47 protein-coding genes and 3 tRNA genes (1 of these 50 only partly in view) are annotated in these 56,586 nt (G+C 66.3%); 23 read left to right on the top strand and 27 right to left on the bottom strand.

Translation table 11 applies throughout. The annotated features are described in order from the left end of the window. Positions 1–1,398, top strand: partial view of a transketolase gene (gene tkt, locus PVZ77_RS12530; protein ID WP_273806817.1) — the 3' portion only. It extends 600 nt beyond the left edge of the window; the window shows 1,398 of its 1,998 coding nt (coding positions 601–1,998); its start codon lies off the left edge, out of view; the stop codon is at positions 1,396–1,398. A gap of 69 nt (positions 1,399–1,467) precedes the next feature. Here the strand turns inward: tkt and PVZ77_RS12525 are convergent, their stop codons facing one another. The 7 genes from PVZ77_RS12525 to nrdH all read right to left on the bottom strand — a co-directional run bounded on the left by PVZ77_RS12525 (position 1,468) and on the right by nrdH (position 9,407). Beyond that, entirely contained in the window at positions 1,468–3,333 is a 1,866-nt protein-coding gene (locus PVZ77_RS12525) for a type VI secretion system Vgr family protein (protein ID WP_273806816.1), read from the bottom strand. An 87-nt stretch (positions 3,334–3,420) separates the two neighbouring features. Further along, a complete protein-coding gene (locus PVZ77_RS12520; protein ID WP_273806815.1) occupies positions 3,421–3,957 on the bottom strand; it encodes a methylated-DNA--[protein]-cysteine S-methyltransferase in 537 nt (178 codons plus the stop codon). After that, positions 3,954–5,492 (bottom strand): DNA-3-methyladenine glycosylase 2, encoded by a 1,539-nt coding sequence (locus PVZ77_RS12515; protein WP_273806814.1) that lies wholly within the window; start codon positions 5,490–5,492, stop codon positions 3,954–3,956. Before PVZ77_RS12515 ends, PVZ77_RS12520 begins: the two co-directional genes overlap by 4 nt. A gap of 161 nt (positions 5,493–5,653) precedes the next feature. Next, positions 5,654–6,634 (bottom strand): class 1b ribonucleoside-diphosphate reductase subunit beta, encoded by a 981-nt coding sequence (gene nrdF / locus PVZ77_RS12510; RefSeq protein WP_273806813.1) that lies wholly within the window; start codon positions 6,632–6,634, stop codon positions 5,654–5,656. 10 nt (positions 6,635–6,644) lie between these two features. After that, positions 6,645–8,786, bottom strand: a complete 2,142-nt coding sequence (gene nrdE / locus PVZ77_RS12505; RefSeq protein WP_273806812.1) for a class 1b ribonucleoside-diphosphate reductase subunit alpha — start codon at positions 8,784–8,786, stop codon at positions 6,645–6,647. Continuing rightward, positions 8,768–9,172, bottom strand: coding sequence for a class Ib ribonucleoside-diphosphate reductase assembly flavoprotein NrdI (gene nrdI, locus PVZ77_RS12500; RefSeq protein WP_027598230.1), 405 nt, complete (start codon positions 9,170–9,172; stop codon positions 8,768–8,770). Before nrdI ends, nrdE begins: the two co-directional genes overlap by 19 nt. Before the next feature lie 10 nt (positions 9,173–9,182). Then, positions 9,183–9,407 carry a glutaredoxin-like protein NrdH gene (gene nrdH, locus PVZ77_RS12495; RefSeq protein ID WP_059230613.1) on the bottom strand — a complete coding sequence of 75 codons (225 nt, stop codon included), beginning with the start codon at positions 9,405–9,407 and terminating at the stop codon, positions 9,183–9,185. Between the two features lie 463 nt (positions 9,408–9,870). On the opposite strand from nrdH, the gene epd reads away from it, so the two are divergent. The 5 genes from epd (at position 9,871) to fba (ending at position 13,811) form a co-directional block, all read left to right on the top strand. Then, positions 9,871–10,914, top strand: coding sequence for an erythrose-4-phosphate dehydrogenase (epd, locus tag PVZ77_RS12490; protein WP_273806811.1), 1,044 nt, complete (start codon positions 9,871–9,873; stop codon positions 10,912–10,914). Between the two features lie 27 nt (positions 10,915–10,941). After that, a complete protein-coding gene (locus tag PVZ77_RS12485; RefSeq protein WP_273806810.1) occupies positions 10,942–12,105 on the top strand; it encodes a phosphoglycerate kinase in 1,164 nt (387 codons plus the stop codon). A gap of 5 nt (positions 12,106–12,110) precedes the next feature. Continuing rightward, positions 12,111–12,302: a hypothetical protein gene (locus PVZ77_RS12480; RefSeq protein ID WP_158890124.1), complete on the top strand. Its 192-nt coding sequence runs from the start codon at positions 12,111–12,113 to the stop codon at positions 12,300–12,302. Continuing rightward, on the top strand, positions 12,299–12,628 hold the full coding sequence (locus PVZ77_RS12475; RefSeq protein WP_273806809.1) for an MliC family protein: 330 nt from the start codon (positions 12,299–12,301) through the stop codon (positions 12,626–12,628). The genes PVZ77_RS12480 and PVZ77_RS12475 overlap by 4 nt, the downstream gene beginning before the upstream one ends. A 118-nt stretch (positions 12,629–12,746) precedes the next feature. After that, complete coding sequence (fba, locus tag PVZ77_RS12470) at positions 12,747–13,811, top strand: class II fructose-bisphosphate aldolase (protein WP_059316498.1); 1,065 nt, start codon at positions 12,747–12,749, stop codon at positions 13,809–13,811. A gap of 83 nt (positions 13,812–13,894) precedes the next feature. Here fba and PVZ77_RS12465 read toward each other — a convergent pair whose 3' ends face one another. Continuing rightward, the gene (locus PVZ77_RS12465) at positions 13,895–14,848 is read right to left on the bottom strand and encodes a nucleoside hydrolase (protein ID WP_273806808.1); all 954 of its coding nucleotides are present in this window, start codon (positions 14,846–14,848) and stop codon (positions 13,895–13,897) included. Between the two features lie 56 nt (positions 14,849–14,904). After that, positions 14,905–15,159 (bottom strand): YebG family protein, encoded by a 255-nt coding sequence (locus PVZ77_RS12460; RefSeq protein ID WP_007161283.1) that lies wholly within the window; start codon positions 15,157–15,159, stop codon positions 14,905–14,907. A gap of 316 nt (positions 15,160–15,475) precedes the next feature. Here PVZ77_RS12460 and PVZ77_RS12455 point away from each other — a divergent pair, with 316 nt between their 5' ends. Both PVZ77_RS12455 and PVZ77_RS12450 read left to right on the top strand, forming a co-directional pair. Continuing rightward, positions 15,476–16,969, top strand: a complete 1,494-nt coding sequence (locus tag PVZ77_RS12455) for a lipid II flippase MurJ (RefSeq protein WP_273806807.1) — start codon at positions 15,476–15,478, stop codon at positions 16,967–16,969. A 287-nt stretch (positions 16,970–17,256) separates the two neighbouring features. Continuing rightward, positions 17,257–18,471 (top strand): NAD(P)-dependent oxidoreductase, encoded by a 1,215-nt coding sequence (locus PVZ77_RS12450; RefSeq protein ID WP_273806952.1) that lies wholly within the window; start codon positions 17,257–17,259, stop codon positions 18,469–18,471. 43 nt (positions 18,472–18,514) lie between these two features. Here PVZ77_RS12450 and PVZ77_RS12445 read toward each other — a convergent pair whose 3' ends face one another. Next, complete coding sequence (locus tag PVZ77_RS12445) at positions 18,515–19,207, bottom strand: HAD-IA family hydrolase (RefSeq protein WP_273806806.1); 693 nt, start codon at positions 19,205–19,207, stop codon at positions 18,515–18,517. 410 nt (positions 19,208–19,617) lie between these two features. Between PVZ77_RS12445 and PVZ77_RS12440 the strand changes: the two genes are divergently transcribed. Next, positions 19,618–19,827: a cold-shock protein gene (locus tag PVZ77_RS12440; RefSeq protein ID WP_133860530.1), complete on the top strand. Its 210-nt coding sequence runs from the start codon at positions 19,618–19,620 to the stop codon at positions 19,825–19,827. A gap of 87 nt (positions 19,828–19,914) precedes the next feature. Here PVZ77_RS12440 and mdtD read toward each other — a convergent pair whose 3' ends face one another. Further along, entirely contained in the window at positions 19,915–21,348 is a 1,434-nt protein-coding gene (gene mdtD, locus PVZ77_RS12435; protein WP_273806804.1) for a multidrug transporter subunit MdtD, read from the bottom strand. Between the two features lie 71 nt (positions 21,349–21,419). Continuing rightward, positions 21,420–22,307 carry an acyltransferase gene (locus PVZ77_RS12430; RefSeq protein WP_273806803.1) on the bottom strand — a complete coding sequence of 296 codons (888 nt, stop codon included), beginning with the start codon at positions 22,305–22,307 and terminating at the stop codon, positions 21,420–21,422. A gap of 105 nt (positions 22,308–22,412) precedes the next feature. On the opposite strand from PVZ77_RS12430, the gene PVZ77_RS12425 reads away from it, so the two are divergent. Then, positions 22,413–23,669 carry an HD-GYP domain-containing protein gene (locus tag PVZ77_RS12425; RefSeq protein WP_273806802.1) on the top strand — a complete coding sequence of 419 codons (1,257 nt, stop codon included), beginning with the start codon at positions 22,413–22,415 and terminating at the stop codon, positions 23,667–23,669. Positions 23,670–23,676: 7 nt separating this feature from the next. On the opposite strand, the gene PVZ77_RS12420 is transcribed toward PVZ77_RS12425, so the two are convergent. The 4 genes from PVZ77_RS12420 to PVZ77_RS12405 all read right to left on the bottom strand — a co-directional run bounded on the left by PVZ77_RS12420 (position 23,677) and on the right by PVZ77_RS12405 (position 27,861). Then, positions 23,677–24,291: a glutathione S-transferase family protein gene (locus PVZ77_RS12420; protein ID WP_273806801.1), complete on the bottom strand. Its 615-nt coding sequence runs from the start codon at positions 24,289–24,291 to the stop codon at positions 23,677–23,679. A 108-nt stretch (positions 24,292–24,399) separates the two neighbouring features. Then, positions 24,400–25,776, bottom strand: coding sequence for a sensor histidine kinase (locus tag PVZ77_RS12415; RefSeq protein WP_273806800.1), 1,377 nt, complete (start codon positions 25,774–25,776; stop codon positions 24,400–24,402). Next, the gene (locus PVZ77_RS12410; protein ID WP_133860536.1) at positions 25,773–26,447 is read right to left on the bottom strand and encodes a response regulator; all 675 of its coding nucleotides are present in this window, start codon (positions 26,445–26,447) and stop codon (positions 25,773–25,775) included. The genes PVZ77_RS12415 and PVZ77_RS12410 overlap by 4 nt, the downstream gene beginning before the upstream one ends. Before the next feature lie 124 nt (positions 26,448–26,571). Next, positions 26,572–27,861 carry a PQQ-dependent sugar dehydrogenase gene (locus tag PVZ77_RS12405; protein WP_273806951.1) on the bottom strand — a complete coding sequence of 430 codons (1,290 nt, stop codon included), beginning with the start codon at positions 27,859–27,861 and terminating at the stop codon, positions 26,572–26,574. Between the two features lie 485 nt (positions 27,862–28,346). Between PVZ77_RS12405 and PVZ77_RS12400 the strand changes: the two genes are divergently transcribed. Continuing rightward, the gene (locus tag PVZ77_RS12400; protein ID WP_273806799.1) at positions 28,347–29,390 is read left to right on the top strand and encodes a glycoside hydrolase family 5 protein; all 1,044 of its coding nucleotides are present in this window, start codon (positions 28,347–28,349) and stop codon (positions 29,388–29,390) included. 77 nt (positions 29,391–29,467) lie between these two features. Next, positions 29,468–29,851, top strand: coding sequence for a glycine cleavage system protein GcvH (gene gcvH, locus PVZ77_RS12395; protein ID WP_158895189.1), 384 nt, complete (start codon positions 29,468–29,470; stop codon positions 29,849–29,851). An 81-nt stretch (positions 29,852–29,932) separates the two neighbouring features. Here gcvH and PVZ77_RS12390 read toward each other — a convergent pair whose 3' ends face one another. The 4 genes from PVZ77_RS12390 to PVZ77_RS12375 all read right to left on the bottom strand — a co-directional run bounded on the left by PVZ77_RS12390 (position 29,933) and on the right by PVZ77_RS12375 (position 38,026). Further along, the gene (locus tag PVZ77_RS12390) at positions 29,933–30,247 is read right to left on the bottom strand and encodes a DUF2388 domain-containing protein (protein ID WP_183631615.1); all 315 of its coding nucleotides are present in this window, start codon (positions 30,245–30,247) and stop codon (positions 29,933–29,935) included. A gap of 73 nt (positions 30,248–30,320) precedes the next feature. Continuing rightward, a complete protein-coding gene (locus PVZ77_RS12385) occupies positions 30,321–34,667 on the bottom strand; it encodes a PAS domain S-box protein (protein ID WP_273806798.1) in 4,347 nt (1,448 codons plus the stop codon). Between the two features lie 39 nt (positions 34,668–34,706). Next, the gene (locus tag PVZ77_RS12380) at positions 34,707–36,488 is read right to left on the bottom strand and encodes a GspE/PulE family protein (RefSeq protein WP_158895185.1); all 1,782 of its coding nucleotides are present in this window, start codon (positions 36,486–36,488) and stop codon (positions 34,707–34,709) included. 188 nt (positions 36,489–36,676) lie between these two features. Continuing rightward, positions 36,677–38,026: a CYTH domain-containing protein gene (locus tag PVZ77_RS12375; RefSeq protein ID WP_273806797.1), complete on the bottom strand. Its 1,350-nt coding sequence runs from the start codon at positions 38,024–38,026 to the stop codon at positions 36,677–36,679. A gap of 171 nt (positions 38,027–38,197) precedes the next feature. Between PVZ77_RS12375 and argE the strand changes: the two genes are divergently transcribed. Beyond that, entirely contained in the window at positions 38,198–39,358 is a 1,161-nt protein-coding gene (argE, locus tag PVZ77_RS12370) for an acetylornithine deacetylase (protein ID WP_273806796.1), read from the top strand. Positions 39,359–39,521: 163 nt separating this feature from the next. Next, positions 39,522–40,820, top strand: coding sequence for an amino-acid N-acetyltransferase (argA, locus tag PVZ77_RS12365; RefSeq protein ID WP_133860543.1), 1,299 nt, complete (start codon positions 39,522–39,524; stop codon positions 40,818–40,820). 797 nt (positions 40,821–41,617) lie between these two features. Here the strand turns inward: argA and gshA are convergent. From gshA to PVZ77_RS12350, 3 genes are all read right to left on the bottom strand, one after another. Further along, on the bottom strand, positions 41,618–43,195 hold the full coding sequence (gshA, locus tag PVZ77_RS12360) for a glutamate--cysteine ligase (protein WP_273806795.1): 1,578 nt from the start codon (positions 43,193–43,195) through the stop codon (positions 41,618–41,620). Between the two features lie 210 nt (positions 43,196–43,405). Then, the gene (locus PVZ77_RS12355; protein WP_273806794.1) at positions 43,406–43,789 is read right to left on the bottom strand and encodes a PaaI family thioesterase; all 384 of its coding nucleotides are present in this window, start codon (positions 43,787–43,789) and stop codon (positions 43,406–43,408) included. Between the two features lie 2 nt (positions 43,790–43,791). Continuing rightward, positions 43,792–46,110 (bottom strand): Tex family protein, encoded by a 2,319-nt coding sequence (locus PVZ77_RS12350; RefSeq protein WP_273806793.1) that lies wholly within the window; start codon positions 46,108–46,110, stop codon positions 43,792–43,794. 175 nt (positions 46,111–46,285) lie between these two features. On the opposite strand from PVZ77_RS12350, the gene ompR reads away from it, so the two are divergent. Next, on the top strand, positions 46,286–47,020 hold the full coding sequence (gene ompR, locus PVZ77_RS12345; RefSeq protein ID WP_027598251.1) for an osmolarity response regulator transcription factor OmpR: 735 nt from the start codon (positions 46,286–46,288) through the stop codon (positions 47,018–47,020). A gap of 40 nt (positions 47,021–47,060) precedes the next feature. Here the strand turns inward: ompR and PVZ77_RS12340 are convergent, their stop codons facing one another. Further along, entirely contained in the window at positions 47,061–47,933 is an 873-nt protein-coding gene (locus tag PVZ77_RS12340; protein ID WP_158895309.1) for an undecaprenyl-diphosphate phosphatase, read from the bottom strand. A 137-nt stretch (positions 47,934–48,070) separates the two neighbouring features. Here PVZ77_RS12340 and PVZ77_RS12335 point away from each other — a divergent pair, with 137 nt between their 5' ends. Next, positions 48,071–49,390, top strand: a complete 1,320-nt coding sequence (locus tag PVZ77_RS12335; RefSeq protein WP_273806791.1) for an ATP-binding protein — start codon at positions 48,071–48,073, stop codon at positions 49,388–49,390. A gap of 90 nt (positions 49,391–49,480) precedes the next feature. On the opposite strand, the gene rimK is transcribed toward PVZ77_RS12335, so the two are convergent. Genes rimK through rimA form a run of 3 tightly spaced genes read right to left on the bottom strand, consistent with a single transcriptional unit; the run spans position 49,481 to position 51,651 of the window. Next, positions 49,481–50,386 carry a 30S ribosomal protein S6--L-glutamate ligase gene (rimK, locus tag PVZ77_RS12330; protein WP_027598254.1) on the bottom strand — a complete coding sequence of 302 codons (906 nt, stop codon included), beginning with the start codon at positions 50,384–50,386 and terminating at the stop codon, positions 49,481–49,483. Beyond that, a complete protein-coding gene (gene rimB, locus PVZ77_RS12325) occupies positions 50,383–50,859 on the bottom strand; it encodes a retropepsin-like aspartic endopeptidase RimB (RefSeq protein WP_145151788.1) in 477 nt (158 codons plus the stop codon). The genes rimK and rimB overlap by 4 nt, the downstream gene beginning before the upstream one ends. 15 nt (positions 50,860–50,874) lie before the next feature. Next, positions 50,875–51,651 (bottom strand): S6 modification regulatory phosphodiesterase RimA, encoded by a 777-nt coding sequence (gene rimA / locus PVZ77_RS12320; RefSeq protein ID WP_273806790.1) that lies wholly within the window; start codon positions 51,649–51,651, stop codon positions 50,875–50,877. 88 nt (positions 51,652–51,739) lie between these two features. Between rimA and PVZ77_RS12315 the strand changes: the two genes are divergently transcribed. The 7 genes from PVZ77_RS12315 to tuf all read left to right on the top strand — a co-directional run bounded on the left by PVZ77_RS12315 (position 51,740) and on the right by tuf (position 56,575). Next, entirely contained in the window at positions 51,740–52,153 is a 414-nt protein-coding gene (locus PVZ77_RS12315) for an RNA-binding S4 domain-containing protein (protein ID WP_273806789.1), read from the top strand. A 107-nt stretch (positions 52,154–52,260) separates the two neighbouring features. Further along, positions 52,261–53,154 (top strand): Hsp33 family molecular chaperone HslO, encoded by an 894-nt coding sequence (gene hslO / locus PVZ77_RS12310; protein WP_273806788.1) that lies wholly within the window; start codon positions 52,261–52,263, stop codon positions 53,152–53,154. A gap of 104 nt (positions 53,155–53,258) precedes the next feature. Then, the gene (locus PVZ77_RS12305; RefSeq protein WP_273806787.1) at positions 53,259–54,800 is read left to right on the top strand and encodes a phosphoenolpyruvate carboxykinase; all 1,542 of its coding nucleotides are present in this window, start codon (positions 53,259–53,261) and stop codon (positions 54,798–54,800) included. 219 nt (positions 54,801–55,019) lie between these two features. After that, a tRNA-Tyr gene (locus tag PVZ77_RS12300) sits at positions 55,020–55,104 on the top strand. Between the two features lie 23 nt (positions 55,105–55,127). Further along, positions 55,128–55,201, top strand: a tRNA-Gly gene (locus PVZ77_RS12295). A gap of 20 nt (positions 55,202–55,221) precedes the next feature. Next, positions 55,222–55,297, top strand: a tRNA-Thr gene (locus PVZ77_RS12290). An 84-nt stretch (positions 55,298–55,381) separates the two neighbouring features. Beyond that, positions 55,382–56,575 carry an elongation factor Tu gene (gene tuf, locus PVZ77_RS12285; RefSeq protein WP_133860552.1) on the top strand — a complete coding sequence of 398 codons (1,194 nt, stop codon included), beginning with the start codon at positions 55,382–55,384 and terminating at the stop codon, positions 56,573–56,575. The last annotated feature ends 11 nt before the right edge of the window (positions 56,576–56,586 follow it).

Here is a 56,586-nt window from a genome sequence, read left to right as displayed (position 1 = left end):
ACCCCCAAGCGCTTCGAGAGCTACGGCTGGCAGGTGATCCGCAACGTCGACGGCCATGACGCCGACGAGATCCAGACCGCCCTGGATACCGCGCGCAAGAGCGACAGGCCCACCCTGATCTGCTGCAAGACCGTGATCGGCTACGGCGCGCCGCACAAGCAGGGCAAGGAGGAGTGCCACGGCGCGCCCCTGGGCAACGACGAGATCCAGGCCGCGCGCGACCTGCTCGGCTGGGCCCATGCGCCCTTCGAGATTCCCGCCGACATTTATGCCGAGTGGAGCGCCCGGGAGCGCGGCGCCGCCGCCGAGGCCGAGTGGAACGAGCGTTTCGCCGCCTACGCCCAGGCCCATCCGCAGCTCGCCGCCGAGTTCAAGCGCCGGATGGCCGGTGACCTGCCCACCGATTTCGCCGAACGCGCCGCCGCCTTCATCCAGGACGTCGCCAGCAAGGGCGAGACCATCGCCAGCCGCAAGGCCAGCCAGAACGCCCTGCAGTTCTTCGGTCCGCTGCTGCCCGAGCTGCTTGGCGGTTCCGCCGACCTGGCCGGCTCCAACCTGACCCTGTGGAAGGGCGCCAAGGGCGTCACCGCCGAAGACGCCAGCGGCAACTATGTTCACTACGGCGTACGTGAATTCGGCATGAGCGCCATCATGAACGGCGTCGCCCTGCACGGCGGCCTGGTGCCCTACGGCGCGACCTTCCTGATGTTCATGGAATACGCCCGCAACGCGGTGCGCATGTCGGCGTTGATGAAGCAGCGGGTGCTCTATGTCTTCACCCACGACTCCATCGGTCTCGGCGAGGACGGCCCCACCCACCAGCCGGTGGAGCAACTGGCTTCGCTGCGCTACACCCCCAACCTGGACACCTGGCGTCCGGCCGACGCGGTGGAATCCGCCATCGCCTGGACCTCGGCCCTAGAGCGTCGCGACGGTCCCAGCGCGCTGATCTTCTCCCGCCAGAACCTGGCCCACAGCGTGCGTGACGCAGCCACCCTGGGCAACGCCGCGCGTGGGGGCTACGTGCTCAAGGACTGCAACGGCGAACCCGAGCTGATCCTCATCGCCACCGGTTCCGAAGTGGGCCTGGCGGTGCAGGCCTACGAGCGTCTGACCGCCGAAGGGCGCCAGGTGCGCGTGGTCTCCATGCCCAGCACCAGCGTCTTCGACCGCCAGAGCCCCGAGTATCGCCAGCAGGTCCTGCCGGTGGAAGTCGGCGCGCGCATCGCCATCGAGGCCGGCATCGCCGACTTCTGGTACAAGTACGTCGGTCTCGACGGTCGCATCATCGGCATGCACACCTACGGCGAATCCGCCCCGGCGGCTGCGCTGTTCGAGCACTTCGGCTTCACCCTGGACAATGTCCTGGCGGTGGCCGGCGAGTTGCTGGAAGACTGAGTCCTGCTGCGGTAATCCGAAAAGCCACGCCTGGGCGTGGCTTTTTTGTGCGCGGGATTCGGCACGCGCTCAGGGATTCACCCGGATGCTCGGTCCCGCCAGGATGACCCCGGCGGCATCCAGCTGCACAAAGCTGCCGCCGGTCCTGAGGGTGAGGCGGGCGCCGGCTTCCAGGACGATCTTCTGGCCACTGTGCAGCCGGATCTCGCTACCGGCCTCGACCAGCAGGCTGCCGTCCAGCCGCAGATGCTGACTCGCGCCGATGTCCAGGTGATCGTCGGCGCGCACCTCGGTGCGGCGTTCGCCCTGGGTGATGCGGTGTTCCTCGGCGTGGAAGGTGCTGTAGCTGTTGCCCCGGATGCGCTGATGGCGCTCGTGGCCGATCTCGCTGCGATGGTCGTGGCCGATACGTTCGTCCCAGTCGCGCTGGGCATGGACGTGGATTTCCTCCTGCCCCTGGCGATCCTCGCTGCGAATTTCGTTGTAGCCGTGGCCCCCGGGGCTGCTCAGCGTCTTGAAGGTGCTGCGGGTCTTGTCCCTGGGCAGTTCCAGTGGCGGCCGCTGCTCGGCGTGGTACAGGCAGCCGATCACCAGCGGCTGATCGGGATCGCCTTCGAGAAAGCCGACCAGTACCTCCATGCCGATCCGCGGCAGGCTCAGGGCGCCGTGGCCGTTACCGGCCCAGCCGCTGGCGACCCGCAGCCAGCAACTGCTGCGCTCATCCGCCTGGCCTTCGCGATCCCAGTGGAATTGCACCTTGATCCGGCCCAGGGCATCGCAATGGATGTCCTCGCCGGCCGGTCCGGTGACCACGGCGCTCTGGGCGCCCAATAGTCGGGGTTTGGGATGGCGCAGGGGCAGGCGGAAGGGCAGCGCCCACGGCCGCGCGACAAAGCTGTTGCGATAGCCCTGGGCGAAGCCGTCGGCCGGGATGCGGTCGGCAACGTCTTCCTCCAGGACCTGCGGCTGGCGGCCCTGGTGCTGGATCTCGGTCAACAGCCAGAGCTGATTCCAGTCGGCACGCGGATGCTGTTCCAGGGGCAGGAAGTGCCCGCTCACCAGGCTGGGCTGGTCGCTCGTGCCCTGGGCCTGGAGGGCGTTGCCTCTCAGGCGTTCCAGGCGCCGGCTGCTCAGGCGCTGCCCGCTTGCGCGATCGGTGAAGCGACCGGGAAAGCCATAGTCTTCCAGCGCGGGCCGGGCCAGGTCGTCGCTGCCGCTCTGCAGGCGCAGCCGTGGCCGCAGCGGGTCGTGATCGCGCAGGAGGCTGGCGCTGCTGCGGATCCGCAGCGCGACCGCCAGGTGGCTGATCACGGGCTCGTCCGCCACCAGGCCTCTGCCGGGTAGGTAGCGGGTGGCACCCAGCTGCGCAAAGCCGGTGGCGTCATCGCCAAGGACCAGCACATGACCGTCGCGACGATGCTGGTGGTGAAAGTGCAGACCCTCTTCCTCGCAGAGGCGGGTGAGAAAGGCCAGATCGCTTTCACCGTACTGCACGCAGTAGGCGCGCGGCGGATAGCGCGTCGGCCCCAGCGCGAAGCGATAGTTGCCGGCGAGGATGCCGTGCTCCTCGAGGAGCTGCGCGAGGATCTCGGGGACGCTGCGCCCCTGGAAGATGCGGGAATTGACGCGGTGGGCCAGGCGGGCCAGGCGTGGCACCAGGTCGGCGCGATAGCGGGTCAGGCGCCGGCCGGAATCGCCCTGGGCCACGGCGGCGAGCAGGCCGTGGATGCCCTGTTCACCCGCACCCAGGGCGAGAAAGGCGGGCTGCTGCAACAGTGATTCCAGCGGCCAGTCCGGGCGCTCGCTGACCAGCTCAAGCTGGAAGCGATAGGGCTGGCCGATGGCTTCGTGGCCGTCGAAGGCGAGCACCTGGAAATCGTGGGCGACGCCATCCAGCGTCAGGGTGAAGGTCGGGGCGTTGGCTGAACGGGACATCGCATCGCATCCTTGCGCATGGAAAATTCCAGTTTGCGCTACAGGACTGCACTGGCTCAAGCGCTGGAAGTCCCATTCTAGAGCCTTCTAGCAGGCGTTTTCTGGCGCAGTGCCGGGTTGGGGCGCGGCGAAGAGATCCCGCGGCGGCGGCAGCGCGCCTTCCAGCTCCAGCAGGAATTGCTTGGTCGGCAGGCCGCCGCCAAAGCCGGTCAGGGCGCCGGACGCCCCTATCACCCGGTGGCAGGGCAGCACGATGGGCAGCGGATTGCGGCCATTGGCGGCGCCCACCGCGCGCATCGCCTGGGGGCGGCCGAGGTGGCTGGCGAGCTGACCATAGCTCCAGGTCTGGCCGTGAGGGATCTCCGCCAGGGCCTGCCAGACCGCCAGCTGGAAGGGGGTGCCGCGCGGTGCCAGCGGCAGCTCGAAGGTCTGGCGCTGGCCGGCGAAGTACTCGCCGAGTTGCTGGCTGGCCAGGTCGAGGATCGGATGGTCGGCGGCGCTCCAGCTGGCGTCGCGCTTGGCCAGGTAGCGATTCTCGGGAAACTCCACCACGCGCAGGCCACTGTCGTCGGCGGCCAGGGTGAGCGTTCCTATGGGGCTGTCCAGCAGGCAGTAGGCGATCATCGGGGCGACTCCTTGGCGAGACGGGTGGGAACGGGTTCGGCGGGCGCATCGGCGGGCGCCTTCCAGGTGGCTTCGCGCCATACCTGCATCACCCCGTAGGCGCGCCAGGGCCGCCAGGCTTCGGCGCGGGCGTAGAGGGCCTTGGCGGTGAGGCGTTCGCCCGGGGGTGCCAGGCGCTTCTGCAGCACCAGGTCTTCCACCGGACAGGCGTCGGGGTGAGCCAGGGCGCGCAGGGCGACGTACTGGGCGGTCCAGGGACCGATGCCCTTGAGGGCGATCCAGCGCCGGGTGAAGTCGTCCAGGGTGCGTCCGGTGTCGAAGTCCACCTCGCCGGCGCGCAAGGCGCGGGCCACGGTGCCCAGGGTGCCGGCGCGGGCGCGGATCAGGCCGAGGCCGGTGAGGTCTTCCAGGGCGGCATCGGCCAGGGCGTCGACCGTGGGAAAGAAGTGGTGCAGACCGGCTGGTGGGCGACTGGCCTCGTGGCCGGGCTCGCCCCAGGGGCGCCCGAAGCGCTGCACCACTCGGGCGGTCATGGTGGTGGCCGCCACCACGCTGACCTGCTGGCCGATGACGGCGCGCACGGCGATCTCGAAGCCGTCCCAGCCACTGGGCAGGCGCAGGCCGGGCCGGCGCGCCACCAGTTCGGCGAGGGTCGGATCGACCGCCAGGCCCTGGGCGATGGCTTCGGGATCGGCGTCCAGATCGAACATGCGGCGGATCCGCGCCACTGCCGCTTGCAGCTCGCCAGGGGCGGCGCCGTGCAATTCCAGGCGCAGCGCCGGCGTATCGGCGTCCCAGGCCGAGACGCGCAGCCAGCCCGGCTGTTCGGGGGTGCCGATCACCCGGGCGTAGTTGGTGTCGTCCAGCACCTCGACACCGGGCAGGGCGTGGCCGCGGAGGAAATCCAGCTGGGCGGTGAAGTCGTAGGGCGGACGATAGGCCAGGCGCAGGACCAGCACCGGCGAAGGCGCGGCCTGACCCTTGCGCACCTGGCTGGGGGCCAGGTCATAGGCGTCGCGAAATGCGGTGTTGAAGCGTCTCAGACTACCGAAGCCGGCGGCCAGGGCCACCTCGGTGATCGGCAGCCGGGTCTCGCTGAGCAATTGCTTGGCGAACAGCAGTCGGCGGGTGGTGAGCACCGCCAGGGGCGCGGCGCCCAGGCGCTCGACGAACAGCCGGCGCAACTGGCGTTCGCTGAGATCGAGGCGGGCGGCGAGGGCGGGCAGGCCGCCGTCCTCCAGGCCTTCGTCCATCAGGCGCAGGGCACGGGCCAGGGTGGCGTCGCCGCGTTGCCAGTGGCCGCCGGCTGGGGAGAGTTCGGGGCGACACCTCAGGCAGGGGCGATAGCCGGCGGCCTCGGCGGCCGCGGCGCTGGGGTAGTAGCTGACGTTTTCCGGGCGCGGCGGTTGCGCCGGGCACACCGGCCGGCAATAGATGCCGGTGGTGAGCACCGCGGTGTAGAACAGGCCGTCGAAGCGCGGGTCCCGCGCCAGGCGGGCGCGTTCGAAGGCGGGAATGTCGGGGAAGGCGTTCATGGCGGCAGGTTAGCACCGCCGGGAAGGGGTGACTGGCCGTTTTCGGACGGGACCGCTGAGGTGGGCGAGACATCTTTATCGCGGTCATGGCGGTTCGCCGGCGCGACCGCTCCTACAGGAGCATCAGGCGTTCGTAGGAGCGGCCCATGGCCGCGATTAGGTTAGAAATCCCAATCCTCGTCTTCGGTGCTCACCGCCTTGCCGATGACATAGGACGAACCCGAGCCGGAGAAGAAATCGTGGTTTTCGTCGGCGCTGGGCGACAGGGCGGCGAGGATCGCCGGGCTGACGTCGGTCATGCTGCTGGGGAACAGCGCTTCGAAGCCCAGGTTCATCAGCGCCTTGTTGGCGTTGTAGTGGAGGAATTTCTTCACGTCCTCGCTCCAGCCAACGCTGTCGTAGAGGTCCTCGGTGTAGGCCACCTCGTTGTCATAGAGGTCCTGCAGCAGTTCGTAGGCGAAATCCTTGACCTGCTGGCGGCGCTCCGGACTTTCCTTGGCCAGGGCCTGCTGGAATTTGTAGCCGATGTAGTAGCCGTGCACCGCCTCGTCGCGAATGATCAGGCGGATCAGGTCGGCGGTATTGGTCAGCTTGGCGCGGCTGGACCAGTACATCGGCAGGTAGAAGCCCGAATAGAAGAGGAAGGATTCCAGGAAGACGCTGGCCACCTTGCGCAGCAGCGGGTCCTCGGCGTGGTAGCGCGCGAGAATCAGGTCGGCCTTGGTCTGCAGATAGGGATTCTCTTCGCTCCAGCGATAGGCCTCGTCCACGTCCGGCGTCGGGCAGAGGGTCGAGAAGATCGAGCTGTAGGAGCGCGCATGGACCGCCTCCATGAAGCCGATGTTGGCGATCACCGCCTCTTCGTGGGGGGTGACGGCATCGGCCAGCAGGGTCGGGGCGCCCACGGCGTTCTGGATGGTGTCCAGCAGGGTCAGGCCGGTGAAGACGCGGATGGTCAGCTGCTGCTCCTTGGGCGTCAGGGTCGCCCAGGAGGGGATGTCGTTGGACAGCGGGATCTTTTCCGGCAGCCAGAAGTTGCCGGTCAGGCGGTTCCACACCTCCAGGTCCTTGTCGTCCTGGATGCGGTTCCAGTTGATGGCGTTGATGCGGTTCAGGCGCTGAGCGTTGACGGGTGCGTTCATGGCGATTTCCTCACAGGCTGCAGGACACGCAGCCCTGCACCTCGGTGCCTTCCAGGGCGGCCTGGCGCAGGCGGATGTAGTAGAGCGTCTTGATGCCCTTCTTCCAGGCATGGATCTGCGCCCGGTTGATGTCGCGGGTGGTGGCGGTGTCGCGGAAGAACAGCGTCAGCGACAGCCCCTGGTCGACATGGCGGGTGGCCTCGGCATAGGTGTCGATGATCTTTTCCGGGCCGATCTCGTAGGCGTCCTGGTAATACTCCTGGTTATCGTCGGCCAGGTAGGGCGCCGGGTAGTAGACGCGGCCCAGCTTGCCTTCCTTGCGGATCTCCACCTTGGCGACGATGGGGTGGATGCTCGAGGTGGAGTGGTTGATGTAGGAGATCGAGCCGGTGGGCGGGATGGCCTGGAGGTTGCGGTTGAACAGCCCGTGCTGCATCACCGAGGCCTTGAGTTCCTGCCAGTCGGCGCGGGTCGGCAGGCGGATGCCGGCCACCTCGAACAACTCGGCCACCCGCGGGGTACGGGGGGTGAAGTCGCCCTCGGTGTACTGGTCGAAATAGGCGCCGCTGGCGTACTTGGAGTCGGCGAAGCCCTGGAAGCTCTGGCCACGCTCGATGGCCAGGCGATTGGAAGCACGCACCGCATGGTAGGTGACGGTGTAGAAATACAGGTTGGTGAAATCCAGGCCTTCCGGCGAGCCGTAGTGGATGTGCTCGCGGGCCAGGTAGCCGTGCAGGTTCATCTGCCCCAGGCCGATGGCGTGGGAGGCGGCGTTGCCGGCGGCCACCGAGGGCACGCAGCGGATGTCGCTCATTGCCGAGACCGCGGTGAGGCCGCGGATGGCGGTCTCCACGGTGCGGCCCAGGTCCGGTGAATCCATGGTGCGGGCGATGTTCAGCGAACCCAGGTTGCAGGAGATGTCCTGGCCGATGTGCCCATAGCCCAGGTCTTCGTCGAAGCGGCTGGGGGTGTTGACCTGGAGGATCTCCGAGCAGAGGTTGCTCATGTTGATGCGTCCGGCGATGGGGTTCGCGCGATTCACCGTGTCTTCGAACATCAGGTAGGGATAGCCGGACTCGAACTGGATCTCCGCCAGGGTCTGGAAGAATTCCCGGGCGTTGATCTTGCGCTTGCGGATGCGCGCGTCGGCCACCATCTCCGCGTATTTCTCGCTGACGCTGATGTCGGCGAAGGGCACGCCATAGACCCGCTCCACGTCGTAGGGCGAGAACAGGTACATGTCGGCGTTGCGCTTGGCCAGCTCGAAGGTGATGTCCGGGATGACCACGCCGAGGGACAGGGTCTTGATGCGGATCTTCTCGTCGGCGTTCTCGCGCTTGGTGTCGAGGAATCTCAGGATGTCCGGGTGATGGGCGTTGAGGTAGACGGCGCCGGCGCCCTGGCGCGAACCCAGCTGGTTGGCATAGGAGAAGGCGTCTTCCAGCAGCTTCATGATCGGGATGATGCCGGAGGACTGGTTCTCGATGCGCTTGATCGGCGCGCCGACCTCGCGCACGTTGCTCAGCAGGAAGGCCACGCCACCGCCGCGCTTGGAGAGCTGCAGCGCCGAATTCACGGCGCGGCCGATGGACTCCATGTTGTCTTCGATGCGCAGGAGGAAGCAGGACACCAGCTCGCCGCGCTGGCGCTTGCCGGCGTTCAGGAAGGTCGGGGTGGCCGGCTGGAAACGGCCGCTGATCATCTCGTCCACCAGGGACTCGGCCAGCTGTTCGTCACCGCGCGCCAGACTCAGGGCGACCATGCACACCCGGTCTTCGTAGCGTTCCAGGTAGCGCTGGCCGTCGAAGGTCTTGAGGGTGTAGCTGGTGTAGTACTTGAAGGCGCCGAGAAAGCTCTGGAAACGGAATTTGTAGGCATAGGCGCGCTCGAACAGCGCCTTCACGAAGGCCGGCGCGTACTGCTCCAGCACCGCCGCCTCGTAGTAGCCCTTGTCCACCAGATAGCCGAGTTTCTCGTCCAGGTTATGGAAGAACACCGTGTTCTGGTTGACGTGCTGCAGGAAGTACTGCCGCGCCGCCTGGCGGTCCTTGTCGAGTTGCAGCTCGCCGTTGGGACCGTAGAGATTGAGCATGGCGTTGAGCGCGTGATAGTCCGCGTCGCTGCCGGTCGGGGTCAGGCCTGCCGTTGCCAAAAGTCGTTCACTCCCGTGCGTACCCGGTCGACATCCTCCGTCGTGCCGAGCAATTCGAATTGGTAGAGCAGGGGCACCGCGCATTTCTGGGCGACGATGCGTCCACCCAGGCAGTAGCCCTCGCCGAAATTGGTGTTGCCGGCGGCGATGACGCCGCGGATCAGGGCGCGATTGTGCGGATCGTTGAGAAAGTGGATCACCGGCTTGGGCACCGCGCCCTTGCTGCCGCCGCCGCCATAGGTCGGCAAGACCAGGATGTAGGGCTCGCGGGCCTTGAGCGGTTCGGCGGCGGGATCCTGGGGAATGCGCCGCGCCGGCAGCCCGAGTTTCTCGACGAATCTATGGGTGTTCTCCGAGGTGCTGGAGAAATACAGCAGCTCGCCCATGGCCCCGGCCTCAAGCCACCAGCTGGCCGAGCTTGTCCGGGCGGAAGCCGGCCCAGTGGTCGTCACCGGCCACCACCACCGGCACCTGGCGATAGCCCAGGGATTCCACGGTCTGGCGCGCCTGGGCGTCCTGCTCGATATCCACCACCTGGTAGGTGATGCCCTGACGATCCAGGGCGCGATAGGTGGCGTTGCACTGCACGCAGGCGGGCTTGCTGTAGATGGTGATGGTCATGGCTGACTCCTGTCCTCAGTGGGGCGAATTCAAAGGAAAAAGCCTGACGCCAGCCGGCTTTTGCCAGGGCGGCGCGGGTCTTTTCCTTCGAGTTCGGCTTGGGCCTCAAGTTCGGTCCAGATACTACATATGGTGTTTTGTAATTTCTACAACACAACAAGTGGGGTTTTTGATCTGGGTCATGCTGTTGATCTATCACCCCTGGGTAACGATTTCTGCTTGCCCCTGAAGGGCCCTTTGGGTAGTCCTGACGTTCATGGAACTACCTCTACCGCTGCCCGGCTGACAACGATCCCGCGCGGATGCGGCAGGAGGCCCGGGCCAGGCGGCGGATTTCTTTCCTGTCTGCCAAGGAGAGCGCCTTTTTGTAGTGCGAAAGTCGACCTGACTACCCTGGCGACTCCCATTCGTCGTCGAACCGCCGCATAATCGGCCTTTCGCTTGCGCCCGAGTCAGTTCACGCATGAGTTCCGCTCGCTATCGCCTCGCTCTCAACGGCTACGGTCGCATCGGTCGTTGCGTGTTGCGCGCGCTGCACGAGCGCGGCGCGGCGACCGAGCTCGCCATCGTCGCCCTCAACGATCTGGCCGACCGGCCCAGCCTGGAATACCTCACCCGTTTCGATTCCACCCATGGCCGCTTTCCCGGCCGGGTCGCGCTGGAGGGTGAGCGCCTGCGCATCGGCGATCAGGCCCTGGAGATCCGCCGCGAGGCCGAGCCCGAGCGGGTGGACTGGCGGGCACTCGACGTCGATCTGGTGCTGGAATGCTCCGGTGCCTTCAGCACCCGTGCCGAGGCCGGGCGTTTTCTCGCCGCCGGTGCGCCGCGGGTGCTGTTCTCCCAGCCCATGGTCAGCGAGACCGACGTGGACGCCACCGTGGTCTACGGGGTCAACCAGCAGGCCCTGCGCGGTGACGAGACACTGGTCTCGAATGCCTCCTGTACCACCAACTGCAGCGTCCCGGTGCTGAAACTTTTGCACGAGACCCTGGGTCTGGAGTACGTCTCCATCACCACGATCCACTCGGCCATGAACGACCAGCCCGTGATCGACGCCTACCATGCCGAAGATCTGCGGCGAACGCGTTCGGCGTTCCAGTCGATCATCCCGGTGGCGACCGGCCTGGCGCGGGGTATCGAACGGCTGCTGCCCGAGCTTGGCGGGCGCATCCAGGCCCGCGCCGTGCGCGTGCCCACGGTCAACGTCTCCTGCCTGGACATCACCTGCATCGTCGGCCGCGACACCACGGCGCCCGCCCTCAACACCCTGTTGCGTGACGCCGCCCGGAGCGGTCCCCTGGCCGGGCTGATCGACTACACCGAGTTGCCCCACGCCTCCTGCGATTTCAACCACGATCCCCATTCCGCTATCGTCGATGGCAGCCAGACCCGCGTTTCCGGCCCCCGGCTGGTCAATCTGCTGGTGTGGTTCGACAACGAATGGGGCTTCGCCAACCGCATGCTCGACGTCGCCGGCCATTGGCTGCGCATCGCCAAGCCCACCTGAAACAAGCACAACTAAGGGATTGCCTGTATGTCCGTGTTGAAAATGAGCGACCTCGATCTGAAAGGTAAGCGCGTCCTGATCCGCGAAGACCTCAACGTTCCGGTGAAGGAAGGCCAGATCAAGAGCGATGCCCGCCTGGTCGCCGCCCTGCCGACCCTCAAGCTGGCTCTGGAAAAGGGTGCCGCGGTGATCGTCTGCTCGCACCTGGGCCGTCCCACCGAGGGCGAATTCAGCGAGGAAAACAGCCTGGCGCCGGTCGCCGCCTATCTGGGTAAGGCCCTGGGCCGCGACGTGCCGCTGGTGAAGGACTACCTGGACGGCGTCCAGGTCGAGCCGGGTCAGCTGGTACTGCTGGAGAACGTGCGCTTCAATGTGGGCGAGAAAAAGAACGCCGATGACCTGGCAAAGCGCTATGCCGCCCTGTGCGACATCTTCGTCATGGACGCCTTCGGCACCGCCCACCGCGCCGAGGGTTCGACCCACGGCGTGGCCAAGTTCGCCAAAGTTGCCGCTGCCGGTCCGCTGCTGGCCGGCGAGCTGGACGCCCTGGGCAAGGCGCTGGGCAATCCGGCCCGGCCGATGGCGGCCATCGTCGCCGGCTCTAAGGTATCCACCAAGCTGGACGTGCTCAATTCCCTGGCGCAGATCTGTGACCAGCTGATCGTCGGCGGCGGCATCGCCAACACCTTCCTGGCCGCAGCTGGCTACAAGGTCGGCAAGTCGCTGTACGAAGCCGATCTGGTGGACACCGCCAAGGCCATCGCCGCCAAGGTCAGCGTGCCGCTGCCGGTGGACGTGGTGGTCGCCAAGGAATTCGCCGAGACCGCCGAAGCCGTCACCAAGTCGATCAACGAAGTGGCCGACGACGACATGATCCTCGACATCGGCCCGGTCAGCGCCCAGCAATTCGCCGACCTGCTCAAGTCGGCCAAGACCATCCTCTGGAACGGTCCGGTCGGCGTCTTCGAATTCGACCAGTTCGGCGAAGGCACCCGCACCCTGGCCCAGGCCATCGCCGACAGCGACGCCTTCTCCATTGCCGGCGGTGGCGACACCCTGGCCGCCATCGACAAATACGGCATCGGCGAGAAGGTCTCCTATATCTCCACCGGTGGTGGCGCCTTCCTCGAATTCGTCGAGGGCAAGGTCCTGCCGGCCGTCGAAGTCCTCCAGCAACGCGCCCAGGAGTAATCGCCATGCGTACGCCGCTGCTTGTCTGTTCCGCTGTCCTGATGCTGGCCGGTTGCGCCGGTGGCAATGCCGACAAGGCCTGCGCAGTGTTCGCGCCGCCGCCTGCGGCGGCCGCCACGCCCACGGCGCAGAACGGCGAGCGCGTCGATACGCTCACCGGCAACGCCAGCCGCCCGGCCAGCGGTTGCGCCCAGTGAAGGGGCGCACGCTCGCCCTCGGGCTGCTGAGTCTCGCCCTGCTGGCCGGTTGCGCCGGCCGCGGCGCGCAGCAGACCGGAGGCTGGACCCACTGGGTCTGCGATTCCAAGGCGGCCTTCGACTGGCGCTATGTGGATCGCAGCCAGTCCATCGTCGACCTCAAGCTGAAAGGCGATGGCCTGATCCGCCATCTCAACCGCGAACCGGCCACCGATGGCCAGTCCTATACCGACGGGCTTGTGGCTTTGCATATCCGCGGCGACCAGGGCCTCGTCTACTGGATCGCCAACAACGACCTCATCGGTCGCGGCTGCCGGACGCCTTGAACGGGCGAATGTCAGCTGAACCGATTAATCCAGGGCGGCCAGGGGTCGGCCGCTTGAACCCTGCCAGCCGCTCATGCAGGCTGGCGCCACCACCGCCTTTGTAGGGAGATAATCACCAATGGCACTCGTCAGCATGCGTCAGCTGCTGGATCACGCCGCCGAATTCGGCTACGGCGTTCCGGCCTTCAACGTCAACAACCTCGAGCAGATGCGCGCCATCATGGAAGCCGCCGACAAGACCGATTCGCCGGTCATCGTCCAGGCCTCCGCCGGTGCCCGCAAGTACGCCGGCGCTCCCTTCCTGCGTCACCTGATCCTGGCCGCGGTGGAAGAATTCCCGCATATCCCGGTGGTCATGCACCAGGACCACGGCACCACCCCCGACATCTGCCAGCGCTCGATCCAGCTGGGCTTCTCCTCGGTGATGATGGACGGCTCGCTGATGGCCGACGGCAAGACGCCGTCCGACTACGACTACAACGTGCGCGTCACCCAGCAGACCGTGGCCTTCGCCCATGCCTGCGGCGTGTCCGTGGAAGGCGAGCTGGGTTGCCTGGGCAGCCTGGAGACCGGCATGGCCGGTGAAGAAGACGGCGTGGGCGCCGAAGGCACCCTGGATCACAGCCAGCTGCTGACCGATCCGGAAGAAGCCGCCCAGTTCGTCAAGGCCACCAAGGTCGATGCCCTGGCCATCGCCATCGGCACCAGCCACGGCGCCTACAAGTTCACCAAGCCGCCGACCGGAGACACCCTGTCGATCCAGCGCATCAAGGAAATCCACGCGCGCATCCCGGACACCCACCTGGTCATGCACGGCTCCAGCTCGGTGCCCCAGGAGTGGCTGAAGATCATCAACGAGTACGGTGGCGACATCAAGGAAACCTACGGCGTGCCGGTCGAAGAGATCGTCGAAGGCATCAAGTACGGGGTCCGCAAGGTCAACATCGACACCGACCTGCGTCTGGCGTCCACCGGTGCCATCCGCGAGTTCATGGCCAAGAACCGCAGCGAGTTCGATCCGCGCAAGTACCTGGCCAAGACCGTGACCGCCATGCGTGAAGTCTGCATCGCCCGTTACGAAGCCTTCGGCACCGCCGGCCAGGCCTCCAAGATCAAGCCGATCTCCCTGGATGCCATGTTCGAGCGTTATGCCCGCGGCGAACTGGATCCCAAGGTCAACTGATCCCAGGTTGCAGAAAAGGCCCCGTAAGGGGCCTTTTTTTCGCCTGTCGATCGCTTGCAGCCCGAACGGCGGCGCGCCGCGCCTTACCTCTCGGTTGCGGTCAGGACCTCTTCCATCCAGGCGACCATGGCGGCGCCGTCCATGTCCAGGCAGACCGTTACCAGCGGGTTGCCGGACCAGCGCCCGTCCAGGTAGGCGCGACCCTCGGGCGCGAAGAAGGTCTGGCCTTCCGCCAGGCCTTCGGTACCGACGCTGAGGTGACCGCGCGCGGTGTGGAACAGCTCGGGACGGCGCAGGTAGGCGAGGGCGCAGCTGTCGTGGGGATGGCAGCCATCGATGTCCTTCACGCTGCGGTAGAAGTCCGCATAGAAGTCATAGCTGCGCGCGAGCACCTCACCGAGGGCGCCCTGGCACGCCGCGATGCGCTGCAGGCGGGGCGGGTCGAGGACGGCGCGGTGGGTGGCGTCGAGGCCGACCAGGGTCAGCGGCCAGGGGGCGGCGAAGACCCGCGCCGCGGCATGGGGATCGGAAAAGATATTGGCTTCGGCCACCGGCGTGACGTTGCCGGGCTCGACGATGGCGCCGCCCATCACCACCACCTCGCGCACGCGGTCGACGACCGTGGGATCCAGCGCCAGGGCGAGAGCCAGGTTGCCCAGCGGCCCGACCGCCACCAGGGTGATCTCGCCCGGTCGCATGCGGGTCTGCTCGACGATGAAACGCGCGGCGTCCAGGGCGTGCGGCGCCTGGCCCGGCGCGGGGAGCTGCTGATTGCCCAGGCCGTCCTGGCCATGCACGTGCAGGGCATGGTTGCCGGCCGGCTTGACCAGGGGTTCGGCGACACCCGCGGCGACGGGCGTGTCCCGGCCAGCCAGTTCGGTGAGCAGCAGGGCGTTGCGGGTCGCCGTGGTGACCGGCACGTTGCCAAAGGTCGTGGTCAGGCCGATCACCTCGAAGGCAGGATCGGCAAACAGCAGGGCGATGGCCTGGGCGTCGTCCACGCCAGGATCGGTATCGAAGATGATGGGAAGGGACAAGAGGCTTTCTCCGGCTCGGATCTCTTCCCAGGCTACCCGAGGGGCAGCGCCTCTTGCTAGCTGGGCAGGTCCAACTCGCCCAGCGCATCCGGCTGGTTGCGAAACGCCCGGGCGAAGACCTCGCGATTGCGGGCCATGAACAGCCCCAGGTCTTCGCACTGCTTTTCGGCAAGACCGGGTACGGCCTTGTCCAGCACGCTGGCGAGCGACTCGGCCAGCTCCAACATCTTGTCGTGACGATCGGCTTCGGCTTTATCCATGAACAGGCGCTCCGGATCTCGGCTGCTGCGATACAACACTTCGACGGCCATGCGTCACCTCGTATTCTGTATCTGGTTATATATACAGTATTCGGCTTGCGGTGGGATTGCAAGGACTACCGCTCGGCGGTCAGCATCCTGCCAGTCATGGCAATTTGCCAATCGTTCGACATTTCTGCGTGTCGCTGAATTTGCGTCGGGAAACTTAAGCGCGGAAGCTGGTCTCTGAGTCTGGACCAAACGGGCAGAGCTGCCCGCCTTTATCCGGATCACCTCCGGCTCACGGAACGAGACCGCCAATGCCTGCCATCTTTATCCGTCCGCTTATTGCCGCGCTTGACCGCTCCAGGTCGATCGAGGTGCGGGCGTGAGTTCGACCCTCGTCATCCTGGCCATCACCGTTGCCAGCTTCCTGCTGGGATTCCTGCGCGACCTGTTGATCGCCCGGCAATTCGGCGTGAGCTGGGAAGCCGACCTGATCTTTGTCGCGCTCATCCTGCCGGTGTTCTTCGAGAGCTTCTTCGGCCTCGCCTTGCGCGATGCCATGATTCCCTATCTGCAACGCATCCGTGACCGCTGCAACGCCCAGTACGAGCAGGTCGGTCGCTGGCTGTACTGGCGCATCGGCCTGTTCGGCCTGCTGCTGTCGGTGATCGGTGTCCTCGCCAGTCCCTGGCTGATGCATGCGCTGGCGCCGGGCTGGAGCGATGAGCAGGTCGAGACCGGCAAGCTGGTCTTCGCGGTCGGCACCCTGCTGATCTGCGTGCAGGCCGTCCTCTATTGCCAGGGCGCGCTGCTCAACCTGGACCGCATCTTCATCCTGCCGATGACGCGGACGCTGATGCTCAATCTGGGCGCCATCCTGGCCATCGTCATCCTGCAGCCGAGTGGCATCGCACTGTTCACCGGCATGCTGCTGCCCCAGGTGCTGCTGATCGTCATCCAGCACCGGCGGCTGGGCTATCTCAGCCAGCGCTCGGTAGCCTTCGAGAAACCCGAGGGCAGTCCCTTCGCCGTGACCTTCGCGCCGGTGCTGCTCGCCGCCGGCGCCCAGCAGGGCTGCATGCTGGCGGAGCGCTTCTTCGCCTCGCTGCTGGCCGAGGGCAATATCACCATGCTGTCCTTTTCCTACCGCATCGTGACCATTCCGCTGACGCTCTATGCGCTGTCGATCCTGGCGATGATCTTTCCCGAGCTGACCCGCAGCTGGAACGAGGGCAATGCCGACAAGTACAGCGCGCTGATGCGCAAGGCGCTGCTCGGCACCCTGCTGTTCCTGGTGCCGGCCGCCGTGGTGCTGTTCAGCTATTCGGAGCCGGTGGTCAAGGTGCTGCTGGAGCGCGGAGCCTTCGGCGCCGAGCAGAGCGCGGCGACCGCGACCCTGGTGGTGGCCTATGCCCTCGGCCTGCCCTGGATGGGCCTCGCCCTGCTGTGGGGGCGTGCCCTGCTGTCGCAGCAGCGCGCCCGCACCTTCCTCTACACCACCCTGGCCAGCTCCTTCATCACCGTGACGCTGGACGCTGTCCTCTACCGGCCGTTCGGCGCCCAGGGGCTGGCCTATTCCTTTACCACCGGGGCCTTCCTGCAGGCCGTGTTCATGGCGCTGGCGCTTTATCGCCACTCCCTGGCCGGACTGCACCTGTCACTGCTGCTGCGCTGGTTCAGCGCCGGCAGTGCAGTCGCCCTGCTGACTTTCCTGTTGCCCAAGCCGGTCGGCCTGCTGGAGCTGATCGTCAGCATCAGCGTGGCGATGCTGGGCTTCCTGGTGCTGTTGCTGGCGCTGGGCGAGCGTGACCTGTTCCGCCGCGGCTATTGGGCGCGCGGTGACAACGGCGCGGGGCGCGCAGAACCGACGAGTTGAATCGCCGTCACGGTACGGCTAGGAAAAAGGTGGCGATCTGCGGCCATTGGTCGCTATCTGTTACGAAGTCATGAATTTTTGATTTGGCTTCGAGTCGCACGGAAAGATTGATCCCAGTCATAGAATTTCTAATGGAAGCGGTTTTTCCATTTGCAAGAGATCGGACACGCAGTTGGGGTCGGCACTTCGCATGGTGGTCTTGCTCGCCACCGACATTCTCTTTGAAAGGAATCGATCCTATGTCCTCCCAATCCCCTGTCACCCGTATCGGCATCGTCGGTACCGGCATGATCTCGCGCTGCCTGGCCCGGCTCATCAGCCGTCACTATGACGACATGACCGTGACCCGCGTCCTGACCCGCCGGCCCATCGCCACGGTTACCGACTATCCGCTGACCGAGGCGCTCACCCAGTCGGTGGCGGATCTCATCGATCATTGCGATCTGCTGGTGGAATGCAGTGGCGACCCCTACCACGGTACCGAGATCATCGAGCGCGCCTTCGAGGCCGGCATCAAGGTGGTCACCATCAATGCCGAACTGCAGGTGACGACCGGTTCCTACCTGGCCGGCAAGGGTTTCCTGACCGAGGCCGAGGGCGACCAGCCGGGTTCGCTGGCGGCGCTGCACGAAGAAGCCGTGCAGATGGGCTTCAAGCCGCTGGTCTACGGCAACATGAAGGGCTATCTGAACCACAATCCGACGCCGGAAGACATGGCCTACTGGTCCGCGCGCCAGGGCACCAGCGTCGACCAGACCACCTCCTTCACCGATGGCACCAAGGTGCAGATCGAGCAGGTGGTGGTGGGCAACAACTATGGCGCCACCATCACCCGCCAGGGCCTGGAAGGCCTCAACTCGACCAATCTGCAGGACAGCGCGAACATCCTGGCGCAGATGGCCGAGCAACTGGGCACGCCCATCGTCGACTACGTGATCCCGAGCGGCTACTCCGCGGGTGGCGTCTTCGTCGTCGGTCGCCATGACGAAGACCAGGCCGGCGCCATCGAATACTTCAAGCTGGGCAAGGGTCCGTACTATGTCCTGGTACGCCCCTTCCACCTGTGCTCCCTGGAAGTCGGCAAGACCCTGCGTCGCGTCATCGCCGGCGGCAAGATCCTGCTCAACAACTCCACCACGCCGACCCTGAGCGTGGCCGCCATCATGAAGAAGCCCATGGCGGCTGGCGACATCATCGAGCGCGGCATCGGTGGCTACAGCGTGCGCGGCGAAGCGGTGAAGATCGCCGAGTGCCCGGATCACCTGCCGATCGGCCTGCTCAAGCACAGCGTGCTGAAGCGGGCCATGGAGCCGGGTCAGATCGTCACCTTCGACGACGTCGAACTGACGCCCAGCCGCGCCCTGGACATCGTCCTGCAACAGCACCGCGAGGCGATCCATCGCCAGCTGCTGGAAACCCAGCTGAGCGAGGCGGCCTGGAACGCGACGGCCGACCTGGCACCGGTGGCACTGCCCAAGGCGGTAGGGGCGGTCCTGTCCTGATTCTGCTGACGCGGAAAGCGAAGGGGCCCTGAGGGCCCCTTTTTCATTGCCCGCCGCTGGCGGCGGCGCGAAGACGGGCGACGGTCGCGGGCAACTCGTCCATGTGGGCGACCAGGGCGGTCACGCCCAGGGCGCTCAGGGTCTCGCCATGGCTCGGCGGAATATGGCTGGCACCGGTGAAGCCGATGACGCGCATGCCGGCGGCCAGGGCCGCACGTGCGCCGGTGGCGCTGTCTTCGATCACCAGGCAGCGCTCTGGCGCGACGCCCAGGGTCCTGGCCGCGAGCAGATAGACATCGGGTGCCGGCTTGGGCCGGGCGACCATGTCGGCGCTGAAGATGTGGCCCGCTACCCGCGCCACCAGATCGGCCCGGCGGACCGAGGATTCGACGCTGTGCCTGAGGCTGTTGGAGGCGACCGCCAGCGGCAGGTCGATGCTCTCCAGGGCACGCTTCACCCCGGGAATGGGCTCGACGCTGGTAGCGATCAGCGTTTCCGCCTGGGCGCGCAGGTCGCTGAACAGTGCCGGCGGCAGGGTGATACCGAAGCGCTGTTCGACCAGGGCGAAGATATCTCGGGTGGTCAGGCCGAAGGTGCCGTGCAGCAGGGCCTCGAGTTCGGCGCGCGGTGCATGGGCGGCCAGGCCGTCGAGGACGACCCGTTCGGCGAGGATTTCACTGTCGACCAGCACGCCATCGCAATCGCTGATCAGCAGTTCCACAGGGGTGACGTTCATCGGTATTCCTTGCAGGGGGATTTCAGGGTAGAGCAACGGGCCCGGGGCCCTTCGACAGCTGCGGCAGACGGCGGCGAAGCAGTCTGGCTGCGGTTTTGCAGGGCTGTCCGGGTGGCCGAAAACCGGCTCGACAGTACCGTGCGCGAGGTGACAAAACAGCCCTTGTCGAAAAGGGTTTCGCCCTCCGGAGGGTAATCGCTTTCCAGAAAAATATGGCGTAGAGTTCGAGAACTGTGTTTGCTTGGGTCGCCGTCGATCGTGACCTGAGGCGGTAGGCTCTTCGTCCACCCCTTGCTGCTCGATTCTTGTTACTCCTTGCAACTCAGTACCGGGCGTCTGGTCAATGCAACGCATAACCGCGCCAGCCAGTGTCAATAACAAACTCGTGATTCCAAGGAGCAACACCCGTCATGTCGAATCGTCAGAACGGTACCGTCAAGTGGTTCAACGAAACCAAAGGCTATGGCTTCATCACTCCCGAGAGCGGTCCGGACGTGTTCGTGCACTTCCGCGCCATCGAAGGCACTGGTTTCAAGACCCTGGCTGAAGGCCAGAAGGTCAGCTTCGAAGTCGTGCAAGGCCAGAAGGGCATGCAGGCAGAGCGCGTACAGGTCGTCTGACACCTGACATCGCCCGAAGCTCACGAAAAACCCCGGCCAGGCCGGGGTTTTTCGTTTCTGCCGGTTGGACCGGCGCGGCCGGCCGCCTCACTCCACGTTCTGCGCGCTCTTTTCCGGCTCGGCCGCCAGCGGCTTGACCCGCCGGCCGGTCTCGCGCGAAGCCTGCAGGAAGATCGCCGCCGCCAGCATCGACAGGGCGCCGACGCTGAGAAAGGTCGCGCGAAAGGCAGACAGCACCTCGGTGTCACCATAGTCGTCCTGGAAACCGCCCAGCAGGGCGGCGGCGCAGGCGACGCCGAAGCTCATGGCCAGTTGCATCACCACCGACAGCAGGCTGTTGCCGCTGGCTGCCTGCTGGTCGTGCAGGTCGATGAGGGTGATGGTGTTCATGGCGGTGAACTGCATGGAATTCACCGCGCCCAGGATGCCCAGGTGGATGAGCAACCAGACGAAGGGCGTGGCAGGGCCGATCAGGGCGAGACTGGCGATCAGGCACCCCAGCAGCAGGGTGTTGCCCACCAGCAGGCGTCGATAGCCGAGCCGCCCGATCAGCGGACCGGCGATGGGCTTGGCCAGCATCGCCGACAGCGCCAGGGGCATCATCAGCAGACCGGCCTGGGTCGGCGAATAGCCGAGGCCCACCTGGAACAGCAGCGGGATGAGGAAGGGCAGGGCGCCGCTGCCGAGGCGGGCGAAGAGATTGCCGAAGATGCCCACCGCGAAGCTGCGGATGCGAAACAGCTCGGCGGAGAACAGCGGCTGGTCGTGGTGCAGGGCGCGCAACCAGTAGGCGACCATGCAGGCCATGCCGCCCATCAGCAGCAGCACCACCCGCACATGGGGCAGGTGCAGTTCGCCGAGGCCTTCCAGGGCGACGCTGATGAGGATCATGGCGGTGCCGAAGAGCAGGAAGCCCAGGCCGTCGAAGCGTTGCGGAAGGGGGCTGCGCAGATCCGGCAGCAGGCGGCGGGTGGCCAGGCAGCCAAGGATGCCGACTGGCAGATTGATCAGGAAGATCCAGTGCCAGGACACGGCTTCCACCAGCCAGCCACCCAGCGCCGGGCCCGCCAGGGGACCGATGAGGCCGGGAATGGTGATGAAGCTGAGGATGCGCACCAGCTCGCTGCGCGGATAGACGCGCAGGATCACCAGGCGCCCCACCGGCAGCATCAGCGAACCCCCGAGGCCCTGGATGACCCGGGCGGCGATCAGCAGGTTGAGGCTGGGCGCCAGGGCGCAAAGCAGCGAGCCAAAGGTGAAGAGGGCAATGGCGGTGAAGAAGACGCGGCGACTGCCGAAGCGATCGGAGATCCAGCCCGAGGCCGGAATCAGCAGCGCGACGGTGAGCAGGTAGGCGATCACCACCCCCTGCATGCGCAGCGGATTCTCGCCGAGGTCGGCGGCCATGCGCGGCAGGGCGGTGTTGACGATGGTCGCGTCCAGCGACTGCATGAAGAAGGCGACGGCGATCAGCCAGGGAAGCCAGCGGGTCGTGGTGGTATCCAGCGTCGGGGTGGGCATGAGAGATCCTTGTCGAGACAGCCGACTACCCGCTCTCTGACTGTCTGCACGCGGCAGGGTGCCCCGCTTGATCAGCGCGAGCGGGAATCTAGCAGCGCCTCGATCCGCTGGTCCTTCTCTGCCCAGAGCGTGCTGACCCACTGCTGGAAGCCTGCGCGAAATTCCGCATCTTCGCTGTAGTCACCCGCCCAGCGCGCCGGATCCAGAGGTCGCGCGCGGATATCGATGATAACGCGTTTGACGCGTCCGCAGAGCAGGTCCCAGAAGCCGGGCACGCGACCGTCCGGATAGACCAGGGTGACATCCAGCAGGGTGTCCAGCTGTTCGCCCATGGCGGCGAGGACGAAGGCCATGCCGCCAGCCTTGGGCTTGAGCAGGTGGCGATAGGGCGAGTGCTGCTCGGCATGCTTGGCGGCGGTGAAGCGCGTGCCTTCCAGGTAATTGACGATGGTCACCGGCTGGCGGCGGAATTTCTCGCAGGCGCGGCGGGTGATGGCTAGGTCCGCGCCCTTGAGTTCCGGGCGGCGCGCCAGCTGGGCGCGGGAGTATCTCTTCATGAAGGGATAGTCCAGCGCCCACCAGGCGAGCCCCAGGAAGGGCACCCAGATGAGCTCCTTCTTCAGGAAGAACTTGAAGTAGGGCACCTTGCCGTTGAAGGTCTCGATGAGCGCGGGGATGTCGACCCAGGACTGGTGGTTGCAGATGACCAGGTAGGAGCTGTCGCGGTTGAGTGCCTCGGTGCCGCGGATGTCCCAGGCGGTGGGGGTGAGATGGGCGAAGATGATCTTGTTGATCTCGGCCCAGGTCTCGGCGATGGCGGTGACCACCCGGGAGCAGAGGTCGCGCAGGGCGACGATGGGCAGCAGCTTGATCAGGGCGAATGCCAGCAGCGGACCGATCATGACCAGGGTGTTCAGCAGGAGCAGCGCGGAGACGGTGATACCGGTCAGGAGGTGCATGGATTCTCTCGTCTAGAACTTGGGGCGATGGTCTTTGGCGTGACATAGCATTTTGCGATCATCTGCTCTGGATGGCTGCTGCCGATCAGTTGCGAAGTGAACGCCATGCTCAAGAAGGTTACCAGTGCCGAGGTCTGCCTCGGCATGTACATCCACAGATTCGAAGGCAGTTGGATCGACCATCCGTTCTGGAAGGCGCGCTTCCTGCTCCAGGAACCGCGCGACCTGCAGAAGATCCAGGACAGCGCCGTGACCGCGGTGTGGATCGATGTCGCGAAAGGGCTGGATTGCCCGCCGCCAGCGGAACGCTCGCCCGCGGTGGATCCGGTGCTGCTCCCCGAGCCCGTCGCCGCGCCGGCCATTGCCCCCGAGGTGCCAGCCGTTGCCGCGCCGGTCCCGGTTGCCGGCACCGCGCCAGGCGCCGCCCTGAGCTGTCCGCAGGAAATGGCCCAGGCTTCCGCAGTGAGCGCCCACGCCAAGCAGGAGGTGGCGCGGCTGTTCCAGGACGTGCGCCTGGGCCAGGCCATCGAGCTGAGCGAGGTGGCGACCGTGGTCGAGCAGATCTCGGCGTCGGTGCTGCGGCATCCCACGGCGCTGATCAGTCTGACGCGGCTGCGCACGGCCGACGAGTATACCTATATCCATTCGGTGTCGGTCTGCGCCCTCATGACGGCGGTGGCACGGCAGATGGAGCTGCCGGCGGACCAGGTGCAACTGGCCGGCCAGGCTGGCCTGCTGCATGACGTGGGCAAGATGCGCACCCCTCTCGAGGTACTCAACAAGCCGGGCAAGCTGAGCGAGGCGGAATTCGCCGTGATGCAGCGGCATCCCGCGGAGGGCGTCGCCCTGTTGCAGCAGTGGGGCGCGACCGCGGAGGTCATCGACGTCTGCCTGCACCATCATGAGAAATTCGATGGCAGCGGCTATCCCCATGGCCTGGCCGGTACGCAGATCAGTCTGCTGTCGCGCATCGCCGCGGTCTGCGACGTCTACGACGCCATCTCCTCGACCCGGCCCTACAAGACCGCCTGGAGTCCCGCCGAAGCGATCCGGCGCATGGCGGAGTGGAAGGGGCATTTCGATCCCCAGGTATTCCAGGCCTTCGTCAAGACGCTGGGCATCTATCCGATCGGTTCCCTGGTACGGCTGAACAACGAGCAACTGGCGGTGGTGGTCGAGCAGCACCCGGACAGCCTGCTGACCCCGCAGGTGCGGGTGTTCTTTTCCGCCCGCTCGCGCACCCCGCTGCCGCAGCGGCTGCTGGATCTCGCCCGGCCGCCCGCCGATGAGCGCATCGTGCGGCGGGAGGATCCGGAGGAGTGGGGTTTTCGCAATCTGGAGCGGCTCTGGCAGCAGGCCTAGCGCCGGCTCAGGGGCGGGTCGTCTGCAGCGAGGGGCGCTCGCCGGTACGGGCGTACCAGGCGGCGATGCGCGGGCAGTCGCTGCGCCAGGCGAAGGTGGGGATGCGGAAGTCCAGATAGCCCAGCAGGCAGGCCATGCCCAGGCAGGCCACGTCGAATTCGCCTTCCAGCTCGGTGATCGCCTCGCGCTCGAAGTAGTCCAGCGCCCGGGCGATCTTCTCCTGCTGGTTGTCCAGCCAGAGCTTCCATTGCATGCCCGGCGGGCGCATGAAGCTCTCGTAGCGGATCTGCACCGCGGCTTCCATCATGGCGTCGCACAGCGAAGCCAGGGTCAGGCGGCGCCAGCGCTCCGGACCCTGGCGCGGGATCAGCGGGGTGCGCTCGTGCAGGGTGTCCAGGTAGTCGAGGATGACGCGACTGTCGTGCAGGCAGGTGCCATCGGCCAGGCGCAGGGCAGGAATCTTGCCGGCCGGATTGGTATCGAGAACATCGCGATTGGGATTGAGCGGCGTCTGCTGGACGATTTCCACTTCCACCTGCTCGATCAGATCCGTCTCGTGGAGCATCACCACGACTTTGCGACCGAAGGGCGAGGCGGGAGTGTGGTACAGGATCATGGACATGGGCCGGGCTCTCCAGAATGCAGGACTGCATTCGCTTGTGGCGAATCCCTGCACTGTAAGCCCTAGGCCGGCCCGGATAAAAGATGGCCTTGGTCGTAGCCGGCCGGATCAGGCCAGGCCGGGCAGCTCGACGTACACCCCCAGCCCGCGTCCTTGCAGGCCTTCGCCCAGGTGCAGGCTGCCGCCATGGATTTCGACGATACGCTTGACGATGGGCAGGCCCAGGCCGCTACCGACGTTCTGGCCGGCACTCTCGCTGCGGTAGAAACGGGTAAAGATCACCGCCCGCTCTTCCGGACTGACCCCGGGGCCGCTGTCGCAGACATTGATGCGCACCCGGCCGGGCACGTCCTCGACGACCCGCACCAGTACCTGACCCCCGCTGGGGGTGTAGCGGATGGCGTTGCCCACCAGGTTGGTGAGCAGCACGCCCAGCCAGGTGGGAATGCCGGACAACTTGACCTCCTGATCCTCCAGCACCAGGTCGATGTTCTTCTCGATGGCCAGGGGCGCGAGTTCCGACAGGGTATCCGCCGCCAGCCGGCCGAGATGGACCGGGACGAACTGCTCCTGCAGCGCACCACTGTCCAGGCGGGCCAGGAGCAGGATCTGCTCCATCAGTTGGCTGATGCGTTCGGCGCTGCGGCGTACCTGCACCAGGCCGCGGGCGTGGGCCTGGGGATCGCTGGACCTCAGGGCGACCTGGGTGTGGGTCAGCAAGCTGGCGAGGGGCGTGCGGATCTCGTGGGCGGCGTCGCTGGTCAGGCGCCGCTCGGCTTCCAGGGCGCCGTCCAGGCGCTGCAGCAAGGCGTTGATCTCCTCGACCAGGACCGCGGCTTCCAGGGGAACCTGATTCAGCACCAGGGGCTCCAGGCGCTGGGCGGAGCGCTGCTTGATCTGCGCCGCCAGCTGACGCAGGGGTTCGAGACCCCGGGTGACGCCGAACCAGATGAGTGCGGCCAGCACTGGCAGGGCCAGCGCCAGGGGAAACAGCGAGCCGAGCAGCAGCAGGTTGGTGGCACCGCGGCGATCGGCCAGGTTCTCGTAGATCCAGATGCGTCCGTCGCCGCTGCTCAGGCGCAGCACGCGCCAGTGCTGCCCCTCGGCCAGCAGACTGCTGAAGCCGGGTGGCTGGTCGGCCAGGCCGGCGGGTGGCGCGGGGGTACCGAGGCGCTGGTCACCGGCCTGCAGCAGATAGCCAAGGGCGTTGCGGCGCTTGAACAGCGGCAGGTCGGCGATGGCCGTGCGGCTGCGTTCCAGGGCGCGCGCCGCGGGCGGCAGGCTGTGGTCGCCCCCCTCGCTGAGGGTGGCCAGGTGCAGGGCGGCCGAGCCGAAGTCGAGCATGTCTTCGTCCGCCAGGCGATTCACCTGGCGCAGCACCAACTGGTAGGTCACCAGGGCGGCGATCAGCCAGCAGGCGAATATTCCACACAGCAGCAGCGTCAGCAGACGCCGCCGCAGCGAGACGGCGGGGCCGTCGGTCATGGAGCCGGCCGCTCGGGCTGGTCGATGCCGTAACCGATGCCGCGCACGGTGCGGATCAGGCTGGTGCCGAGCTTGCGCCTGAGGTGATGGATATGGACCTCGATGGCATTGCTCTCGACGTCGCCGTCCCAGCCATAGAGTGCCTGTTCCAGGCGATTGCGCGAGAGCACCTTGCCCATGTTTTCCAGCAGCAGGCGCAGCAGGGCGTATTCGCGCGGTGCCAGTTCGACCGGCTGGCCGGCCAGGGTCACCCGGTGGGTGGCCGGATCGACCCGCAGGTCGTTGTGCTCCAGTTGCGGCAGCGCCCGACCGGCACTGCGCCGGGTAAGGGCGCGCACCCGGGCGAGCAGTTCGTCCAGATCGAAGGGCTTGGTCAGGTAGTCGTCGGCGCCGGTGTCCAGGCCGGTGACCCGGTCGGTGACCTTGTCGCGGGCGGTGAGGATCAGCACCGGGGTGGCGTCGCCGCGCTTGCGCAGGGCGGCCAGGACCTCGAGTCCCGAACGGCGGGGCAGGCCGATGTCGAGCACCACCAGATCGAAGGGATCGGTTTCCAGCGCAGCCTGGGCAGCCTGGCCGTCGGTCACCCAATCGACGGTATCGCCTTCCAGCGCCAGACCGGCGCGGATGCCGTCGCCCAGCAGCATGTCGTCTTCGGCCAGCAGTATTCTCATCGGATTTTCCCAGGCGGTTGAGCGGTTGTACCGCTCCGGGCCGGCCTCGGCAAGAGCGGTGACCACCTCCAGGATGGTCAGCCTCCAGCCTAGGCCAAGGCGCTTAAGGGCGGATTAACGACGCTCAGGGGCGCTGGGCGCTGACCCGCCAGAGGGTATTGCCGACGTCGTCGGCCACCAACAGGCCGCCACGACCATCGTTGACCACCCCGACCGGTCGCCCCTGGGCTTCCTCCTGGCCATTGAGGAAACCGGTCAGCAGGTCCCGCGGCGGGCCGCTGGGCTTGCCGTCCTGGAAGGGCACGAAGATGACCTTGTAGCCGCTCTTGGGATCGCGATTCCAGGAGCCGTGCTGACCAACGAACAGGCCATGGCGGAAAGCCGTCGGCAACTGGCTGTCAGCGCGGGCGAAGGCGAGGCCCAGGGAGGCTGTGTGGGTGCCCAGGGCATAGTCGGGGGTCAGCGCCTTGGCCACCAGATCCGGACGGGGCGGTTGCACCCGGCTGTCCACGGTCTTGCCCCAATAGCTGTAGGGCCAGCCATAGAAGCCGCCATCCTGGACCGAGGTGGCATAGTCCGGGACCAGGTCGCTGCCGATCTCGTCGCGCTCGTTGACCACCGTCCACAGCTTGCCGGTGGTGGGCTCCCAGTCCAGGCCATTGGGATTGCGCAGGCCGGTGGCGAACAGGCGCTTCTGGCCACTGGCGCGGTCCAGCTCCCAGATGGCGGCGCGGCCTTCCTCGATGTCCAGGCCGTTTTCGCCGACGTTGCTGTTGGAGCCCACGGTGAGATAGAGCTTCTTGCCGTCGCGGCTGGCGATGACGTTCTTGGTCCAGTGGTGATTGATGCCGGCCGGCAGGTCGGTGACCTTCACCGGCGGGCCTTCCAGGCGAGTCGCCCCGGGGCGGTAGATGAAGCGCACCAGGGCATCGGCGTTGGCGACATAGAAGTCCTCGCCCACCAGCGCCATGCCGAAGGGCGAATGCAGCTGCTCGGCGAAGACCAGGCGGGTCTCGGCGACGCCATCACCGTCGGCATCACGCAGCAGGGTGATGCGGTCGGCGCTGGGTACCCCGGCGCCGGCCTTCTTCATGAACAGGCCGGCGATCCAGTTCTTGATGCCGGGAAAATCATCGCGCCTGGGCGCATTGCTTTCCGCCACCAGCACATCCCCATTGGGTAGCACATAGAGCCAGCGCGGATGGTCCAGGCCGCGGGCGAAGGCCTGGACCTGGGTGCCGGGCGCGGCGGTGGGCTTGCCGCCCTCGGGCCAACCGATCGCCGGCGCCACGTTGATGGTCGGCAGCAGCGTCTTGTGGGGCTCTGGCAAGGTGGGTGACGGGCCATACCCGGCTTCGCGCTGCAGCCGCGCGGTCTCACCACAGCCAAGGAGGGTCACGGCGGCCAGGGTCATCACGGCCAGGGTACGCAGGGGAGGACGCGCGTTCAGGGGCATGGCAGGGCTCTCGCGAAGGGCTCGCAGGATAGAGCACGGCGTCCAGGGAACGTTCCGGGCCTGGTCCTGGAGGATCACCGACAGGCTCGTTCCGAGTGGTTTTGAAAATGACTCCTTTTGATCTGTCGGTCTTTTTACGTGCCACGGCTCCTCACCCGTCCTTTTATGGATACAGAAAGTCGTGTCGATTCAAGGCGTTAGCCTGACTGCGCTGGTGCGTATGGAAAAGTGGCGGCTATCTGACGCGAATTAAAGCGTAACTGGCTGTTTTTGCTGGAAAAAAATCTCTAAAGCTGGCGGCTGGGACGCCGATAGCTGCCCCAACAATGACGACGAAGTCGCACCCAGTGGCGCCGCAACAGGACGCGGCCGCCTGAGCTCGCCTACGTCAGAACCCGCTAGCTTGCGGGGGCGGGGAGTCTTTCTCTTTCACAGGTGCAGTCATGCAATCCCTTACCCGGCGCTTGCGCCAGTTTTCCCTGCGTCTGGCCGGTACCCTGGCCCTGAGCAGCGCCCTCTTCGGTTCGGCCCAGGCGGTCGAGCTGGTCGGTCTCAACTTCTCCGGTGCCGGCTTCGCCAGCCAGGTGCTGCCCGGTCTCAACAACCGCAACTACATCTTCCCCAGCGAACAGCACTTCAAGGACTGGAGCGCCAAGGGCATCAAGCTGGTGCGCTTTCCGATCATCTGGGAACGCATCCAGCCCAGGCTGAATGCCACGCTGGATCCGGACTATGGCGCCCTGGTCACCCAGACGCTCAACTATGCCCAGAAGTACGGCGTCAAGGTGATCCTCGATCTGCACAACTATGCGCGCTATCGCGGCGAGGTCATCGGCGCCGGCAAGGTCACCTACTTCAACTACTGGGACGTGACCTATCGCCTGGCTTTCCGCTTCGGCAAGCATCCGGCGCTCTACGGCTACGACATCATGAACGAGCCCCACGACGCCGTGGCCTTCTGGCCGACCGCCGCCCAGCACGGCATCAACGGCATCCGTACCGTGGACAGCGTCCATCCCATCATCGTCGAGGGCAACGGCTGGTCCAGCGCCGCCCGCTGGCCGCAGTGGAACGACCCCCTGCTGGCGCTCAAGGACCCGGCCAACAAGCTGATCTTTTCCGCCCACGTCTACTTCGACAATGACGGCGGCGGCCAGTACGCCAGCAAGGACATGAGCGGCTTCGACCCCATGGTCGGGGTGAATCGCGTCAAGCCCTTCGTCGACTGGCTGAAGAAGAACGGCAAGCAGGGCTACATCGGCGAATTCGGCGTACCGGACGACGATCCGCGCTGGCTGGTGGCCATGGACAACATGCTGGCCTATCTCAAGCAGCACTGCATTCCGGCCAGCTACTGGGCCGCCGGTCCCGGCTGGGGCAACTACAACCTGGCGGTGGAGCCCGTCAACGGCGTGGATCGCCCCCAGTGGGCGACGCTGAAGAAGTACGTCGACAACAGCAGCTGCGCGAGCATCGGCCCCAATTAAGCCCTGCCGGCGATGGCGGTCCCCGGGGTCGGCAGGCTACCCTTGCCTTTTAACCGTGCCAGCCCCGAGGACCTCTCATGAGCCAGATTCCCGCCGACCTGCGTTATGCCGCCAGCCACGAATGGGCGCGCCTGGAAGCCGATGGTAGCGTTACCGTCGGCATTTCCGATCATGCCCAGGAGGCCTTGGGCGATGTGGTGTTCATCGAACTGCCGGAAGTCGGCAAGACCCTCGCCGCCGGTGACCAGGCCGGGGTGGTGGAGTCGGTCAAGGCGGCCTCGGACATCTATGCCCCGGTGGGCGGCGAGGTGATCGCCGTCAACGAGGCGCTGGCCGACGCGCCCGAGCAGGTCAATGGCGAGCCCTATGGCGCCTGGTTCTTCAAGCTCAAGCCGCAGGATGCGGCCGAGCTGGACAGGCTGCTCGACGCCGACGGCTATCGCGCCGCCAGCGAAAGCTGAGGCACCGCTCGCCGTCCTGAGCCCGGATGAAAAAGAACCCCGCGCGGCATGACCGGCGGGGTTCTTTTTTTGCCTGGCCCCTTACTGGGTCAGGATACGCATGGCGAGGTCGCTGTCGCTGGCCTGGAGGCCCGGCTCGGCGGCGCGCATGTCGCGCAGCGCGGCTTCCAGGTAAGGGCCGCGGATCTGGCCGTTGCTGGCCAGGTAGGAGCTGGCGTCGTCCTGGGTGGCGGCGACGATCTTGTGGTCGTCACGGCTGGTGGTATAGAACGAGCCGGAGGTTGCCCCCAGGGTCGCGGCATGCCGCCAGAACCGCGCATCCGCATTGGCGGCGGTGGTCGCGGCCAGCAGCGGCAGGCCGATCAGGGAAACCAGAGCAAGCTTCTTCAGGCGCATGGATGAGATCTCCTTCTTGAGGTCTCCTATAGAGAGCTCGGACGTCCGCTGAGTTCCAGAGCTCCGCATCAGCCTAGCGCTGGATCATGCTGTGGATGCGTTCGGCCAGGGCGTCGATGTCGAACGGCTTGATCAGCATGTCCATGTTCTCGCCGAGGAATTCGCCGCGCACCTTGGCGTTCTTGGCATAGCCGGTGATGAACAGCACCTTGAGCTCGGGCCGCCGGCCACGGGCGATCTCGGCGAGCTGGCGACCGTTCATGCCGGGCAGGCCGACATCGCTGATGAGCAGGTCCAGGCGCTGATCGCTCTCGATGATCGGCAGGGCGCCGTCGGCATCGCTCGCCTCCAGGGCGGTGTAGCCCAGTTCGGCGAGCACCTCCAGCACGATCATGCGCACGGCGTATTCGTCTTCCACCACCAGCACGGTCTGGCCGGCCTCGGCACGGGGTGCGACCTTGAGCGTCGGCTGATCGGTGCTGACCGCCGCCATCTCGGGGTGGCGTGGCAGATAGAGACTGATGGTGGTGCCCTGGCCCTGCTCGGTGTCGATGCGCGCGGTGCCGCCGGACTGCTTGACGAAGCCGTAGATCATCGACAGGCCAAGCCCTGTGCCCTGGCCGGCCGGCTTGGTGGTGAAGAAGGGCTCGAAGGCCTTGGCCTTGACCTCCGGCGGCATGCCGGTGCCGGTGTCGGCCACGCTCAGGCGTACGTAGTCGCCGGGTGTCAGGGATTCGCGCGCGGCGGCCTCGGCGTCCAGGCTGAGGTTGGCGGTGGCGATGCACAGCTCGCCGCCGGCGGGCATGGCGTCGCGGCCGTTGATGACCAGGTTGAGCAGGGCGTTTTCCAGCTGGTGGGTATCGCTGTGGGCGAGCCAGGCGATCGGTGCGAGATCCAGGCGCAGGGCGACGTTTTCGCCCACGGTGCGTACCAGCAGGTCTTGCAGCGAGGCGACCAGCTGGTGCACGTCCACCGGCTGCGGATCCAGGGTCTGACGGCGGGCGAAGGCCAGCAGACGATGGGTGAGGGCGGCGGCGCGGTCGGCCGAATTGACCGCGGCGTTGATGTAGCGATCCAGGTCCTGGGTGCGGCCGTTGGCGATGCGCAGGCGGATCAGGTCGAGGGCGCCGACGATGCCGGTGAGCATGTTGTTGAAGTCGTGGGCGATGCCGCCGGTGAGCTGGCCGATGGCTTCCATCTTCTGCGACTGGCGCAGGGCTTCCTCGGTGCGCTCGCGCTCGTAGATCTCGGCGATCAGCCGCGCGTGGCTGCGTCCCAGCTCCTGGGTACGTTCGGCGATGCGCTGCTCCAGCTGGTCGGTGGTCTGCCGCGCTTCGGTGACGTCCACGCCACAGCCCACCAGGCCGTGGAATTCGCCGTCGAGCTCCAGTCGCGGGGTGCCCTCCAGGCGCAGCCAGCGCCATTCACCCTGGGCATTGCGCACCCGCACCTCGGCGCGCAGTGCGCTGTGGGTGGCGACGGCCTGCTTGAAGGCGCCCTCGAAGGCCGGGCATTCGCTGTCCGGGAGCAGGGCGCTCCAGCCCTGGTCGTGCAGATCGGCGTCGTGCAGATCGAATTCGCTGGCGAAGCGCTGGTTGACGAATTGCAGCTGGCCGTCGGCATCGCAGGCCCAGATCAGTACCGGGGCACTGTCGGCCATGAGGCGGAAGCGGCCCTCGCTCTCGCGCTGGGCGTCCTGGGAGCGCTGCCGGCAGATGGCCGACCAGAGCCGGTCGGTAACGTCGCGCAGGAATTGCACCTCACCTTCCGTCCACAGCCGGGCGCGCTGGTCGTGGGCGACGAACAGCGCGCGCAGGCGGCCATCCTCGTAGAGCGGGATATCGACCAGCGCCGCGATCTCCAGATCGAGCAGGCGCTGGGCATTAGCCTGGGCGCGCGGATCCTGGCTGACGTCGTCGATGACCAGGGGCGCTGCGCCGTCCTGGTTGCCCAGGCTGTCGGAGGCGAGCAGCGGATAGGCCAGGGCCTGGTCGAAGCTGCCGTTGGGCGTCCACATCTGCTGCGGGACGAAGGCGCCGCTGCTCTCGTCCAGACGGGCATAGCCGACCCGGCGCAGGCCCAGCCGCGTACCGACCAGTTCCAGGGCGGCGGCGACCCCGGCGCTTTCCGGATCGCCCTCGCGCAGGCGATCGCCCAGCTCGATCAGGGCATGCTGGCGGGCCTCCGCCTCGCGGCGCTCCTCGATCTGCCGGCGCAGCTGGCGATTGGTCTCGCTGATGCGATCGGCGTCGTGGCGTTCGCGGGTGATGTCGCGCGCGATACCCACCAGTCGGCGGCGCCCACCGGGCTCCAGGCGTTCACGCCCGCGGATGCTCAGCCATACAGGCTCGCCCTGGCGCGAACCGCGTACCCGAAAGGTCAGCCGCAGGTCATAGGCATTGCCACCGCCCTGGATGGCGGCCGTCACATAGGCGCGTACCCGGGGCGCATCGGCCGGATGCAGGGCGTGCAACAGGGCCGCGCCGCGCATCGTGCAACGGCGCTCGCCCGCTCCGACCAGATGGGCGAGGCGGGTATCCCAACTGATCAGGTCGCGGTCGATGTCATAGTCCCAGACACCGAGGTCGGCGACGTCCATGGCCAGGGCAATGCGCTGCTCGGCCAGGCGCAGGGCGTCGGCCGCGGCGGTGCGCTCGATGACGATGCGGATGCGCTCGGCCACCTCGCGCACCAGGGCCACGTCGCCGATGGTCCAGTGACGCGGCGTATCGGCATAGAGGAACAGCAGACCGACCAGCTGTTCCTCGGCAAGCAGGGGCACCACCAGGCCGGCGCGTACGCCATGGTCCACCAGTTGGGCGCGCATCTCGCCCAGGCGGCTGTCCTGGGCGCTGTCTTCCACGCTGACGATGATGCCGCGGCGCAATTCCTGCACCGCCGAGGTGTGCCAGTGACCGAGGCTGGGCAGGTTGAGACGATGGGTTCGCCCCTGTTCGAGCCAGTCGCTGTCGATGGTCAGGCTGCCGTCGCGACCGACCCGGGCATAGCCGATGCGCTGCACGGCCAGCAGATGGCCGAGGCTGTCGCCCAGCACCGAGGCGACTTCGCCGGTGTGGGTCACGCCATGCAGCAGGTCGCCCAGTTCGAGCAGGAAGCGCTGGCGATCGTGGCTACGGATACGTTCGCTGAGATCGACGAAGGTGCAGATGGCGCCCTGGACCTCGCCGTCGCGCCAGAGCGGCTGGGCACGCCATTCCACTGGCAGCAGACTGCCGTCCTCACGCAGCAGGGCGTCGGCGGACAGGTGCAGGGTGGCGCCGGCGCTGGCGGCGCGCTGCAGGGCTCGGGCGCCATCCTCGCTGCGGGCGGAGCTGAGGCGGGTGTCCAGGCGTTCGCCGAGGATGTCGCGCTCCTCGGGCAGGCCGAGCATCTGCCGGAAGGCGCGGTTGCAGAGGGTGGCGCGCCCCTCGCGATCCAGGGCGCAAAAGCCCTCGTGGGTCGATTCGAGGAGCAGATGGGCAAAGGCCTCGCTCTCCCGCAGCGCCGTTTCCGCCCGCTTGCGGCTGTCGATGTCCTGGGCCACGCCGACCCAGTGCTCGATCTCGCCGCTGGCGTTGGTGAATGGCATGGTGCGGGTTTCGAACCAGCGGTAGCGGCCCTCGGCATCGCGCAGCTGCAATTCGAGGCTGCCGGCAACTCTCTGCTCGCGCACCTCGCGCCAGCGCAGCAGCAGCTGCGGACGCTGCTGGGGATGGATGGCATCGGTCCAGAGATCGGGATCGGCGACCACGTTGGCCGGACTCAGGCCGCTGTATTCGTACCAGTAGCGATTGGCGTATTCGAAGCTGCCATCGGGCCGCGCGAACCAGATGATCTGCGGATTGACGTCCATCAGGGCGCGGTAGTGGGTTTCGTCGAGGGTGCTGTGCCGCGCCGGCGACGCCGTCTGCAGCCGGGCCTCGAACAGGCGCAGCACCTGGCGCGCCAGGCGTTCGAGGCCGGTCAGGCGCGCGGCGCTCAGTTCGCGCGGTTGCCAGTCGAGCACGCAGAGCGTGCCGAGAAAGACGCCTTCGGCCGTTCGCAGGGGAGCCCCGGCATAGAATCTCAGTCCGGCCGGATCCCTTACCAGGGGGTTGTCGGTGAAGCGCGGGTCCTGGCTCAGGTCTTCGATCTGCCGCGCTTCCCGGGCAGCGTGCAGGTACTGGCAGAAGGACAGGGCCAGGGGGATTTCCGCCACGCCCAGGCCGCGTTCGGCGATGAACAGCTGCTGCTCCTCGCCCAGCAAGTTGATCGCGACGATGGGGGTTTCGCAGAGGGTGGCGGCCAATTCCACCAGATCGTCGAGCGCCGGCTCCGGCTGGCCGTCGAGCAGGCCATAAGCCGCCAGGACCTCCTGGCGACGGCGTCGCTGCTCGGCGTCCTCGGCACCCACGGCAGGGTTCACGACGGTTGTCTGCACGGCTGGCTATCCTTGTTCCGCTCGCGGGCTGCTAGGGCCTTAACGTTCGCTCTGGGGCGTGACGCGCAGGACTTCTTCCACGGTGGTGAAGCCGGCGGCGATCTTTTGCGCGCCGGACAGTCGCAGGCTGCGCATGCCTTCCTTGAACGCCTGTCGCCGCAGCGCGGTGATGTCGGTATCCGCCGTCACCAGTTCGCGCAGACTATCGGAGAGGGTGAGGATTTCGTATACCCCGGCACGACCGCGATAGCCGGTGTCGCGACACTCCGGACAACCCACCGGCTGCATGGCGCCAGTGGGCAGCGGCGCGTTCCAGGGCTTGGTCAGTTCCTGCCAGGTGGCCGGGTCCAGCTCGGTGGGCGTCTTGCAGGCCGGGCAGAGGGTGCGCACCAGGCGCTGGGCCATGACGCCCAGCACCGTGGCGCGGATCAGGTAGTAGGGCACGCCCAATTCGATCAGCCGGCTCACCGAGCTGGGGGCGTCGTTGGTGTGCAGGGTGGAAAGCACCAAGTGCCCGGTCAGCGCCGCCTGGATGGCCATCTCGGCGGTTTCCAGGTCGCGGATCTCGCCGATCATGATGATGTCCGGGTCCTGCCGCATCAGCGCCCTGACGCCACTGGCGAAGGTCACCTCGATGTTGTGCTGCACCTGCATCTGGTTGAAGGCGTCTTCCACCATCTCGATGGGGTCTTCAATGGTGCAGACGTTCACCTCGGGCGTGGCCAGCTGCTTGAGGGTGGTGTACAGCGTGGTGGTCTTGCCCGAACCGGTGGGGCCGGTGACCAAGATGATGCCGTTGGGCTGCCCGGTCATGCCGGCCCAGCGGCGCAAGTCGTCGGCGGAGAAGCCGAGCTGGTCGAAGCTCTTGAGCAGCACGTCCGGGTCGAAGATCCGCATCACCAGCTTTTCGCCGAAGGCGGTGGGCATGGTCGACAGGCGCAGTTCGACCTCCTTCTCGCCGGCCATGCGCGTCTTGATCCGGCCGTCCTGGGGCTTGCGCTTCTCGGCGACGTTCATGCGGCCGAGGTTCTTGATCCGGCTGACCACCGCCAGGGTGACCTGGGCGGGGAACTGGTAGACGGTGTGCAGCACCCCGTCGATGCGAAAGCGCACCGCACCCTGTTCGCGGCGCGGCTCGACGTGGATATCACTGGCGCGCTGCTGGAAGGCGTACTGGAACAGCCAGTCGACGATGTTGACGATGTGGGCATCGTTGGCATCCGGCTCGCCATCGGCGGCGCCGAGATTGACCAGTTGCTCGAAGTTGCCGACGCCGCTGGTCTTCTGCTCCACCGCCGAGGCGCCGGTGACCGAGCGGGCCAGGCGAAAGAATTCCTGGGTATAGCGGGTGATGTCGGCGGGGCTGGCCACCACGCGCTTGATCGGCCGCTGCAGCACATGGGTGAGGTTGCTTTCCCAGCTGTGCACGAAGGGCTGGGCGCTGGCCACCGTCACCTCGTCCGGACTCACCGCCACGGCGAGGATCTTGTTGCGCTGGGCGAAGGCGTAGGACATCAGCGGGGTGACCGAGGCCACGTCCACCTTGAGCGGATCGATGCGATAGAAGGGCTGGCCCGAATACTCGGCGAGCCAGCGGGTGAGGCTGTCCAGATCCAGCTTGCGCCCTGGGCGACTAAGGTCGTCCACGCTCTGCGCCGCGAGGAATTCCAGCGGATGCTGCTGCGGATTGGCCGAGCCACGGCGCAAGAGCAGGCACTGCTCGGCGGTCTGCTGATCGATCCGCTGCTGGCTGACCAGCTCGCGCAGGATGTCGCCCAGGTCGAGCCAACGATCAGCGGAAGGGGAAGCTATGGCGGACATCTGGACTCCTTGGAAAGGTGGTCGCACCGGGGTGACACCCGGCGCCTGACCGGGGACGACCCGCCTGCCGTACCCGCCAGGTTGGTCGCCTCCTCCAGCATAGCGATTTTGTATTAAGGAATCGCTCGCGGCCTTGTGCCATCAGGATGGACGGCCGGATGCACCAGGCGTTCCCGCCGTCCGGCGGCTCAGGCCAGGGCTTTCCAGGGCGCCAGGCCATAGACCAGGCGCGCCTGTTCGGCGACGCCGGCGAGGTCGCCATGGGCGCTCAGCGGCGCCAGCTTGCCCAGCTCGCCATACAGCCGATCGGCTTCGGGCAGGTCCAGGGCGCCACGCGCCAGGTGCAGCCAGACCTGCATCCGCTCCAGCCGCGGCAGCTGCTGCTGGATTAGCTCGGGCTCGGTGATGGCGCGCAGCAGCGGCAACTCGGCCGCTTCCTGGGCCAGGAAGCGCGGCAACCATTGGCCGAGGGGCGTCACGCCCTGGCGTTCGCCACGGCCGGTACGGCCCTGGATCCAGGCGCGCTGATGCAGCCAGCGCGCGGCGCGCAGGGAGAACAGGCCCCAGCGCGGCTGTTCCAGCTCGGCGGCGAAGCGCTGCGGTGCCTGGCGGCGGGCCTCCTCGTCGTCCTGGCCGATGGCGGCCAGCGGTCGCCAGTCGGCGAGCAACTCGTCGAGGGCCTGGCGCAGGTCGCGGCTGGTGGCCCGCGGGGCGGCCTGGCCGAGACTGCCGAGTAGGGCGCGCAGGTCGATCAGCTGGTGCACCCAGTCCACCAGCAGGCGCCAGTGGCCGTTCCAGCGATACTGCTCGGCCAGGCGCTGGCTGCCGGCCAGCAGGTGCCAGCCGAGGCGGGCGACGGCCTCGTCCAGCGGCGTCTCGGCGTCCAGTTCCGGCGCGGACAGATAGAGGGTGTAGCTCGATGCATCGTGCAGCCGATAGCCGCGCTCGGCCTTGCTGATGTCGCAGGGCATCAGCGGGAATTCGGCGGCCAGTTGCTCGGCCAGTTCCAGCAGCGCGGCCGGTTCACCCTGACGCAATTCCAGCTCGACCTCGGCGATGGCCTCGCGCTGGTCACCGGCACGCACCTCGCCCTGGTCGAGGGCGACCTCGATGATGGTCCGCGCCTTGCCCCGGCCCCAGGCGATCTCCGCGGCGTCGCGGACGAAGTCGGTGTCGAACACCGGCTGCAGGCGGCGCAGGTCCAGGTCGGCCAGCTCCGCCGGCCAGCAGCTGTCGTCGAACAGCGCGGTGTCCAGGGTGGCATCGGCCAGCGGCCACTCCCATTCATTGCGCTCGGACAGCCCAGCCAGGCTCTGGCCACGACTCTTGAGTGTCTGGATGAAGCGCTCGCCATCACGCCGCACGCGCAGGGCGACCTTGGCATGGGCCAGGTCGCGGGTGTCGGTGTCGTAATAGCAGTTGGAGAGTTCGTGGCGCTGCCAGCCCTCCTTGCAACGCTTCTTCAACAACGGATGAGCGCGCAGGGCGTCGAGGGTGGCCGCACTGGCGCGCAGCTTGATTTCGGTTTCTTTGGCCATTGGAGGATCCTGGCGCCGGAAGAGAACGGTCCGGCTCCGTGCCGAGCGCGTCATGACAACGGACGGCGAGAACGTGGCCGCTAGTTTAGCCGGTCCGCGTCGCCAAGGCCCATGAAGGTTTCATCGCGCGGCGGATGGCGCCATGATGGAGGCGTGACCAGGAGGCCCCGCATGACCCTGCCCGCGCTGAAAGCAATGTTCTCCACCCTCATCGCCGAAAGCTCGGTGAGCTGCACCCAGCCGGCGCTGGACCAGTCCAATGCCGGCGTCATCGCCCGCCTGAGCGACTGGTTCGGCGCCCTGGGCTTCGCCTGCGAGACCCAGGAGGTGACCCCGGGCAAGTTCAACCTGATCGCCACCTTGGGCAGCGGGCCGGGCGGCCTGGTGCTGGCCGGCCATACCGATACCGTGCCCTACGACGCCGCGCTCTGGCAGGCCGACCCCCTGCGTCTGCGTGAAGCCGACGATCGCTGGTACGGCCTGGGCAGCTGCGACATGAAGGGCTTCTTCGCGCTGATCCTCGAGGCGGTGCGCGAGCTGGATCCGCGCCAGTTGCGCCAGCCGCTGATCGTGCTCGCCACCTGCGACGAGGAATCCTCCATGGACGGCGCCCGGGTGCTGGCCGAGGCCGGCCGCCCCCTGGGCCGCGCCGCGGTGATCGGCGAGCCGACCGGACTGCGGCCGATCCGCTTGCACAAGGGCATCCTCATGGAGCGCATCGACATCCTCGGCCAGAGCGGCCACTCCTCCGATCCGAGTCTAGGCCACAGCGCCCTGGACGCCATGCAGGCGGTAATGGGCGAGCTGCTCGATCTGCGCGCTCAGTGGCAGCGCGAATACCGCAATCCGCTGTTCCTGGTGCCGCAGCCGACCCTCAACCTGGGCTGCATCCATGGCGGCGACAACCCCAACCGTATCTGCGGCCAGTGCGCCCTGGAATTCGACCTGCGCCCGTTGCCGGGCATGCAGCCCGAAGCCTTGCGCCAGGCCATCCGCGGGCGGCTGCTGCCGGTCGCCGAGCGCTTCGGGGTGCGGATCGACTACCAGCCGCTGTTTCCCGCCGTGCCGCCCTTCGAGCAACCGGCCGAGGCCGAGCTGGTGCGCCTGGCCGAACGCCTGACCGGTCACCAAGCCGAGGCCGTGGCCTTCGCTACCGAGGCACCCTATCTGCAGGCGATCACCCAGGAGGTGCTGGTACTCGGCCCCGGCGACATCAGTTGCGCACACCAGCCCGAGGAGCACCTGGCGCTGGCGCGGATCGCGCCTACCGTCACGCTGCTGCAGCAACTGATCGGCCACTACTGCCGGGGCGAGGCCGCGGCTGTCCGATGAACAGACCCATGCGCCCGGCGTGACTTTTTGTAAACTTCAGGCGGTCTACTGACGCTGCCTGCCCATCCGCTCCCTGTCGAGGAACCTCCGTGCTGCGACGACGCTGAACGCCCTGCCTGCCCTCGTTCACCCTCCCGCCTATCCACCAAGGGTCTTCGTCTCGATGCACGATTACGTCAACTGGCTCCGCCACGCCTCGCCCTATATCAACGCCCACCGTGACGCCACCTTCGTCGTCATGCTGCCCGGTGACGGCGTCGCCCATCCCAACTTCGGCAACATCGTCCACGACCTGGTGCTGCTGCACAGCCTGGGTGTGCGCCTGGTGCTGGTGCACGGTTCGCGCCCGCAGATCGAATCGCGCCTGGCCGCCCGTGGCATCGAACCGCGCTTCTACAACGACCTGCGCATCACCGACGGCCCGACCCTGGAAGCGGTGATCGACGCCGTCGGCAGCCTGCGCAGCGCCATCGAGGCGCGGCTGTCCATGGACATGGCCGCCTCGCCCATGCAGGGCTCGCGCCTGCGGGTCGCCAGCGGCAACCTGGTCACCGCGCGCCCGGTCGGGGTGCAGGACGGCGTCGACTTCCACCACACCGGCGAAGTCCGTCGCATCGACCGCCGCGGCATCGGTCGCCTGCTCGACGAGCGCACCATCGTGCTGCTTTCGCCCCTGGGCTATTCCCCCACCGGCGAGACCTTCAACCTGGCCTGCGAAGACGTCGCCATGCGCGCCGCCATCGACCTGGGCGCCGACAAGCTGGTGCTCTACGGTGCCGAACCGGGCCTGCTGGACGAACACGGCGCCCTGATCCGCGAAATCGGCCCGCAGCAGATCCCCACCCATCTGGCACGCCTGGGCAGCTCCTACCAGGCCGAGTTGCTCGACGCCGCCGCCCAGGCCACCCGTGGTGGTGTGCGGCGCTGCCATATCGTCGGTTACGCCGAAGACGGCGCCCTGCTCACCGAGCTCTTCACCCGCGCCGGCAGCGGCACCCTGGTGGCCCAGGAACCCTTCGAGACCCTGCGCGAGGCGACCATCGCCGACGTCGGTGGCCTGATGGAGCTGATCCGCCCGCTGGAAGAACAGGGCATCCTGGTGCGGCGTTCCCGAGAGGTGCTGGAGCGCGAGATCGAGCAATTCAGCATCGTCGAACGCGAAGGCCTGATCATCGCCTGCGCGGCGCTCTATCCCATCGCCGACTCGGCGGCGGGCGAGCTGGCCTGCCTGGCGGTCAATCCCGACTACCGCCACGGCGGCCGCGGCGACGCCCTGCTGGCGCGCATCGAGCAACGCGCCCGCGAGCGTGGCCTCGGCACCCTGTTCGTGCTCACCACCAAGACCGCCCACTGGTTCCGCGAACGCGGCTTCGAGCCCAGCGGCGTGGAGCGCCTGCCGGCAGCACGGGCGTCGCTGTACAACTTCCAGCGCAATTCGAAGATTTTCGAGAAGGGGTTGTAAGGGCGCGCTCGTAGGTTGGGCTGAGACGGCTGCATCGTCGAAGCCCATACCGCCAAGCCCCACCGTCATCGCGGCCATGGGCCGCTCCTAAAGATTCAAGGCACGCCTGTAGGAGCGGCCCATGGCCGCGATAGCGCCAGTCCCAACGGAAACCGCTGCAAGGCGGAGCTGGCACTTCCTGCATCGATGCTGGAAGTGCCCTCATCAACCATCGCTTCGCCCGCTGGCGCCTAGGTTCGTAGCGTGGAAAACCGTGCAGCGTTTTCCACCAATGGGCACCTTTGCTCTCAGTGGACAAGGCTGCGCCGTTGTCCACGCTACGGGCTACGGGCTACGGGCTACGGGCTGTTCAGGGCTCTTCAACCAGAACTGCCAGGCTGGCGAATCGCCCCGCTCAGGAGGGCGAGCGCCAGTGTCGTGGAGTGGGTCGAGCCGCATGGATGCGGCGAGAGGTCTAACGGGCCATGGACGGCCCGTGTAGGCCGACCCCGGACGGCGCTGGCGTGAGCACAACGTAGCGCAGCGGAGTAACAGCCGCAGGCTGGCCCGAAGGGCGAGCAACGCGAGTCACCTGGAGCGTAGCGTAGGGCCGGATGGTCGGAGCAAGCGTCTTTGCTTACTTTTGTCCGGGACGCGTAGTCCAGGGCGCGTAGCCGTGACTGAAAAAAGTGAGTCGCCTGGGTGGGCGAAACAAGAAACACCAGCAAGGATCAATGAACAGCTAGGGCACCAACAAGCTCTTTGGCACCATAACGTTGGGCTTCGACGATGGAGCCGTCTCAACCCAACCTACCTGCCTACACCCCAATCGTCGCCAGAATGCTCGCCTGATAGGCCGCCACGAAGGTGTCGAAATCCCCCTGGGGCGCCGCCTCGATCTCCGCCTGCTCCTCCAGCGACTGGCGCGCCATCTGTGCATAGCCCTCGCGCTCGCCATCGTTCAGCGGGTGGCTGGCGAAATAGGCCGCATGGGCCTCGCTCTGGCGCAGGCCGAATTCGGCGAAGCTCTCGCCGCGTTCGCGCAGCTCCTGCAGCACCCGCGCCGAAGGCGTGAGACGGACGTCGGCGACCTTCTGCCGTTGCACCGCCACCGCCCGGCGATGGGCGTCGCCGCCCAGGCTGGCGTCCAGGGTCTCGGCGCAGCGCTCGATCTGGTCGAGCATCTCCGCCGCCCAGTCGATCATGGTCACCGAGGCGCCATGGCGCTGCAGACGCAGACCGGGCTTGCGGCCTTCACGCACCACGCTGGCGAAGTTGTCGGTGCATTCGCTGCACTCGCCGTTGAGCGGCGGGCTGCCTTCCAGGGCGCAATAGAGCAGGAAGGCGTCGAGGAACAGCGCGGCGGTGGTATCGATGCCTAGCGGCAGGAAGGGATCGATGTCCAGGCAGCGCACCTCGATGTACTGCACACCACGCGCCATCAACGCCTGCACCGGGCGTTCGCCGCTGCGGGTGACGCGCTTCGGGCGGATGGTGGCGTAGTACTCGTTCTCGATCTGCAGGATGTTGGTGTTGAGCTGCACCCATTCGCCGTCCTGATGCGTACCGATCTCCGCATAGGGCGGGTAGGGCGTGCCCACCGCGCGTCTCAGGCTCTCGGTGTAGGTGGTCAGGTCGTTGTAGTCCGGCGTCAGGCTGGCCTGGGCGTTGCTCTGGTAGCCCAGGTCGCTCATGCGCAGGCTGGTGGCATGGGGCAGGTACAGGGTCCGCTCGTCGAGGGTCTGCAGCAGATGTGGCCGGCCACGCAGGAAGCCCGCGTCCAACGCCGGCGAGGCACCGAACAGGTACATCAGCAGCCAGCTGTAGCGACGGAAGTTGCGGATCAGGGCGATGTAGCGGGCCGACTGGTAGTCGCGGGCATCGCGGGCGTCACCCTCCTGCTGGCGCAGGAGTTCCCAGGCCGCTTCCGGCAGCGAGAAGTTGTAGTGGATGCCGGCGATGCACTGCATGGTACGGCTGTAGCGCAGGGCCAGGCCGCGGCGATAGACGTGCTTGAGCCGGCCGATGTTGGAGCTGCCATAGTCGGCGATGGGGATCTCGTCCTCGGCCGGCAGCGCGCAGGGCATGGAACCGCTCCAGAGGCGCTCGCCATCGAGTTCGGCGACCGCGGCGCGGTGCACCCGGTCCAGGGCGTCCAGCACCTCGGGCGTGCGGGTGCCGGTGGGGGTGATGAATTCCAGCAGCGCCTCGGAATAGTCCGTGGTGATCTGTGGGTGGGTCAGGGCCGAGCCCAGCGCCTGGGGATGGGGACGCCGGGACAGGTCGCCACGGGCGTCCACCCGCAGGGTCTCGCGCTCGATGCCGTGCAGGCACTCGGTCAGGAGGGAGGGATCAGCGCCGAGCAGGGCCAGGCGGCGGGACAGGATATCGCTCAAGTTGACTTCCTTTGGCGGTACTCGCCCCGGGCAGGGTAGAAGAAACCGACTGAAATGGGGGTTGCCGGCCAGGGCCGACGCGGGGGCAGCAGTCACTGCTGCGGTCCGGGTTCAAGCCTCAGACCGCAACCCGCTCAGTTGTCTCCCAGCGTAGCTCAGGCGGCGGCAAAGGGCGATATGCGCCGCTTCGCTACCGCCCGATCCGGCCGGTCACAGGCAGGCGAAGGTCGCCTGGGCCAGCGCGATCAATTTATCGCCCTGATGCACCTGGGCTTCCAGCACATGGGTCTTGCGGCCCGGGTGGATCACCCGGGCGCGGCAGACCAGCTCGCCTTCGCTCACGCCACGCACGTAGTTGACCTTGCACTCCAGGGTCACGCTGCCGGCCTGGCCGTCGAACAGGCTGTGGCTGGCCTGGCCCAGGGCGGTGTCGATCAGCGAGAAGATGGCACCGCCGTGCAGCTTGCCGTGCAGGTTGATGAGCCTGTCCTGCACGCTCATGCGCACCTCGGACTCGCCACCCTCGGCCTTGTGGATGGTCATGCCCAGCAGGGTGCTGAAGGCGCTGTCCTTGCCTGCGAGAGATCCGCTCATACCTATTTCCTCAGTTGCTTGGCATTGGCGAACAGCGACGCCATGGCCTGGTTGGCCGGAGCCGGTTGATTCTGACGCGGTGCGCCCTTGTCGGCGCGGGGCTTGCCACCGTTACCGCGGGCCTGACCGCCAGGCTTGCCGTCGACCTTCTCGCCGGGGGTGTCGCCCATGCGCATGGACAGGCCCACGCGATTGCGCGGCACGTCCACCTCCATCACCTTGACCTTGACGATGTCACCCGCCTTGACCACCTCATAGGGGTCCTTGACGAATTTCTCCGACAGCGCACTGATGTGCACCAGGCCGTCCTGATGCACGCCGATGTCGACGAAGGCGCCAAAGTTGGTGACGTTGGTGATGACGCCCTCCAGCACCATGCCGGGCTTGAGGTCGGAGAGTTTCTCCACGCCGTCCTGGAACACCGCGGTCTTGAATTCCGGACGCGGGTCGCGACCGGGCTTGTCCAGTTCCTGGAGGATGTCGGTCACCGTCGGCAGGCCGAAGCTCTCGTCGGTGAACTTCTTCGGATCCAGGCGCTTGAGAAAGGCCGAGTCGCCGATCAGCGAGCGGATGTCACGGCCGGTGTCGGCGGCGATGCGCTGCACCAGCGGATAGGTCTCCGGGTGCACCGCCGAGGCATCCAGCGGATTGGCGCCGCTCATGACGCGCAGGAAGCCGGCGGCCTGCTCGAAGGTCTTCTCGCCCAGGCGCGGCACCTTCTTCAGCGCCTCGCGGGTGGCGAAGGCACCATTGGCGTCGCGGAACTGCACGATGTTCTGCGCCAGGGTCGCGTTGAGACCGGAGATCCGCGCCAGCAGGGCGGCGGAGGCGGTATTCACGTCCACGCCCACGGCGTTCACGCAGTCTTCCACCACGGCGTCCAGGCTGCGCGCCAGCTTGAGCTGGGAAACATCGTGCTGGTACTGGCCGACACCGATGGACTTGGGCTCGATCTTCACCAGCTCGGCCAGCGGATCCTGCAGGCGGCGCGCGATGGACACGGCGCCACGCAGGGAGACATCCAGGTCGGGGAATTCCCGGGCGGCGAGTTCCGATGCCGAGTACACCGAGGCGCCAGCTTCGCTGACCATCACCTTGGTCAGGCCCAGGCCCGGGTACTTGCTGATCAGCTCGCCGGCGAGCTTGTCGCTCTCGCGGCTGGCGGTGCCGTTGCCGATGGCGATCAGATCCACGCCATGCTTGGTGCAGAGCACGCCGAGGGTGGCCAGGGTCTGGTCCCACTGATTGCGCGGGGCATGGGGATAGACCGTGTCGGTGGCCAGCAGCTTGCCGGTGGCATCCACCACGGCGACCTTGCAGCCGGTGCGCAGCCCCGGGTCCAGCGCCAGGGTGGTGCGCGGACCGGCTGGTGCGGCGAGCAGCAGGTCGTGCAGGTTGCGGGCGAAGACCGCGATGGCCTCTTCCTCGGCCTTTTCGCGCAACTCGCCGAGCAGATCGGTTTCCAGGGATGTATAGAGTTTGACCTTCCAGGTCCAGCGCACCACCTCGGCCAGCCACTTGTCCGCGGCGCGACCTTCGTTCTTCAGGCCGAAGTGCGCGGCGATCAGCCCTTCGCAGGGATGGGCGATGCCCGGGCCTTCTTCGCCGAGCTTGAGCGCGGCGCTGAGGATGCCTTCGTTGCGGCCACGGAAGATCGCCAGGGCGCGGTGCGACGGCACCGCCTTGAAGGATTCGTCGTGCTCGAAGTAGTCGCTGAACTTGGCGCCTTCGGTCTCCTTGCCGGGCACCAGGCGTGCGCTGAGGATGGCGTCCTGCTGCAGGACGCCACGCAGCCGCGCCAGCAGGTTGGCGTCCTCGGCGAAGCGTTCCATGAGGATGTACTTGGCGCCCTCCAGGGCAGCCTTGGTGTCCGCCACGCCCTTGTCCGCATCGACATAGGCGGCCGCCTCGGTCTCCGGCGTCAGGGTCGGATCCTGTAGCAGCGCGTCGGCCAGCGGGCCGAGGCCGGCTTCCAGGGCGATCTGGCCCTTGGTGCGGCGCTTCTGCTTGTAGGGCAGGTAGAGGTCTTCCAGGCGCGTCTTGGTGTCAGCCAGATTGATCTCGCGGGCCAGTTCGGGGGTCAGCTTGCCCTGCTCCTCGATGGCGGCCAGTACTGCGCCACGGCGTTCTTCCAGCTCGCGCAGATAGCGCAGCCGCTCTTCGAGATGACGCAGCTGGGTGTCGTCCAGGCTGCCGGTGACTTCCTTGCGGTAACGGGCGATGAAGGGCACGGTCGACCCTTCGTCGAGCAGGGCCACGGCGGCGGCGACCTGTTGCGGGCGGGCGCCGAGCTCTTCGGCGATGCGGCTATTGATATCCATCGGGCTACCTGGCTTGCACGAGAAAAAGCGGGCCGCAGTATACCCGAGCCCGCCGAAGCCCTGCCTCCCGTGCCGGCACTGCCGCCCCAGCGCGGGCAAAATCTGCTAACAATGGCCCAATGCCGCGGTCGGATGGCCTACGGCATAATCCAGTGCTAGATCACAAGGAGATATTATGAGCACCCCCGTTGCCCCGGAAGGTGAAAAGATCCTGGTCGTCGACGACGACGCCCGGCTGCGCCGCCTCTTGGAGCGTTTTCTGGCCGAACAGGGTTATCGCGTACGCACGGTCGAAAGTGCCGAACAGATGGACCGCCTGCTGGCCCGCGAGGTCTTCAACCTGGTCGTGCTGGACCTGATGATGCCTGGCGAAGACGGCCTGTCCGCCTGCGGTCGACTGCGCGAGAGCGGCAACCGCATCCCCATCATCATGCTGACCGCCAAGGGCGACGAAGGCAGCCGCATCCAGGGTCTCGACCAGGGCGCCGACGATTACCTGGCCAAACCCTTCAACCCACTGGAGCTGGTAGCCCGGATCAAGGCCGTGCTGCGCCGTCAGGCCCCGGTGGTGCCCGGCGCGCCTGCCGGTACCGACGAGGTGGTGACCTTTGGCGACTATGCCCTGCACCTGGCCACCCGCGAACTCAAGCGCGGCGAAGAGACGCACATGCTCACCACCGGTGAATTCGCCGTGCTCAAGGCACTGGTCGACCACGCCCGCGAGCCGCTGACCCGCGACAAGCTGATGAATCTGGCCCGCGGTCGCGAATGGGATGCCCTGGAGCGCTCCATCGACGTGCAGATCTCGCGCCTGCGCCGGATGATCGAACCCGATCCGTCCAAGCCGCGCTATATCCAGACCGTCTGGGGCGTGGGCTACGTCTTCGTGCCGGACGGCGCCGGCAAGTAAGGCAGGTAGCCGGGGCATCGCGCCCCGGCTAGGTGGTGGCTCAGGCGAACAAGCCTTGATGCACGCCCACCAGCAGGAAGATCCCCAGCAGCGCGCGATAGATGATGAAGGGCCAGGTCGAGAAGCGTTCCAGAAAGCGCATCAGGCCCCAGATCGCCGCGAACGCCGACAGACTCGCCACCAGCAACCCCACCAGCAGCAGCGACCAGGCCTCGGCCGGGATGTGCGCGTGCCAGAGCACCACCAGTTCCTTGAGTCCGGCCAGGGCGATGGCCGGCAGGCCGAGCAGGAAGGAGAAGCGCGCGGCTTCCTCGCGACGCAGATTGAGGAACATGGCGGCGGTCAGGGTCGAGCCGGAACGGGACACGCCCGGAATCAATGCGCCGACCTGGGCGATCCCCACGATCAGCGCATCGCGCAGACGCATCTGCGAGATGTCTCTGTTGTGCCGGCAGATCCGTTCCGCCAGCGCCAGCAGGGCGGCCATCGCCAGGCAGGCGTAGCCGATGACGCTGAGGCCCCGCAGCGGCGAGTCGCAGGCATTGAGCAGGGGCGCCAGCAGGAGGCCGGCGATGCAGATGGGAATGGTCGCCAGTACGATCATCATCGCCAGCAGGAAATCCGGGCTGTCGAAGTCGCGCTGGCGTACCGCGGCCAGGCTGCCGCGGGTCACGCCGCTGACATCGCGCCAGAAATAGCTGATCACCGCGGCCAGCGCCGCCATCTGCATGGCAGCGGAAAAGGCCGAGCCGGGATCGCGCCAGCCGAGCAGGGCGGGAACCACCCGCATGTGCGCCGTAGACGAAATGGGAAGCAGCTCGGTGATACCCTGCACCACGCCAAGAAAGGCGATCTGCGCGTAGCTGAGCGAGGCGAAGCCGATGTCCAGGCCGGTCTGGCAGATGTCGGACACGAGAGAACTCCAGATTGAAGGGAAGAAATGGACGAGCAAATGTATCCGAATGTGTCCGCGTCCGGTTGCCTATCTGGACCCTGCAATCCAAGAGGTTGTGATGGCTTTCGCGCCGTTTTGCGCGGAAATCCTGGTCGATGAAGGCGCCCGGCTGGTTTCCCCAGAGTTTCTTCGCCCGCTCGCTGTGGATGGTCCTGCTCGCGGTGCTGTTTTCCAAGGCGCTGACCCTGGTCTATCTGCTGCTCAATGAGGACGTTCTGGTCGATCGTCAGTACAGCCATGGCGCGGCCCTGACCCTCCGTGCCTACTGGGCCACCGCGGAAACCGAGCGGCCGCGCATCGCCCAGGCCGCCGGCCTGCGCTACGAGTCACCCGAGACCGTGCCCGCTGGGGAATACCACTGGCCCTACAGCGAGATCTTCGAGCGCCAGATGAAGCAGGAGCTGGGCGAGGAGACCGAGGTGCGGGTGCGGGTCCAGCATGGTCCGGCCATGTGGGTCCTGGCGCCCTCCCTGGGGCCGGACTGGATCAAGATCCCGCTCATGGCCCATCCCTTGCGCGGGCAGCACATCTGGAGCGTGCTGGGCTGGTTTTTTGCCATCGGCCTGCTGTCCACCGGTGCCGCCTGGGTCTTCGTCCGGCAGCTCAACCAACCGCTGCGCCGCCTGGTGAATGCGGCGCGCGAGCTGGGCAAGGGCCGCAGCGTGCGCCTGCCGGAAACCGATGCGCCCAGCGAGATCCAGGACGTCTACCACGCCTTCAACCAGATGGCCGAGGACGTCGAACAGGCCGGCCGCGAGCGCGAGCTGATGCTGGCCGGGGTCTCCCATGACCTGCGCACGCCCCTGACCCGGCTGCGCCTGGCGGTGGAGCTGATGCCACCGGCCGAGCGCGAAGAGGCCGAGGACATGATCCGCGACATCGAGGACATGAACGCCATCCTCGACCAGTTCCTCGCCTTCGTCCGCGATGGTCGCGACGAACCGCAGGAGCTCACCAATATCAACGAGCTGGCCCGCCAGGTGGTGGCGCCCTACAACCAGGAGGAGGAGCGGGTACGGCTGATGCTGGACGTGCTGCCACCCTTGCCGGTGCGGCGCATTTCCTTCAAGCGGCTGCTGACCAACCTGGTGGAAAACGCCCTGCGCCACGGCGGCGGTGGCGTCATCGAGGTGGTTGGGCAGGTGGCGGGCTCCGCCACGGCGCCCTATGTCGCCCTGAGCGTAATGGATCGCGGTCCCGGCATTGACCCCAAGGACCTGCAGGACATCTTCAATCCCTTCACTCGCGGCAATCGCGCCCGCACTGTCAGCGGTTCCGGGCTGGGCCTGGCGATCGTCAAGCGCATCGCCGCGCAGCACGGCGGCAGTGCCGAACTGCGCAATCGCGAAGGTGGCGGGGTAGAAGCCCGGGTACTGTTACCCCTGGGCCTGCTGCTACCCCGTAGCGCCAGCTGACAAGGGACGCTATCGCGACCGCCATGGCCGCGATCACTGCGTAGGTCGGGCTGAGCTTTAGCGAAGCCCAACACCCCGCGCCAAGCGCCTTCAGCCCTTGCCCTTGGTCCGCGTCAGTCCCGGCTCCGCGTTCTTTTCCAGGTACTCGATGATGATCCCGGCCACGTCCTTGCCGGTGGTCTGCTCGATGCCTTCCAGGCCGGGCGAGGAGTTGACCTCCATCACCAGCGGTCCGTGATTGGATCTGAGGATATCCACCCCGGCCACGCTCAGCCCCATGGCCCGAGCCGCACGCAGGGCGGTCATGCGTTCCTCGGGGGTGATCTTGATCAGGCTGGCGGTACCGCCGCGATGCAGATTCGAGCGAAATTCCCCCGGTGCCGCCTGGCGTTTCATCGCGGCGATCACCTTGTCGCCGACCACGAAGCAGCGGATGTCCGCGCCACCCGCCTCGCGGATGTATTCCTGCACCATGATGTTCTGCTTGAGCCCCATGAAGGCCTCGATCACCGACTCGGCCGCCTTCTCGGTCTCGCACAGTACCACCCCGATACCCTGGGTGCCTTCCAGCACCTTGATCACCAGGGGGGCGCCGTTGACCATCTGGATCAGGTCCGGCACGTCGTCCGGCGAGTGGGCGAAGCCGGTGACCGGCAGGCCGATGCCCTTGCGCGAGAGCAGCTGCAGGGAACGCAGCTTGTCGCGCGAACGGCTGATGGCCACGCTCTCGTTGAGCGGAAAGACGCCCTGCATCTCGAATTGGCGCAGCACCGCGCAGCCATAGAAGGTCACCGAGGCACCGATGCGCGGGATGACCGCATCGAAGCCTTCCAGCGGTTTGCCGCGGTAATGGATCTGCGGCTTGTGGCTGGCGATGTTCATGTACGCGCGCAGGGTGTCGACCACGACCACCTCATGGCCGCGGCTGACGCCGGCTTCGACCAGGCGCCGGGTGGAATACAGATTGGGATTACGCGAGAGAACGGCGATTTTCATGGGGCACCGGAGGCCGGAGAAAGGGACAACTGGGGTTTGTCTTGCGCATAGGAGACGGCCGGATTCACCAGCAGGCCACCATCGATCAATGCCTTGGACCCGAGCAGCATGCGATAGCGCATGCTCTTGCGGCAGGCCAGGGTGAATTCCACCGGCCACTGGCACTCGCCCAGGGCCAGCAGGGTACGGATGACATAACGCGTCTGAGCTATGCCGTTGGAGCTGCGAATGGTCTTCTTCGCCACCAGGGGGGCTTCGCAATGGCGATGACGGGACTGAACCAGCGTCCCCAGGTGCACAGTGAATCTCACCCAGCGTTCCTTGCCGCGCATGAACGGCTGAACTTCCGTCGCATGCAGCGCCGAGGTACTGGCGCCGGTATCGATCTTGGCTCTCAGGCCCACCACGCCTAGATCGGGCAGGGCCACCCATTCACTCAGGCCGATAATGACCGGTTCGGCGGAATTGCTCATCGCTGCTCCTTGAAATCAGTGGCCTCCGCCTAAATGTTGCGGATCAATGAGCTGTTTGAAGGCTGGCTTGGCGAACAGATATCCCTGCATCAGCTCGATGCCGAGGTCACGCAGGCAATCGCGTTCGGCCACGGTCTCCACCCCTTCGGCGATCACCTGGGTACCCAGTTCGCGGCACATGACGATCAGGTTGCGCACGATGGTCCGCCGTACCTGATCCCGATCGATGTGGCGGATGAGCGCCATGTCGAGCTTGACCAGGTCCGGCTGGAATTCGGCCAGCAGCGTCAGGCCGGAATGACCGGCGCCGAAGTCATCGATGGCGGTCTTGAAACCGAACTGCTGGTACTCGCGCAGGATGTGCGTCAGATGGTCACTCGCGACGTGTTCGGTTTCCACTGTCTCGAAGATCAGCCGTTCCAGCGGAAAGCCATGCTCGCGCGCGGCGGCCAGGGTACTGCGAATGCACAACTCCGGGCGGTAGACGGCGTTGGGCAGGAAGTTGATCGACAGGCTCTCCTGCATGCCCAGGGCCGCCGCGGTGGCAATGGCCTTGGTGCGGCAAAGCTGGTCGAAGCGATAGCGGTTGCTGTCGGTCACCTGGTTGAGTACGGACAGCGCGCCTTCGCCGCCTGGTCCGCGCACCAGCGCTTCCCGGGCGAAGACCGCGCCCTTGCCCAGATCCACGATGGGCTGATAGGCGAAGTCGAAGTCGAAGCCCAGGGGTTCCGACTGCTGGCACCCCGTGCAGCGGGTCTGGCCGGTCAGGTCGGAAGGAAAGAATGTGGTCATGGCTCTCCAGAGGCGCGCTTGCAGCGTCGGTCCGATGGTTTAGAGTTCTTGAGAAGAGTCTAAGACCCAACAGGGGACCTTTTATTCGATGTATGCAGTAGATCACACTGAAGAACGGATTCGCCTCGATAAATGGCTATGGGCCGCGCGTTTTTTCAAGACCCGCGCGCTGGCCAAGGCGGCCCTGGAAGGCGGCAAGATCCAGTGCCGTGGCGAGCGCTGCAAGCCCAGCAAGGAGCCGCGCATCGGTGACGTTCTCACCATCCGTCAGGGCTATGACGAAAAGACGGTGGTGATCGTCGCCCTGTCGCAGAACCGCCGGGGCGCGCCCGAAGCCCAGCAGCTCTATACCGAGACGCCGGAAAGCCTCAAGGCGCGCGAGCAGGCCGCGGCCGCCCGCAAGGCCGGCAACCTCGGCGTGCAGACCGATGGCCGTCCCACCAAGAAGCAGCGGCGCCAGATCCATCAGTTCCGCGAGTACGTCCATCCGTTCGACGACTGAGTTCGTCGCGGCTCGCCGGAGCCTCTCAATGGCCAGGTCCGCTCGCCGGTCCTGGCGTGCGCCGTGAATGCCACGCTTCGCGGCCTCCTTCCTTATATAGGTAGTTCATGACTTCCCACGATTTCACCCAACGTTTCCTGTTTGACGAAACCGATGTCCGCGGCGAACTGGCCACCCTGGATCGCAGCTATGTCGAGGTCCTCGCCAAGCATGCCTATCCGGAGCCCGTGGCCCAGCTGCTGGGCGAGATGCTCGCGGCGGCCGCGCTGCTGTGCGGAACCCTCAAGTTCGAAGGGCTGCTGGTACTGCAGGCGCGCTCCAGCGGTCCCATCCCGCTGCTCATGGTCGAGTGTTCCAGTGAGCGCGAGGTGCGCGGCATCGCGCGCTACGAAGAGGCCGAGATCACCGCGTCCGCCTCCTTGAGTGAGCTCATGCCCGATGGCGTCCTCGCCCTCACCATCGACCCGCGCCATGGTCAGCGCTACCAGGGTATCGTCCCGCTGGAGGGCGCGAATCTGGCTGAGTGCCTGTCCGGCTATTTCGCCACCTCCGAGCAGCTGCCCACCCGTTTCTGGCTGAACGCCGATGGCCGCCGCGCCCGCGGCCTGCTGCTCCAGCAATTGCCGCCGTCGCGGATCAAGGATGCCCAGGCCCGTCAGGACAGCTGGGAGCATGTGGTCACCCTGGCCGACACCCTCACGGCCGAAGAGCTGCTGGGCCTCGACAACGAAGTGATCCTGCACCGCCTGTTCCACGAGGAAAAGGTGCGCCTGTTCGACGAGCAGCCAGTGGCCTTCAGCTGCAGCTGCTCCCGTGGCCGCGCGGCCAATGCCCTGATCAGCATGGGCCAGCCGGACGTCGAGAGTCTGCTCGACGAACAGGACGGACAAATTCGGGTCGACTGTCAGTTTTGCAATGAACAGCAGGTATTCGACGCTGCCGATATCGCGCAGATTTTTGCGGGCGGCGGCACGCAAACCCCGGGAAATACCCGGCACTAGCCGTTGCAAAAGCCCGAAGGCTTTCTGGCATAATCCCGCAACGTGTAGTTCTGCCGTGTAAGAGCTACAAGCATGAGGAACGGCCCAGGGCCATGGGGAACGAAATGACGAAAGCCAACGTGTATACCGATATCAGCGTCGCGCAGTTAGTGGAAGAGTCCCTGCGACGTGGCGAAGGAGAGCTGGCCGCCAATGGCTCGCTGGTCGTCAAGACGGGGCATCGCACGGGGCGTTCGCCGGTAGATCGCTTTATCGTCGAGGAAGCCTCCACGCGCGATGCCATCCACTGGGGGCCGATCAACCGTGCCTTCCCGGAGGAGAAGTTCGCACCGCTGTGGGAGCGCGTGAGCGCCTACCTGGACGAGCGTGATCAATTCGTCTCCCATGTGCATGTAGGCGCTGACGTAGAGCACTACCTGCCCGTCGTCATGCGTACCGAGACCGCCTGGCACAACCTGTTCGGCCGCTGCCTGTTCATCAATACGGCCGAATACAATCCCCAGTCCAAGCCGGCCTGGGAGATCATCAACGCGCCCGAGTTCGTCTGTGAGCCCGCGCGTGACGGCACCAATTCCGACGGTACCGTCATCATCAACTTCGCGGCCCGCAAGGTGCTGATCGCCGGTATGCGCTACGCCGGCGAGATGAAGAAGGCCATGTTCTCGGTGCAGAACTTCCTGCTGCCGGAAAAGGACGTGCTGCCGATGCACTGCGCGGCCAACGTGGGCGAGGAGGGTGACGTCACCCTGTTCTTCGGTCTGTCCGGTACCGGCAAGACCACCCTGTCTGCCGACCAGAGCCGCTACCTCATCGGTGATGACGAGCACGGCTGGGGCGTGGGCACCGTCTTCAACATGGAAGGCGGCTGCTACGCCAAGTGCATCGACCTGTCCGAGAAGAACGAGCCGGTCATCTGGAAGGCCATCCAGTTCGGCGCCGTCTTGGAGAACGTGGTCCTGGATCCCCAGACCCGTCACCCCGACTATGCCGACGACAGCCTGACCCAGAACAGCCGTGCGGCCTATCCGCGCGAACTGATCGACAAGCGTGCCGAGCACAACCTCGGTGGCGAGCCCAATGCGGTCATCTTCCTGACCTGCGACCTCACCGGCGTCCTGCCCCCGGTATCCATCCTTAATAATGAGCAGGCGGCCTACCACTTCTTGTCCGGCTACACCGCCCTGGTCGGTTCGACCGAAATGGGTTCCGGTCCCGGCATCAAGTCGACCTTCTCCACCTGCTTCGGCGCGCCCTTCTTCCCGCGTCCGGCAGCCGAGTACGCCGATCTGCTGATCAAGCGCATCCAGGGCTTCGGCTCCAAGGTGTACCTGGTCAACACCGGCTGGACCGGTGGCGGTTACGGCGTCGGCAAGCGCTTCAACATCCCGACTACCCGAGCGGTCATCGCGGCCATCCAGAGCGGTGCCCTCATCGGTACCGAGACCCGTCACGTCCCGGTCATCAATCTCGACGTCCCGGTCGCCGTTCCCGGCGTGGACAGCGTCCTGCTCAATCCGCGCGACACCTGGCAGGATGGTGCTGCCTATGACGCGGCGGCACGCGAGCTGGCGGGCAAGTTCGTCGAGAACTTCAAGAAGTTCTCCGGTGTATCCGAAGGCATCCTGGCCGCCGGTCCCCAGCTGTAAGCAGGGCTGGTTGTCTGCAAGCAAAGGCCGCCGCTAGGCGGCCTTTGTTTTTTAAGCTTTTTTTACGCCTTGGGGTTGCATGGTCCGCTGCGATTGCATAAACTGCGCCCGCTTTCGCTGATAACGCTAGCGAGCGAGGCGAAAGCATTGATTGTTAAGGAGATTTTAAAAAGATCCTTGACAAGAGGAGGGCAGATGAAGAAAATGCCGCCTCACTTTGGAGGGGTTCCCGAGTGGCCAAAGGGATCAGACTGTAAATCTGACGTCGCAGACTTCGAAGGTTCGAATCCTTCCCCCTCCACCAGATTGTTAGAGCGCTTAGGCTCTGCGGGTATAGTTCAGTGGTAGAACCTCAGCCTTCCAAGCTGATGATGCGGGTTCGATTCCCGCTACCCGCTCCAGTTTGACTGGCAAATGTTTCGCTCATGTAGCTCAGTTGGTAGAGCACACCCTTGGTAAGGGTGAGGTCAGCGGTTCAAATCCGCTCATGAGCTCCATCTTAAAAAGGCAGATATGAAAATATCTGCCTTTGTTTTAATGGCGGCATTGCTTTGCTCAATTCGTGAAGGGAGAGAGTGTCGATGGCTAAAGAAAAGTTTGAACGTAACAAACCGCACCTGAACGTGGGCACCATCGGTCACGTCGACCATGGCAAGACCACTCTGACCGCTGCGCTGACCAAGGTCTGTGCCGACACCTGGGGCGGTTCCGCTCGTGGTTTCGACCAGATCGACAACGCGCCGGAAGAAAAGGCTCGCGGTATCACCATCAACACCTCCCACGTTGAGTACGACTCGGCGATCCGTCACTACGCGCACGTCGACTGCCCCGGCCACGCCGACTACGTGAAGAACATGATCACCGGTGCTGCCCAGATGGACGGCGCGATCCTGGTTTGCTCGGCTGCTGACGGCCCCATGCCGCAGACCCGCGAGCACATCCTGCTGTCCCGCCAGGTGGGCGTTCCCTACATCGTCGTGTTCCTGAACAAGGCCGACATGGTTGACGACGCCGAGCTGCTGGAGCTGGTCGAGATGGAAGTTCGCGATCTGCTGAACACCTACGACTTCCCGGGCGACGACACCCCGATCGTGATCGGCTCCGCGCTGATGGCGCTGAACGGCAACGACGACAACGAAATGGGTACCTCTGCCGTGCGCAAGCTGGTCGAGACCCTGGACTCGTACATCCCCGAGCCCGAGCGTGCCATCGACAAGCCGTTCCTGATGCCGATCGAAGACGTGTTCTCGATCTCCGGTCGCGGCACCGTGGTAACCGGTCGTGTCGAGCGTGGCATCGTCCGCATCCAGGAAGAAGTCGAGATCGTGGGCATCAAGGCCACCGTCAAGACCACCTGCACCGGCGTTGAAATGTTCCGCAAGCTGCTGGACGAAGGCCGTGCTGGCGAGAACGTCGGCGTGCTGCTGCGTGGCACCAAGCGTGAAGACGTGGAGCGTGGCCAGGTTCTGGCCAAGCCGAACACCATCAAGCCGCACACCAAGTTCGAGTGCGAAGTGTACGTGCTGTCCAAGGAAGAAGGCGGTCGTCACACCCCGTTCTTCAAGGGCTACCGTCCGCAGTTCTACTTCCGCACCACCGACGTGACCGGTAACTGCGAGCTGCCGGAAGGCGTCGAGATGGTGATGCCGGGCGACAACATCAAGATGGTTGTCACCCTGATCGCTCCGATCGCGATGGAAGACGGCCTGCGTTTCGCCATCCGTGAAGGCGGTCGTACCGTCGGCGCCGGCGTGGTTGCCAAGATCATCGAGTAATCGATTGATCT

Source organism: Pseudomonas sp. SHLD1 (assembly GCF_028640935.1).
Lineage (GTDB): Bacteria > Pseudomonadota > Gammaproteobacteria > Pseudomonadales > Pseudomonadaceae > Chryseomonas > Chryseomonas aestiva.
The sequence above is the reverse complement of the archived record's forward strand: the minus strand, read 5'-3'. Positions and strand labels throughout refer to the sequence as shown.

What these genes read in the sequence shown, in the direction of transcription:
- fba (WP_059316498.1), top strand. Translation starts at nt 12,747, where the DNA reads ATGGCACTCGTCAGCATGCGTCAGCTGCTGGATCACGCCGCCGAATTC.
- PVZ77_RS12305 (WP_273806787.1), top strand. Translation starts at nt 53,259, where the DNA reads ATGACGAAAGCCAACGTGTATACCGATATCAGCGTCGCGCAGTTAGTG.
- nrdI (WP_027598230.1), bottom strand. Translation starts at nt 9,172, where the DNA reads ATGGGCGAGCTGCTGTATTTCTCCAGCACCTCGGAGAACACCCATAGA.
- PVZ77_RS12375 (WP_273806797.1), bottom strand. Translation starts at nt 38,026, where the DNA reads ATGGCCAAAGAAACCGAAATCAAGCTGCGCGCCAGTGCGGCCACCCTC.
- hslO (WP_273806788.1), top strand. Translation starts at nt 52,261, where the DNA reads ATGACTTCCCACGATTTCACCCAACGTTTCCTGTTTGACGAAACCGAT.
- PVZ77_RS12485 (WP_273806810.1), top strand. Translation starts at nt 10,942, where the DNA reads ATGTCCGTGTTGAAAATGAGCGACCTCGATCTGAAAGGTAAGCGCGTC.
- rimK (WP_027598254.1), bottom strand. Translation starts at nt 50,386, where the DNA reads ATGAAAATCGCCGTTCTCTCGCGTAATCCCAATCTGTATTCCACCCGG.
- PVZ77_RS12400 (WP_273806799.1), top strand. Translation starts at nt 28,347, where the DNA reads ATGCAATCCCTTACCCGGCGCTTGCGCCAGTTTTCCCTGCGTCTGGCC.
- PVZ77_RS12405 (WP_273806951.1), bottom strand. Translation starts at nt 27,861, where the DNA reads ATGACCCTGGCCGCCGTGACCCTCCTTGGCTGTGGTGAGACCGCGCGG.
- PVZ77_RS12390 (WP_183631615.1), bottom strand. Translation starts at nt 30,247, where the DNA reads ATGCGCCTGAAGAAGCTTGCTCTGGTTTCCCTGATCGGCCTGCCGCTG.
- mdtD (WP_273806804.1), bottom strand. Translation starts at nt 21,348, where the DNA reads ATGCCCACCCCGACGCTGGATACCACCACGACCCGCTGGCTTCCCTGG.
- PVZ77_RS12525 (WP_273806816.1), bottom strand. Translation starts at nt 3,333, where the DNA reads ATGTCCCGTTCAGCCAACGCCCCGACCTTCACCCTGACGCTGGATGGC.
- PVZ77_RS12440 (WP_133860530.1), top strand. Translation starts at nt 19,618, where the DNA reads ATGTCGAATCGTCAGAACGGTACCGTCAAGTGGTTCAACGAAACCAAA.
- ompR (WP_027598251.1), top strand. Translation starts at nt 46,286, where the DNA reads ATGAGCACCCCCGTTGCCCCGGAAGGTGAAAAGATCCTGGTCGTCGAC.
- PVZ77_RS12445 (WP_273806806.1), bottom strand. Translation starts at nt 19,207, where the DNA reads ATGAACGTCACCCCTGTGGAACTGCTGATCAGCGATTGCGATGGCGTG.
- PVZ77_RS12515 (WP_273806814.1), bottom strand. Translation starts at nt 5,492, where the DNA reads ATGAACGCCTTCCCCGACATTCCCGCCTTCGAACGCGCCCGCCTGGCG.
- PVZ77_RS12430 (WP_273806803.1), bottom strand. Translation starts at nt 22,307, where the DNA reads ATGCACCTCCTGACCGGTATCACCGTCTCCGCGCTGCTCCTGCTGAAC.
- PVZ77_RS12460 (WP_007161283.1), bottom strand. Translation starts at nt 15,159, where the DNA reads ATGGCCGTCGAAGTGTTGTATCGCAGCAGCCGAGATCCGGAGCGCCTG.
- PVZ77_RS12480 (WP_158890124.1), top strand. Translation starts at nt 12,111, where the DNA reads ATGCGTACGCCGCTGCTTGTCTGTTCCGCTGTCCTGATGCTGGCCGGT.
- argE (WP_273806796.1), top strand. Translation starts at nt 38,198, where the DNA reads ATGACCCTGCCCGCGCTGAAAGCAATGTTCTCCACCCTCATCGCCGAA.
- argA (WP_133860543.1), top strand. Translation starts at nt 39,522, where the DNA reads ATGCACGATTACGTCAACTGGCTCCGCCACGCCTCGCCCTATATCAAC.
- PVZ77_RS12425 (WP_273806802.1), top strand. Translation starts at nt 22,413, where the DNA reads ATGCTCAAGAAGGTTACCAGTGCCGAGGTCTGCCTCGGCATGTACATC.
- PVZ77_RS12520 (WP_273806815.1), bottom strand. Translation starts at nt 3,957, where the DNA reads ATGATCGCCTACTGCCTGCTGGACAGCCCCATAGGAACGCTCACCCTG.
- gcvH (WP_158895189.1), top strand. Translation starts at nt 29,468, where the DNA reads ATGAGCCAGATTCCCGCCGACCTGCGTTATGCCGCCAGCCACGAATGG.
- PVZ77_RS12410 (WP_133860536.1), bottom strand. Translation starts at nt 26,447, where the DNA reads ATGAGAATACTGCTGGCCGAAGACGACATGCTGCTGGGCGACGGCATC.
- PVZ77_RS12355 (WP_273806794.1), bottom strand. Translation starts at nt 43,789, where the DNA reads ATGAGCGGATCTCTCGCAGGCAAGGACAGCGCCTTCAGCACCCTGCTG.
- nrdH (WP_059230613.1), bottom strand. Translation starts at nt 9,407, where the DNA reads ATGACCATCACCATCTACAGCAAGCCCGCCTGCGTGCAGTGCAACGCC.
- nrdF (WP_273806813.1), bottom strand. Translation starts at nt 6,634, where the DNA reads ATGAACGCACCCGTCAACGCTCAGCGCCTGAACCGCATCAACGCCATC.
- rimA (WP_273806790.1), bottom strand. Translation starts at nt 51,651, where the DNA reads ATGACCACATTCTTTCCTTCCGACCTGACCGGCCAGACCCGCTGCACG.
- PVZ77_RS12335 (WP_273806791.1), top strand. Translation starts at nt 48,071, where the DNA reads ATGAAGGCGCCCGGCTGGTTTCCCCAGAGTTTCTTCGCCCGCTCGCTG.
- PVZ77_RS12415 (WP_273806800.1), bottom strand. Translation starts at nt 25,776, where the DNA reads ATGACCGACGGCCCCGCCGTCTCGCTGCGGCGGCGTCTGCTGACGCTG.
- tuf (WP_133860552.1), top strand. Translation starts at nt 55,382, where the DNA reads ATGGCTAAAGAAAAGTTTGAACGTAACAAACCGCACCTGAACGTGGGC.
- PVZ77_RS12450 (WP_273806952.1), top strand. Translation starts at nt 17,257, where the DNA reads ATGATCTCGCGCTGCCTGGCCCGGCTCATCAGCCGTCACTATGACGAC.
- epd (WP_273806811.1), top strand. Translation starts at nt 9,871, where the DNA reads ATGAGTTCCGCTCGCTATCGCCTCGCTCTCAACGGCTACGGTCGCATC.
- PVZ77_RS12315 (WP_273806789.1), top strand. Translation starts at nt 51,740, where the DNA reads ATGTATGCAGTAGATCACACTGAAGAACGGATTCGCCTCGATAAATGG.
- rimB (WP_145151788.1), bottom strand. Translation starts at nt 50,859, where the DNA reads ATGAGCAATTCCGCCGAACCGGTCATTATCGGCCTGAGTGAATGGGTG.
- PVZ77_RS12380 (WP_158895185.1), bottom strand. Translation starts at nt 36,488, where the DNA reads ATGTCCGCCATAGCTTCCCCTTCCGCTGATCGTTGGCTCGACCTGGGC.
- PVZ77_RS12350 (WP_273806793.1), bottom strand. Translation starts at nt 46,110, where the DNA reads ATGGATATCAATAGCCGCATCGCCGAAGAGCTCGGCGCCCGCCCGCAA.
- PVZ77_RS12420 (WP_273806801.1), bottom strand. Translation starts at nt 24,291, where the DNA reads ATGTCCATGATCCTGTACCACACTCCCGCCTCGCCCTTCGGTCGCAAA.